General features: G+C 67.9%; 59 protein-coding genes and 1 tRNA gene (1 of these 60 only partly in view). 35 read left to right on the top strand and 25 right to left on the bottom strand.

What is annotated here, in order from left to right; genetic code table 11:
* From ABD727_RS00860 to ABD727_RS00850, 3 genes are all read right to left on the bottom strand, one after another.
* On the bottom strand, positions 1-301 hold the 5' portion of the coding sequence (locus tag ABD727_RS00860) for a malate synthase G (protein ID WP_344705501.1). It extends 1772 nt beyond the left edge of the window; only the first 301 of its 2073 coding nucleotides appear in the window; its start codon is at positions 299-301; its stop codon lies beyond the left edge, outside the window.
* An 84-nt stretch (positions 302-385) separates the two neighbouring features.
* Positions 386-1981 carry an isocitrate lyase gene (locus tag ABD727_RS00855; RefSeq protein WP_344705500.1) on the bottom strand — a complete coding sequence of 532 codons (1596 nt, stop codon included), beginning with the start codon at positions 1979-1981 and terminating at the stop codon, positions 386-388.
* Positions 1982-2019: 38 nt separating this feature from the next.
* Positions 2020-2223, bottom strand: a complete 204-nt coding sequence (locus ABD727_RS00850) for a DUF4170 domain-containing protein (RefSeq protein WP_344705499.1) — start codon at positions 2221-2223, stop codon at positions 2020-2022.
* Positions 2224-2372: 149 nt separating this feature from the next.
* Here ABD727_RS00850 and ABD727_RS00845 point away from each other — a divergent pair, with 149 nt between their 5' ends.
* From ABD727_RS00845 to pheT, 3 genes are read left to right on the top strand one after another with little or no spacing between them, the layout of a single operon-like run.
* On the top strand, positions 2373-3779 hold the full coding sequence (locus ABD727_RS00845) for a helix-turn-helix domain-containing protein (RefSeq protein WP_344705498.1): 1407 nt from the start codon (positions 2373-2375) through the stop codon (positions 3777-3779).
* Between the two features lie 46 nt (positions 3780-3825).
* On the top strand, positions 3826-4890 hold the full coding sequence (gene pheS, locus ABD727_RS00840; protein WP_344705497.1) for a phenylalanine--tRNA ligase subunit alpha: 1065 nt from the start codon (positions 3826-3828) through the stop codon (positions 4888-4890).
* Positions 4887-7253, top strand: coding sequence for a phenylalanine--tRNA ligase subunit beta (pheT, locus tag ABD727_RS00835; RefSeq protein ID WP_344705496.1), 2367 nt, complete (start codon positions 4887-4889; stop codon positions 7251-7253). The genes pheS and pheT overlap by 4 nt, the downstream gene beginning before the upstream one ends.
* Here pheT and ABD727_RS00830 read toward each other — a convergent pair.
* From ABD727_RS00830 to ftsE, 4 genes are read right to left on the bottom strand one after another with little or no spacing between them, the layout of a single operon-like run.
* Positions 7250-7936 carry a lysophospholipid acyltransferase family protein gene (locus tag ABD727_RS00830; RefSeq protein ID WP_344705495.1) on the bottom strand — a complete coding sequence of 229 codons (687 nt, stop codon included), beginning with the start codon at positions 7934-7936 and terminating at the stop codon, positions 7250-7252. The genes pheT and ABD727_RS00830 overlap by 4 nt on opposite strands.
* A 10-nt stretch (positions 7937-7946) precedes the next feature.
* Positions 7947-8477 (bottom strand): YdcF family protein, encoded by a 531-nt coding sequence (locus ABD727_RS00825; RefSeq protein WP_344705494.1) that lies wholly within the window; start codon positions 8475-8477, stop codon positions 7947-7949.
* Complete coding sequence (locus ABD727_RS00820) at positions 8474-9343, bottom strand: cell division FtsX domain-containing protein (protein WP_344705493.1); 870 nt, start codon at positions 9341-9343, stop codon at positions 8474-8476. Before ABD727_RS00820 ends, ABD727_RS00825 begins: the two co-directional genes overlap by 4 nt.
* Positions 9340-10050: a cell division ATP-binding protein FtsE gene (gene ftsE, locus ABD727_RS00815; protein ID WP_344707995.1), complete on the bottom strand. Its 711-nt coding sequence runs from the start codon at positions 10048-10050 to the stop codon at positions 9340-9342. The genes ABD727_RS00820 and ftsE overlap by 4 nt, the downstream gene beginning before the upstream one ends.
* A 110-nt stretch (positions 10051-10160) precedes the next feature.
* On the opposite strand from ftsE, the gene ABD727_RS00810 reads away from it, so the two are divergent.
* A complete protein-coding gene (locus ABD727_RS00810; RefSeq protein ID WP_344705492.1) occupies positions 10161-11189 on the top strand; it encodes a zinc-ribbon domain-containing protein in 1029 nt (342 codons plus the stop codon).
* Position 11190: 1 nt separating this feature from the next.
* Here ABD727_RS00810 and ABD727_RS00805 read toward each other — a convergent pair whose 3' ends face one another.
* Entirely contained in the window at positions 11191-11388 is a 198-nt protein-coding gene (locus tag ABD727_RS00805; RefSeq protein WP_344705491.1) for a hypothetical protein, read from the bottom strand.
* 156 nt (positions 11389-11544) lie between these two features.
* Here ABD727_RS00805 and ABD727_RS00800 point away from each other — a divergent pair.
* Positions 11545-11631: transfer RNA gene (locus ABD727_RS00800), tRNA-Leu, on the top strand.
* A gap of 3 nt (positions 11632-11634) precedes the next feature.
* On the opposite strand, the gene ABD727_RS00795 is transcribed toward ABD727_RS00800, so the two are convergent.
* The 3 genes from ABD727_RS00795 to ABD727_RS00785 all read right to left on the bottom strand — a co-directional run bounded on the left by ABD727_RS00795 (position 11635) and on the right by ABD727_RS00785 (position 15928).
* Positions 11635-14364 (bottom strand): MSCRAMM family protein, encoded by a 2730-nt coding sequence (locus ABD727_RS00795; protein ID WP_344705489.1) that lies wholly within the window; start codon positions 14362-14364, stop codon positions 11635-11637.
* A 30-nt stretch (positions 14365-14394) separates the two neighbouring features.
* Positions 14395-15216 (bottom strand): fimbrial biogenesis chaperone, encoded by an 822-nt coding sequence (locus tag ABD727_RS00790; protein ID WP_344705488.1) that lies wholly within the window; start codon positions 15214-15216, stop codon positions 14395-14397.
* Between the two features lie 196 nt (positions 15217-15412).
* Complete coding sequence (locus ABD727_RS00785; protein ID WP_344705487.1) at positions 15413-15928, bottom strand: DUF4402 domain-containing protein; 516 nt, start codon at positions 15926-15928, stop codon at positions 15413-15415.
* Positions 15929-16351: 423 nt separating this feature from the next.
* Here ABD727_RS00785 and ABD727_RS00780 point away from each other — a divergent pair, with 423 nt between their 5' ends.
* Positions 16352-16537, top strand: a complete 186-nt coding sequence (locus tag ABD727_RS00780; RefSeq protein WP_344705486.1) for a PspC domain-containing protein — start codon at positions 16352-16354, stop codon at positions 16535-16537.
* 218 nt (positions 16538-16755) lie between these two features.
* Complete coding sequence (locus tag ABD727_RS00775) at positions 16756-17463, top strand: hypothetical protein (protein WP_344705485.1); 708 nt, start codon at positions 16756-16758, stop codon at positions 17461-17463.
* Between the two features lie 2 nt (positions 17464-17465).
* Here the strand turns inward: ABD727_RS00775 and ABD727_RS00770 are convergent, their stop codons facing one another.
* On the bottom strand, positions 17466-18401 hold the full coding sequence (locus ABD727_RS00770; RefSeq protein ID WP_344705484.1) for a ribose-phosphate pyrophosphokinase: 936 nt from the start codon (positions 18399-18401) through the stop codon (positions 17466-17468).
* 89 nt (positions 18402-18490) lie between these two features.
* Between ABD727_RS00770 and ABD727_RS00765 the strand changes: the two genes are divergently transcribed.
* The 11 genes from ABD727_RS00765 to ribA all read left to right on the top strand — a co-directional run bounded on the left by ABD727_RS00765 (position 18491) and on the right by ribA (position 28946).
* Positions 18491-20152 carry an NAD+ synthase gene (locus ABD727_RS00765; RefSeq protein ID WP_344705483.1) on the top strand — a complete coding sequence of 554 codons (1662 nt, stop codon included), beginning with the start codon at positions 18491-18493 and terminating at the stop codon, positions 20150-20152.
* A 3-nt stretch (positions 20153-20155) separates the two neighbouring features.
* Positions 20156-21472: a glutamate--tRNA ligase gene (locus tag ABD727_RS00760; RefSeq protein WP_344705482.1), complete on the top strand. Its 1317-nt coding sequence runs from the start codon at positions 20156-20158 to the stop codon at positions 21470-21472.
* A gap of 94 nt (positions 21473-21566) precedes the next feature.
* Positions 21567-22253, top strand: a complete 687-nt coding sequence (locus ABD727_RS00755) for an energy transducer TonB (protein WP_344705480.1) — start codon at positions 21567-21569, stop codon at positions 22251-22253.
* 70 nt (positions 22254-22323) lie between these two features.
* On the top strand, positions 22324-22647 hold the full coding sequence (locus tag ABD727_RS00750; protein WP_344705479.1) for a hypothetical protein: 324 nt from the start codon (positions 22324-22326) through the stop codon (positions 22645-22647).
* 10 nt (positions 22648-22657) lie between these two features.
* On the top strand, positions 22658-23644 hold the full coding sequence (gene ribD, locus ABD727_RS00745) for a bifunctional diaminohydroxyphosphoribosylaminopyrimidine deaminase/5-amino-6-(5-phosphoribosylamino)uracil reductase RibD (protein ID WP_344705478.1): 987 nt from the start codon (positions 22658-22660) through the stop codon (positions 23642-23644).
* 68 nt (positions 23645-23712) lie between these two features.
* Entirely contained in the window at positions 23713-24330 is a 618-nt protein-coding gene (locus tag ABD727_RS00740) for a riboflavin synthase (protein ID WP_344705477.1), read from the top strand.
* Positions 24331-24503: 173 nt separating this feature from the next.
* Entirely contained in the window at positions 24504-25787 is a 1284-nt protein-coding gene (gene ribB, locus ABD727_RS00735; RefSeq protein ID WP_344705476.1) for a 3,4-dihydroxy-2-butanone-4-phosphate synthase, read from the top strand.
* 4 nt (positions 25788-25791) lie between these two features.
* On the top strand, positions 25792-26214 hold the full coding sequence (ribH, locus tag ABD727_RS00730) for a 6,7-dimethyl-8-ribityllumazine synthase (RefSeq protein WP_344705475.1): 423 nt from the start codon (positions 25792-25794) through the stop codon (positions 26212-26214).
* 81 nt (positions 26215-26295) lie between these two features.
* Complete coding sequence (locus ABD727_RS00725) at positions 26296-26916, top strand: LolA family protein (RefSeq protein WP_344705474.1); 621 nt, start codon at positions 26296-26298, stop codon at positions 26914-26916.
* Between the two features lie 204 nt (positions 26917-27120).
* Positions 27121-27912 carry an exodeoxyribonuclease III gene (locus ABD727_RS00720; protein ID WP_344705473.1) on the top strand — a complete coding sequence of 264 codons (792 nt, stop codon included), beginning with the start codon at positions 27121-27123 and terminating at the stop codon, positions 27910-27912.
* Entirely contained in the window at positions 27909-28946 is a 1038-nt protein-coding gene (gene ribA / locus ABD727_RS00715) for a GTP cyclohydrolase II (RefSeq protein ID WP_344705472.1), read from the top strand. Before ABD727_RS00720 ends, ribA begins: the two co-directional genes overlap by 4 nt.
* Here the strand turns inward: ribA and ABD727_RS00710 are convergent.
* Positions 28943-29593 carry a YggS family pyridoxal phosphate-dependent enzyme gene (locus ABD727_RS00710; protein ID WP_344705471.1) on the bottom strand — a complete coding sequence of 217 codons (651 nt, stop codon included), beginning with the start codon at positions 29591-29593 and terminating at the stop codon, positions 28943-28945. The two genes, ribA and ABD727_RS00710, sit on opposite strands and share 4 nt — an antisense overlap.
* Positions 29594-29616: 23 nt before the next feature.
* Between ABD727_RS00710 and ABD727_RS00705 the strand changes: the two genes are divergently transcribed.
* Positions 29617-30144, top strand: coding sequence for a thiamine phosphate synthase (locus tag ABD727_RS00705; protein ID WP_344705470.1), 528 nt, complete (start codon positions 29617-29619; stop codon positions 30142-30144).
* Here the strand turns inward: ABD727_RS00705 and ABD727_RS00700 are convergent.
* Positions 30134-30871: a porin gene (locus ABD727_RS00700; RefSeq protein ID WP_344705469.1), complete on the bottom strand. Its 738-nt coding sequence runs from the start codon at positions 30869-30871 to the stop codon at positions 30134-30136. The genes ABD727_RS00705 and ABD727_RS00700 overlap by 11 nt on opposite strands.
* A gap of 194 nt (positions 30872-31065) precedes the next feature.
* Here ABD727_RS00700 and ABD727_RS00695 point away from each other — a divergent pair, with 194 nt between their 5' ends.
* The 4 genes from ABD727_RS00695 to holA are packed head-to-tail and all read left to right on the top strand — an operon-like array spanning position 31066 to position 35506.
* On the top strand, positions 31066-31497 hold the full coding sequence (locus tag ABD727_RS00695) for a DUF3576 domain-containing protein (RefSeq protein WP_344705468.1): 432 nt from the start codon (positions 31066-31068) through the stop codon (positions 31495-31497).
* 24 nt (positions 31498-31521) lie between these two features.
* The gene (gene leuS / locus ABD727_RS00690; RefSeq protein ID WP_344705467.1) at positions 31522-34008 is read left to right on the top strand and encodes a leucine--tRNA ligase; all 2487 of its coding nucleotides are present in this window, start codon (positions 31522-31524) and stop codon (positions 34006-34008) included.
* Positions 34005-34499 carry an LPS assembly lipoprotein LptE gene (gene lptE / locus ABD727_RS00685; protein WP_344705466.1) on the top strand — a complete coding sequence of 165 codons (495 nt, stop codon included), beginning with the start codon at positions 34005-34007 and terminating at the stop codon, positions 34497-34499. The genes leuS and lptE overlap by 4 nt, the downstream gene beginning before the upstream one ends.
* Complete coding sequence (holA, locus tag ABD727_RS00680) at positions 34496-35506, top strand: DNA polymerase III subunit delta (protein ID WP_344705465.1); 1011 nt, start codon at positions 34496-34498, stop codon at positions 35504-35506. The genes lptE and holA overlap by 4 nt, the downstream gene beginning before the upstream one ends.
* On the opposite strand, the gene ABD727_RS00675 is transcribed toward holA, so the two are convergent.
* The 9 genes from ABD727_RS00675 to hemE all read right to left on the bottom strand — a co-directional run bounded on the left by ABD727_RS00675 (position 35503) and on the right by hemE (position 44611).
* Entirely contained in the window at positions 35503-36387 is an 885-nt protein-coding gene (locus ABD727_RS00675) for a ParB/RepB/Spo0J family partition protein (protein WP_344705464.1), read from the bottom strand. The genes holA and ABD727_RS00675 overlap by 4 nt on opposite strands.
* Positions 36384-37163, bottom strand: a complete 780-nt coding sequence (locus tag ABD727_RS00670) for a ParA family protein (protein ID WP_344705463.1) — start codon at positions 37161-37163, stop codon at positions 36384-36386. Before ABD727_RS00670 ends, ABD727_RS00675 begins: the two co-directional genes overlap by 4 nt.
* A complete protein-coding gene (gene rsmG, locus ABD727_RS00665; protein ID WP_344705462.1) occupies positions 37160-37777 on the bottom strand; it encodes a 16S rRNA (guanine(527)-N(7))-methyltransferase RsmG in 618 nt (205 codons plus the stop codon). The genes ABD727_RS00670 and rsmG overlap by 4 nt, the downstream gene beginning before the upstream one ends.
* Entirely contained in the window at positions 37774-39456 is a 1683-nt protein-coding gene (gene mnmG, locus ABD727_RS00660) for a tRNA uridine-5-carboxymethylaminomethyl(34) synthesis enzyme MnmG (protein WP_344705461.1), read from the bottom strand. The genes rsmG and mnmG overlap by 4 nt, the downstream gene beginning before the upstream one ends.
* Before the next feature lie 53 nt (positions 39457-39509).
* The gene (mnmE, locus tag ABD727_RS00655) at positions 39510-40784 is read right to left on the bottom strand and encodes a tRNA uridine-5-carboxymethylaminomethyl(34) synthesis GTPase MnmE (protein ID WP_344705459.1); all 1275 of its coding nucleotides are present in this window, start codon (positions 40782-40784) and stop codon (positions 39510-39512) included.
* Between the two features lie 37 nt (positions 40785-40821).
* Entirely contained in the window at positions 40822-41547 is a 726-nt protein-coding gene (locus tag ABD727_RS00650) for a TerC family protein (protein ID WP_344705458.1), read from the bottom strand.
* 138 nt (positions 41548-41685) lie between these two features.
* Positions 41686-42942: a transcription termination factor Rho gene (gene rho, locus ABD727_RS00645; protein WP_344705457.1), complete on the bottom strand. Its 1257-nt coding sequence runs from the start codon at positions 42940-42942 to the stop codon at positions 41686-41688.
* A gap of 164 nt (positions 42943-43106) precedes the next feature.
* The gene (locus ABD727_RS00640; RefSeq protein WP_344705456.1) at positions 43107-43565 is read right to left on the bottom strand and encodes a CopD family protein; all 459 of its coding nucleotides are present in this window, start codon (positions 43563-43565) and stop codon (positions 43107-43109) included.
* Positions 43562-44611, bottom strand: a complete 1050-nt coding sequence (hemE, locus tag ABD727_RS00635) for a uroporphyrinogen decarboxylase (protein WP_344705455.1) — start codon at positions 44609-44611, stop codon at positions 43562-43564. Before hemE ends, ABD727_RS00640 begins: the two co-directional genes overlap by 4 nt.
* A 293-nt stretch (positions 44612-44904) precedes the next feature.
* On the opposite strand from hemE, the gene ABD727_RS00630 reads away from it, so the two are divergent.
* From ABD727_RS00630 to ABD727_RS00585, 10 genes are all read left to right on the top strand, one after another.
* Positions 44905-45489, top strand: coding sequence for a Maf family protein (locus ABD727_RS00630; RefSeq protein ID WP_344705454.1), 585 nt, complete (start codon positions 44905-44907; stop codon positions 45487-45489).
* Positions 45490-45497: 8 nt separating this feature from the next.
* Positions 45498-46358 (top strand): shikimate dehydrogenase family protein, encoded by an 861-nt coding sequence (locus ABD727_RS00625; protein ID WP_344705453.1) that lies wholly within the window; start codon positions 45498-45500, stop codon positions 46356-46358.
* Positions 46355-46948, top strand: a complete 594-nt coding sequence (gene coaE, locus ABD727_RS00620; RefSeq protein ID WP_344705452.1) for a dephospho-CoA kinase — start codon at positions 46355-46357, stop codon at positions 46946-46948. Before ABD727_RS00625 ends, coaE begins: the two co-directional genes overlap by 4 nt.
* Before the next feature lie 8 nt (positions 46949-46956).
* Complete coding sequence (gene dnaQ / locus ABD727_RS00615) at positions 46957-47664, top strand: DNA polymerase III subunit epsilon (RefSeq protein ID WP_344705451.1); 708 nt, start codon at positions 46957-46959, stop codon at positions 47662-47664.
* Positions 47665-47682: 18 nt separating this feature from the next.
* The gene (gene hpf / locus ABD727_RS00610; protein WP_344705450.1) at positions 47683-48258 is read left to right on the top strand and encodes a ribosome hibernation-promoting factor, HPF/YfiA family; all 576 of its coding nucleotides are present in this window, start codon (positions 47683-47685) and stop codon (positions 48256-48258) included.
* Between the two features lie 61 nt (positions 48259-48319).
* On the top strand, positions 48320-48790 hold the full coding sequence (locus ABD727_RS00605) for a PTS sugar transporter subunit IIA (protein WP_425566741.1): 471 nt from the start codon (positions 48320-48322) through the stop codon (positions 48788-48790).
* Positions 48771-49235 (top strand): PaaI family thioesterase, encoded by a 465-nt coding sequence (locus tag ABD727_RS00600; protein WP_344705449.1) that lies wholly within the window; start codon positions 48771-48773, stop codon positions 49233-49235. Before ABD727_RS00605 ends, ABD727_RS00600 begins: the two co-directional genes overlap by 20 nt.
* Positions 49232-49558, top strand: coding sequence for a DUF1491 family protein (locus ABD727_RS00595; protein ID WP_344705448.1), 327 nt, complete (start codon positions 49232-49234; stop codon positions 49556-49558). The genes ABD727_RS00600 and ABD727_RS00595 overlap by 4 nt, the downstream gene beginning before the upstream one ends.
* Before the next feature lie 187 nt (positions 49559-49745).
* Entirely contained in the window at positions 49746-50414 is a 669-nt protein-coding gene (locus tag ABD727_RS00590; RefSeq protein WP_344705446.1) for a cell wall hydrolase, read from the top strand.
* Positions 50415-50446: 32 nt separating this feature from the next.
* Positions 50447-50944, top strand: coding sequence for an MmcB family DNA repair protein (locus ABD727_RS00585; protein ID WP_425566740.1), 498 nt, complete (start codon positions 50447-50449; stop codon positions 50942-50944).
* A 1-nt stretch (position 50945) separates the two neighbouring features.
* Here the strand turns inward: ABD727_RS00585 and ABD727_RS00580 are convergent, their stop codons facing one another.
* Entirely contained in the window at positions 50946-51521 is a 576-nt protein-coding gene (locus ABD727_RS00580; RefSeq protein WP_344705445.1) for an ankyrin repeat domain-containing protein, read from the bottom strand.
* A gap of 85 nt (positions 51522-51606) precedes the next feature.
* Here ABD727_RS00580 and ABD727_RS00575 point away from each other — a divergent pair, with 85 nt between their 5' ends.
* A complete protein-coding gene (locus tag ABD727_RS00575; protein WP_344705444.1) occupies positions 51607-52056 on the top strand; it encodes a YcgN family cysteine cluster protein in 450 nt (149 codons plus the stop codon).
* Positions 52046-52738 (top strand): M48 family metallopeptidase, encoded by a 693-nt coding sequence (locus tag ABD727_RS00570; RefSeq protein ID WP_344705443.1) that lies wholly within the window; start codon positions 52046-52048, stop codon positions 52736-52738. Before ABD727_RS00575 ends, ABD727_RS00570 begins: the two co-directional genes overlap by 11 nt.
* Here the strand turns inward: ABD727_RS00570 and ABD727_RS00565 are convergent.
* On the bottom strand, positions 52688-54817 hold the full coding sequence (locus ABD727_RS00565; RefSeq protein ID WP_425566739.1) for a transglycosylase domain-containing protein: 2130 nt from the start codon (positions 54815-54817) through the stop codon (positions 52688-52690). The two genes, ABD727_RS00570 and ABD727_RS00565, sit on opposite strands and share 51 nt — an antisense overlap.
* Positions 54818-55021: the final 204 nt, after the last annotated feature.

Genomic DNA, 55021 nt, shown 5'->3' with positions numbered 1-55021 from the left:
CGATGGAGAAGGGCGCCGGCTCGGGCACGAGGTAGCCGATTTCGCGCAGAAAGGTCCGATATCCATCCGCATCGACCGGCTTGCCGCGGCGTTGCTGGTGCCAGTCGTCGATCTGCTCCTGGAGCGCGTCGCGTGTGGCGAGCAGCGCCCGGTTGCGCGGCGCGAACTCGGCGAAGATCCGGTCGGTGCCACGCCAGAAGTCGGCGCGGTCAAGGCCGAGACCCGGAAGCACTTCCTCCTCGACGAAGGCAGCGAGGACGGGGTCGACGGAAACGCCGACGGGGGCGGTGGGGGCATCCATGGTGGCGCGGTCTTCCCTGTTGAGCGGCGAAGGTGGCGGCCCGAAATCGTCTTCCGGACCGCCATCGTGCCGAGTGTCGGAGGCTCAGGCCGCGAACTGGTTCATCGTGTTGTGCGCGCCGCCCGCCTTCAAGGCCGCCTCGCCGGCGAAATATTCCTTGTGGTCGTCGCCGATGTCGCTGCCCGACATGTTCTGGTGCTTCACGCAGGCGATGCCCTGGCGAATCTCCTCGCGCTGCACGTTCCTGACGTAGCCGAGCATCCCCGCCTCGCCGAAATACTCACGCGCGAGATTGTCGGTCGACAGCGCCGCCGTGTGATAGGTCGGAAGCGTGATGAGGTGGTGGAAGATGCCCGCCCGCTTCGCCGCGTCGCGCTGGAAGGTGCGGATCCGCTCGTCCGCCTCGATCCCGAGCTCGGTCGAATCATAGTCGGCGCTCATCAGCCTTGCGCGGTCGTAGGCGCCGACGTCGCGGCCATCGGCGGCCCAGGCGTCATAGACCTGCTGGCGGAAGTTCAGCGTCCAGTTGAACGACGGGCTATTGTTGTAGGCGAGCTTGGCGGTGGGCACCTTTTCGCGGATGCGGTCGACCATGCCCGCGATCTGTTCGATGTGCGGCTTCTCGGTCTCGATCCAGATGAGGTCGGCGCCATTCTCGAGCGAGGTGATGCAGTCGAGGACGCAGCGGTCCTCGCCGGTGCCGGGGCGGAACTGGTAGAGGTTGGACGGCAGCCGCCTTGGCCGGAGCAGCTTGCCCCCGCGATTGATGATGACATCGCCATTGGCTTGGCCGACATCCTCGATCTCCTCGCAGTCGAGAAAGCCGTTATACTGGTCCCCGAGGTCGCCGGGCTCGCGGCTGAAGGCGATCTGCTTGGTCAGGCCCGCGCCGAGGCTGTCGGTCCGCGCGACGATGATCCCGTCGTCGACCCCGAGCTCGAGGAAGGCGTAGCGGCAGGCGCGGATCTTGGCGAGGAAGTCCTCGTGCGGGACGGTGACCTTGCCGTCCTGGTGCCCGCACTGCTTCTCGTCGGAGACCTGGTTCTCGATCTGCAGCGCGCAGGCACCCGCCTCGATCATCTTCTTGGCGAGAAGGTAGGTCGCCTCGGCGTTGCCGAAGCCCGCGTCGATGTCGGCGATGATCGGCACGACATGGGTTTCGTGGTTCTCGATCGCGTTGAGCAGCCGCTTCTCCTCGACCTCGTTGCCGCCCTCGCGCGCCTTGTCGAGGTCGCGGAAGAGCAGGCTCAGCTCGCGCGAGTCGGCCTGGCGGAGGAAGGTGTAGATCTCCTCGATCAGCGCGGGAACGCTGGTCTTCTCGTGCATCGACTGGTCGGGAAGCGGGCCGAATTCACTGCGCAGCGCGGCGATCATCCACCCGGACAGATAGAGGTAACGGCCCTTGGTGGTGCCGAAATGCTTCTTCACCGCGATCATCTTCTGCTGGGCGATGAAGCCGTGCCAGCAGCCGAGCGACTGGGTGTAGGCGGCCGGGTCGGAGTCATAGGCGGCCATGTCCTGGCGCATGATGCCGGCGGTGTAGCGGGCGATGTCGAGCCCGCACTGGAAGCGATTCTGGAGCCGCATCCGGGCCACCGCTTCCGCGTCGATCCCGCGCCAGGGGTCGCCGATTCCGGCAATCAGCTGCGCGGCCGTGGAAATCTGTGACTGGTAGGACAAGGCTTGGGCTTCCTTCTTGGTGATTTTGGAAAAAGTTGTCAGACGCGAATGGCGCTCGGCTCGATCGCGATCGTGAAGCGTTCGGTCGCGCCGCAATGATCGCGGAAGGTCAGCCGCTGCCATTCCATCCGTGCCTTGAGCTCATCCCCGAAGGGACCGCTGATCCGCTCCGTGCCCGGCTCGATTTCGGCGAAGGCGCAATCGCGATACTCGCCGCCGATCACCCAATAGCGCTGTCCCATGTCCTGCTCCCATATGAGGCGGGAGACCGGGGTCGCCGGCCTTCCTTGCTGCCCCCAAAACAGCCGAGGAGCGGGATGGCACCGGCGAAAGAGGCGGAGCAGTCAAGTTGTGACTTGTGTTTCTGTCGCGACGGCGACAATTTCCAGCCATGAAGACAAAGCTGTTCCTTGGTGCCCGGCTCAAGCGACTGCGCCGCGACCGCGGGCTTCAGCAGACCGCCATGGCCGGGCTGCTCGGCATTTCTCCGAGCTATCTCAACCATCTGGAACGCAACCAGCGGCCGGTCACCGCCGGAGTCCTGCTCCGCCTCGCGCAGGCGTTCGAGCTCGACATCCGCCAGTTCGCCGCCGAGGGCGGCGAGCAGGGATCGGCCGAACAATTGTCCGAGGTCTTCTCCGACGGAATGTTCGGCGACCTGCAGATCAGCCGGCAGGAGATCGTCGAGCTGGCCGACAACAGCCCGGCCGTCGCCGAAGGCGTCACCAGGCTCTACACCGCGCTTCGAGAGTTGCGCCGCACGCCCGCCGGGATCGACGGGGCGGAAGGCGCCGAACGCGCGCTGATAACGCCCGAGACCTGGGTCCGCGATTACATCCAGTCGTGCCGCAACCACTTTCCCGACCTCGAGGAAGGCGCGGAAACGCTTGGCGGCGCGCTCGGCGACCCGCTGTCGGTGGCCGAGCCGCTGCGTCGGCGCCTCAAGGAAGCCTATGGGGTCGAGGTCCGGGTGGTCGGACCCGAAGAGCTGCAGGGCGCAAGCCAGGCCTACGACCCGCAGCGCCGGCTGCTTCAGCTGTCCTCGCTGCTCCGGCCCGAGAACAAGACCTTCGGAATCGCCTATCAGCTCTCGCTGCTCGAATTTCACCCGATCATCGCCCGGCTGCTCGAAGCCGCGCGGCCGCCCGACAGCGGCACCCGCCACCTGCTCCACATGAGCCTCGCCAACTATGCGGCGGGGGCGATCATGATGCCCTACGGCACCTTCCTCGCCGCTGCCGAGCGCTATCGCTGGTCGATCGACCGGTTGTGCGCCGAGTTCGGTGCCAACGTCGAGCAGGTGTCGCACCGCTTCACCACCCTCGGCCGTCAGGGCGCCCGGGGCATTCCCTTCTTCATGCTTCGGATCGACCCGGCCGGAAATGTCTCCAAGCGCTATGCCGGGGAGCGCTTCCCCTTTTCGCGTTTCGGCGGGACCTGCCCGCGGTGGAACCTCCATGCCGCCTTCCAGGCCGCCGGCCAGGTAGTCACCCAGTTGATCGAGACCCCGGACGGCCACCGCTACTTCACCGTCGCCCGGACGATCGAGCGGCCGATCAAGACTGAGCTGTCGGGCGGGCTGCTGGCGATCGGCATCGGCTGCGACATCGCTCACGCCCATCGCCTCCACTGCGCCGAAGGGATCGACCTCGAGCGCGCGCCGGTGACCCCGGTCGGGCCCGCCTGCTCGATCTGCCCGCGGCTCGACTGCGCCTATCGCGCGACCCCGCCGGCCGGCCACAAGCTCGCCGTCCACGAACATCGCAAGTCGATCTCGCCCTACCCCTTCGTCGCCTGAGCCGCAGGGGTGACGCAAAAGCGGCCAGCCGCTACACGCCGCCGCCATGTCCGACCTTCAAGCGACCCTCGACCGCATCGCCGCCGTGACCGACCTTGCCGCTCTCGACGCGGAGCGGGTTTCCGCGCTCGGCAAGAACGGCTGGGTGACCGCGCTTCTCAAGACCCTCGGCGGCATGACGCCAGACGAGCGGCAGCAGCGTGGGCCCGAGATCCAGAGCCAGCGCGCCGAAGTTGCCGCGGCGATCGAAGCCCGCAAGGCCGCGTTGGAGAGTGCCGAGCTCGAGCGCAAGCTCGCCACCGAGCGGCTCGACCTCTCGCTTCCCGCGGCCGACATGCCGGTCGGCTCGATCCACCCGGTCAGCCAGGTGATGGACGAGCTCGCCGAGATCTTCGCCGACCTCGGCTTCGCGGTCGCCGAGGGTCCCGAAATCGAGAGCGACTGGTACAATTTCACCGCGCTCAACATGCCCGAGACGCATCCGGCGCGGGCGATGCACGACACCTTCTATCTTGCGCCCGAGAAGGAAGGCGAGACCAACGTCCTGCGCACCCACACCTCGCCGGTCCAGATCCGCGCGATGCAGCAGCATGGCGCGCCGCTGCGGATCATCGCGCCGGGACGGGTCTACCGCTCGGACAGCGACGCGACCCACACCCCGATGTTCCACCAGATCGAGGGGCTGGTGATCGACCGCGGGATCACGATGGCCAATCTCAAGTGGACGCTCGAGACCTTCCTCAAGGCCTTCTTCGAGCGTGACGACATCGCGATCCGGCTGCGTCCCTCCTACTTCCCCTTCACCGAGCCCTCGGCCGAGGTCGATGTCGGCTGGTCGATGGAAAACGGCCGCCGCGTGGTCGGCGGATCCGAAGGCTGGATGGAAGTGCTCGGCTCGGGGATGGTCCACCCGCGGGTCATCGCCGCCGCCGGGCTCGATCCCGACGAGTGGCAGGGCTTCGCCTTCGGCACCGGGATCGACCGGCTGGCGATGCTCAAATACGGCATGAACGACCTTCGCCAATTCTTCGACGGCGACCTTCGCTGGCTCCGCCACTACGGCTTCGGCGCGCTCTCCGTACCCACCTTGAGCGCGGGAGTGGGCGCATGAAGTTCACCCTGTCCTGGCTGCGCGAGCATCTCGAAACCGACGCCTCGGTCGAGCAGATCGCCGACAAGCTGACCAGCCTCGGGCTGGAGGTCGAAAGCGTCGACGATCCGGCCGAGAAGCTGGCGCCCTTCGTGGTCGCCGAGGTGCTGACCGCCGAGCGCCACCCGCAGGCCGACAAATTGCAGGTGCTTCAGGTCAATGCCGGCAACGGCCCGCTCCAGGTGGTCTGCGGTGCGCCCAATGCCCGCGCGGGCATGAAGGGCGTGTTCGGGCCTCCGGGCGCCTACGTCCCCGGCTCGAGCTTCAGCCTCAAGGTCGCCGCCATCCGCGGCGTCGAATCGAACGGCATGATGTGCTCCGAGCGCGAGCTCGAGCTGGGCGAGGGTCATGACGGGATCATCGAGCTTCCCGCCGACGCCCCGGTCGGCGAGCGCTTCGCCGACTATGCCGGGCTTGCCGATCCCTTGTTCGACATCGCCGTCACCCCCAACCGTCCCGACTGCTTCGGGGTGCGCGGGATCGCCCGCGACCTCGCCGCCGCCGGGATCGGGACGCTGAGGCCGCTGCCGTCGACCGGCATCGCGGCGGGCTTCGACAATCCGGTGCCGATCGCGATCGAGGACGGCAGCGGCTGCGCCGCCTTCGCCGGCCGGCTCGTCCGCGGCGTGCGCAACGGCCCCTCGCCCGATTGGCTGCAGAAGCGGCTCCGCGCGGTCGGCCTGCGCCCGATCTCGGCGCTGGTCGACGTCACCAACTTCTTCTCGATCGACCGCGCGCGGCCGCTCCACGTCTATGACGCCGCGCTGCTCAAGGGTGGCATCACCGTTCGTCATGGCCGCGAGGGCGAGCGTTTCGACGCGCTCAACGACCGCTCCTACGAAGTCGTCCCGGACGACTGCGTGATCGCCGACGACAGCGGGCTTCTCGGCCTCGGCGGGGTGGTCGGCGGAAGCTCGAGCGGGGTCACCGAAGGCACCACCGACGTGCTGCTCGAATGCGCCTGGTTCGACCCGGTCGCGATCGCCCGCACCGGCCAGCGCCACCAGGTCCACACCGACGCCCGTGCCCGCTTCGAGCGCGGGGTCGACCCGCACGAACTCGATGCCTCGATCGATGCCGCGACCGCGATGATCCAGCAGCTTTGCGGCGGCGAGGCGTCGTCGGTGACCCTCGCCACCACGCCTGGCTGGAGCGAGGTCATCGAGCCGCGCCAGGTCACCCTCCGCCCCGAGCGCGTCGCCGCTCTGTCGGGAATGTATGTCGCCCCCGGCGAGCAGGCCGCCATCCTCGAGCGGCTCGGCTTCAAGGCCGCGGGCGGTCAGTCGTGGATCGTTCCCGGCTGGCGCCCCGATATTGACGGCGAGGCCGACCTCGTCGAGGAGGTCGCGCGGGTCGTCGGCCTCGACCGCCTTCCCTCTGACCCGCTTCCGCGCGAGCCCGGCGTCGCCCATGCGGTGGCGCTCCCTGCGCAGCGGCTCGAGCGCCGGCTCCGCCGACTTGCCGCCGCCCGTGGCGCGCACGAGGCGGTGACCTGGAGCTTCATCTCCGAGGCCGATGCCGACGCCTTCGGTGGCGGCGCCCGTGTTCTCGCCAACCCGATCAGCGAGGAGATGAAGGTCATGCGCCCCTCGCTCCTGCCGGGTCTTGCCCGCGCCGCGGCGCGCAACCTTGCCCGCGGGGTCGGCTCGATCCGCCTGTTCGAGCTTGGCCGGCGCTACCTCGTCGACGCCGAGCGCCCGACGCTCGCGCTGCTGCTGACCGGCGACGCGGCGCCGCGTGACTGGCAGAGCGGCAAGGCCCGCGCCTTCTCGCCCTATGACGTCAAGGCGGAAGTGCTCGCCCTGCTTGCCGAGGGTGGTGCCCCTACCGCCAATCTCCAATTGGGTGCCGGGGCGGGCGCGTCCTTCCATCCCGGGCGCTCGGCCACGCTGCGCCTCGGCAAGGCGGAGCTTGCCCGCTTCGGAGAGCTCCACCCGACCCTCGCCAAGGCTTTCGACCTGCCGCCCGCAACCCAGGTCGCCGAGCTGTTCCTCGACGCCATTCCCGCAGCGCGGAACAAGGGCCGGGCGCGCGTCGCCTTCGCGCCTCCCACGCTCCAGCCGGTCACCCGCGACTTCGCCTTCGTCGTTCCCGAGGCGCTTGCCGCGGGCGACCTCGTCCGGGCGGTGCGCGGCGCCGACAAGGCGCTGATCGCCGACGTCCGCCTGTTCGATCGCTACCAGCCGGCGGAGGGCGATCTCAGCCTCGCGCTCGAGGTCACGCTGCAGCCGAACGAGAAGACGCTGACCGAGGCCGACCTCACCGCTCTGTCAAACAGGATCGTGGCGGCCGCGGCGAAGGTCGGGGCGCGGCTCCGGACCTAGCGTTCCAGCGCGTTGATCGCGCGGTGAACCCGTTCCTCGATCTCGCCGCGCTTGAGCCCGGCGGGGATCGTCTCGCCGACCTTGAGGCGGATGACCCCCGGCCGCTTGACGAGGCCCTTGGGCCAGATGCGACCGCTGTCATGCGCCAGCGGGACCACCGGCAGGCCGAGTGCCCGGTAGAGGCCGGCGAAGCCCGGCCGGAGCTCGGGAGTCTCGCCGACGGGCACACGCGTGCCCTCGGGGAAGATCACCACCGGCCGCCCCTCGGCGATCGCCTGCTTGCCGCGCTGCATCATTGCCCTGAGAGCGCTCGCCCCGGCCTCGCGGTCGACACCGATTACCCCGAAGCTCTTCATCGTCGCGCCGAGCAGCGGAGTGTTCACATATTGCTGCTTCATCACCACCACCGGCGTGTCGACCAGCAGCAACACCTCGATCGTCTCGACCATCGCCTGGTGCTTGACCGCGATCAGTACCGGCCCGGCGGGGATCGTCCCCTCGAGCTCGAAGCGGATCCCGAGGAGCTTCGTCACCAGCAGATGGTGGAAGCTTGCCCAGCCGTGGATCACCCGCCGGATCGGTCCCTCGCCGAAGCGGGCGGCGATCAGCGCGGCGATGCAGTAGAAGACCGTGCCGGGGTAGAAGATGAGGAAATAGAGCGCGCTGCGCACAACCGAGAGCAAGGATCCGTCCTTAGATATCGAGCCACAGCGCCGCCCGGCGCAGCAGATACTTGTTATACTCTGCGAACAGCATGAACAGGCTAGGACGGGTCGCCACCGCATCCTCGATGATCGTCGCCTCGGGCAGGTCCTGGTGGAATTCGTAGGAAGCGCGGCGCATGTGCCAGTCGCTCGTCACCAGCCGGAGCGACGAATAGCCCTGCTGCTCCATCCAGCGCCGCGTCTCCTCGGCATTGCTCCGCGTGTCGACCGATTCCGACCCGAGATCGACGCAGCAGCGCAGGATCGGCCGCGACTTGGGGCCGAGGCGCCGGGCGAGGTCGCCGCGCGTGACGCTCGGGTCCGCGCCCGAGATCAGCATCCGTTTGGCCTCCTTGTCGCGCATCAGTTCGATGCCGCGCTCGATCCGCCCCTTGCCGCCGGTCAGGACCACCACCGCGTCGGTCTTGCCGGCCCCCGCGGGGGTCGCCAGCGACACTGCGAAAAGCGCGAAGCCAAGGACATAGAGCAGCAGCCCGAGGGCGGAGAGGCGGACGATCATAGGCTCTGCGCCAATGCCTGCCGAAGGGCCCGTCTGGCAACCAGCGTCGCGAACAGCGCCTGGATCACTGGGAGCAGGGCGAGGATCAGCAGGTCGCGAGCCGACAAGAGGCCGCCCGGCCCGATCTGCCCGAGGAAGCTGCGCGCCGGAACGAGGGCCAGTGCCAGCACCAGCGCCGCCGCAACCCCGCCCGCGACTCCACCGGCAAGGGCGTCGAGCGCGATCCGCCGCTGCACCAGCCCGAGCAATTGCGCCTCCGTCGCGCCGATGCCGTGAAACACGTCGAGCGTGGCCCGGTTGGATTCGAGCGTGGCGCGTGCCGACAGGGTCACGGCCGCGGCAAGCGCCACGGCGAGCACCACCAGCAGGCCGAGAACCAGCAGGCTCAGCCCGCGCAGGCTTCCGAGCAGGGGGCCAAGTTCCTGCGCGTAGGGCGTCAGTCGGGCCGAGGGCACCGCCGACTGCAGCCGCAGCGCCAGCGCCTCGCCTTTCGCACCCTCGCGCAGGCTGACGTCGGCAAGCGCGGGTAGCGGCAGGTCCATCGTGTCCGCCGCCGGGCCAAGCCAGCTGCGCAGCGTCGCCCGCACCTCGGCCTCGGGCACCGGGGCGACGGCTGACACCTCGGGTGCGGCCGCGAGGATCTGTCGAGCCCGGGCGGCGTCGGCCTTGCCCCCCGCTACCTGGAGCGACCAGCGCCCGGCCGAGGAGGTCTGAAGGTCGTCGACCGCGCCGAGCACGCTCAACCCCGCCGCGCCGACGATCAGGCTGACGAAGGTCATCAGCCCGACGATCCACGGCGCGGGACGCCGTCGCTGGTCGGGCAGGAGCCGGCGCAATGCTGGCGTCGGGAACAGCCAGGCCATCATGCCCTATACCCCCGCGTCGGAGGGTGGCGGAGCTCGCCGGTCGGATCGGACAACAGCCCGCCTTCGAGCCGCATCATCCGCGCGCCCGACACCGAGGCGATCAGCGATAGGTCGTGGGTCGCGACCACCACCGTCGTGCCGAGCCGGTTGAGCGCCTCGAACAGACTGATCAGCCGATTGGCCATGGCGGCATCGACGTTGCCGGTTGGTTCGTCGGCGACCAGCAGCTCGGGCTGGGCAATAACCGCACGCGCGATCGCCACACGCTGCTGCTCTCCGCCCGAGAGGGTCGGGGGCCGCGCGCTCGCCCGGTCGGCAAGCCCGACCCATGCCAGCATCTCGCGCACCGGCCCTTCGATCGTCCGATCGTCCTCACCCGCCAGGCGAAGCGGGAGCGCGATATTGTCGAAGGCGCTCAGGTGGCGGACCAGCCGGAAGTCCTGGAAGACCACTCCGATCCGCCGCCGGAACGCCGGAAGCGCCTCGCGCGGGGCATCGGCCAGCTCCTCGCCGAAGAGCCGGATCCGGCCTCGGGTGGGGCGCTGGGCGAGATAGAGAAGCTTGAGCAGCGACGTCTTGCCCGCGCCCGAGGGGCCGGTCAGGAAATAGAAGCCGCCACGCTCCAGCCGGAAGTCGAGGCCCTGAAGAACCTCGGCCTCCGTCCCGTAGCGAAGCCCCACCCCATCGAATTCGACCAGTGCCGACAGTGTCGTCCCGCCCCTTTGTCCGTGCCCAGGCTGCTCTATGCCTTGCCAATGGATTCACGAAAAGGTTACGCACGTCTTTGTTGACGTGACACCCAAGGAAAGCGGCCCAAATGATCCTCACCTGCCCGTCCTGCGGAACCCGTTACGTCGTCAAGGACGGAGCCATTCCCGTCGGCGGCCGAACGGTGCGCTGCGCCCAATGCAAGCATAGCTGGCACCAGGATCCCGAGGACGGCGCCGGCGAGCCCGAGCAGCAGCTTCCCGAGCAGGGGCATGACGATCTCGGCGCCGAGCCCCTTCAAAGTCCTCCGCTCGGAGAGCAGAGCGGCTCGCCGCTTGCCGGAGAACCCGGAGACGAAGCGCCTTCCGCCATGGCCGCATGGTCCGCCGTGACCGAGAGTGACGGCCAGACCCTCCCCGAGCAGGATTACCGTCCCCAGGCGAGCGAATGGGTCGAGCCGCAGCCCGAGCCCGAGCCCGAGCCCGCTCCAGCCTTCGCCGAAGCACCGAAGGACGAGGTGCAGACGATGCCGGCCGAGGCCGCCGCCGCGTCCGAGCCCTATCCCGAGGAAGTCGTCCCCGAAGAGCGCAGCAGTCATCCGCTGCGCGCCTCGCGGGCACAGGCCGACGATCTCTACAGCCCGTTCGCGGTCGGCGACGAGGATCCCGAGCCGCGTCGCCGCTGGCCGCTGGTGGTGCTGATCGTGCTGGTGGCGATTGCCGCCATCGCCGCCGCCATCTTCTTCCTGGCCCCGACCGACCTCAAGCGCAGCATCGGCCTCGCCGAGGCTGCCGGCAGTTCGCCCCTCCTCATCCAGCTCAAGCAGCAGAGCCGGCAGGAGCTGGCGAGCAACAATCAGCTGCTCGAAGTCAGCGGCCTCGTCATCAACCCGACCGAGGAGGTCCAGCAGGTACCGCCGCTCAACGCGCAGCTTCGCAACGTCGATCAGAAGGTCGTCTATCGCTGGACCATCCCGCCGCCCGCCACGCGCCTGACGCCCGGCGGCCGCGCCAGCTTCAACAGCGCGCAGCTCGACATCCCGCTCGAGGCCGAGTGCCTCGACCTCTACTTCGGTGATCCCGACCAGCCGCAGCCGCGCTGCGAGCGCCGGACCGCGAGCGGGCCCGCGGGCGCCTGAGCTACTCGAATTCGATCAGCGTGAGCGCCGAGCCGTCGGGGGCCTTGCCCCTGCGGCGCTGATGCCGCTCGCTCGCTCGGCCGTTCCGGACTTCGACGGCGGCCACGATCCGCACCAGCACGTCCACGCTCGCGCGCACCGGTACCGGAGCGGCGGGAGAGGAGGCGGCAAGCGCCATCGAGGCAGCGGCAACCAGCATCGGACAACAGGGCTACGCATGAGCCCGCAAAAGGTAAACGGGCTGTTTACCTTTGCTCCGAAACGGGACTGTTCATGCGTGGTTGCGCTGCCGAAATCCCGCTGCTAGAGGCACGCGCCTACCACGGGCCTCCCGCTTCAGGGAGGCCGAGGAAATGCGGTCGTGGCGGAATTGGTAGACGCGCAGCGTTGAGGTCGCTGTGGCCGAAAGGCCGTGGAAGTTCGAGTCTTCTCGACCGCACCACCTTCAGGATGGATCAGCCTTCCCTTCGGGGACAAGCGCGCTCATCTTCGGCAAGTCGTCTGGCACGACTTCTTGGTTAACGGCGATCGCGGCGGTCGCCTGCACCGTCAACGAGCCGAGGCGAAGCACCGCCTGCTCTTCCTTCAGCACCACCTCGGCCTTGACCTCGGCGGTCCGTGCCTTGGCCGCGACCCGGCTCATCTCGGTCAGCCGCAACGTGTAACGTCCTGCGGCGACGCGCTCGAACAGGAAGTAGCCGTCATAGTCCGAGGTCGCGCTGGCGACCACCCGGCCGCCCGCGTCGACAAGCTCCAGGTTCAGTCCCTGGAAGGCGCCGCCGCCGTCCTTGAGCAGAGTTCCCTCGACGGCGCCGCCACCGACCAGCGGGATCAGCACCTCGGCCGAGACGCCGGGCCGCGGCACGACCATCTGCGCGGGCTTTGCCGGCACCAGGTTGGGATCGCTCAGCGAGCCCGTGTCGACCCCGATCGCGACCGCCCGGTAATTGTCGAGCCCGGCGACCGACGCCCAGCCGTCCTTGCCCGTCGGCCGGTCGCCCGGCCTCAGCCCCGCGGTGATGAACGCGCCCTGCTCGACCTTCTCGTCGCCGTCGCGGAGTCCGTTGCCGTTGCGGTCGCGGAAGACCTGCGCCCGCACGCTGCCCGCCCCGGCGAGTGACTGGCGGCTGAAGCGCCAGCCCTCGCGCCCGCGATCGAGCGAGAAGGTGAGGTTGAGACCCGCCGCGACCGATCCGTCGCTCGCCGCCTCGAGGGTGCCGGCGATCGCCAGGCTGTCGAAGCGGCGGACATGGGTCAGCCGGCCGCGAACCCGCCGGTCGATGCTTTCGTAGGCGAGCGCGCCTTCCCAATCGGCGTTGCCGCCGCGGCTCCAGTAGCCGGACAGTTCGGCGCGCTTGAGCCGGCTTTCGGGCGAAATCTGCCATTCTGTCGTCCCGCGCACGCGGACCCGGCCGATCCGCCCGCTCCCGATCAGCCCCGCCTCGAGTTCGTCGGTCGGAGCGAAGCCCTCGCCGGCTCGCGTCTGGCGCCAGCGCCCGAGCGCGGCGAGATTGAAGCGGCTGATGGTGACGCTGGTCCGGGCGTTGGCCTCGATCGTGCGCCCGCCGCCACGCCGCTCGCTCATCCGCACGTCGCCGTGCAGCGGAATCACTCTGTCGCCGGAGAGTTTCAGCGGAACGTCGACGCTCAGCCGATGCTCGGCGGTGGCGGCCGACCCTTCGGGGCGCGCGGCAAAGCCCCGGCTGAGGAAGCTCGACCAGGACAGGCTCGCCGCGCCGACCCGGGCGAGGACCTGCCCGCGCAGTGCCAACCCGCCCGTGTCGTCGCGGGCGAGCGCCACTTCGGCTACCGCCGGTCCGATTGAGCGCCGTACCGCTCCCTCGACATAGGTCACGCGTTGGTCGTCGACGACCAGCGTCTGGACCAGCGCCGCCACGGAGGTGCGCTGGTCGATGCCATGCTCGAACGAAGCCGCGGCGCGAAGTCCGCGCTCGTTCGAGGGCGGTCCGCGCTCGCGGCGGAAATCGAGGAGGTCGCGTCCGGGATCGACCACGCCGGCCCAGTACCAGCTCTCGCCCGGCGGAACCGCCTGCGGTCCGACGGTGACGGTCTCGATCCGGCTTCGCACCTGGCCCTGCGGACCATAGCTGAGGATCTCGAATCGATTCTCACCATATTGAAGCGCGACCTCGTCGAAGCGGTAGCGCTGGTCCGAACCGGCCGGGGCGAAGGCGACCAGCTCGCCGTTGCGATAGAGCTCGGCGTCCCACCCCGCGGAAAGTTCGCCGCTGAACTGCGTCCGGTCGAAGGCGACGGCCTGGAGCAAAGGGCGGTTGGTGACCACCGCGCCGCGCCCGCTGCCCGAGGCGCCGACCGAGGGCGAACTCAGCCCCTCGACGTCGCCGAACGCGACATGGGTCGCCTTGAGCGGTCCCAGCAGGCCGGCCTCGGGATCCGAACGATAGGCGCGCAGCCGGACGTTGGTGGGAAGGCCGCGCCGGTCGGTCCCGACCCGGGCCTCGTAGCTCATCTGGAGCGCCTCGCCCGCGGCGATGATGCTAGCTCGGTGATCGATCCGGGTCCCGGTCGCCGCCGAATAGGTGACTCCGGCGTCCATCATGACGTCAACGCTGGGGCTGCGCCACATGCGGTAGGGCAGCCGAACCTTCGGGAGGCCGCTGAGGTCGAGGCTGGCGCGATGCAGCTGCGCTGCACGTTCGCGGCGCTCGATCGCCCGTTCGACAGGAAGTTTCTCTTCATGCTCGAGCAGCAGCACCGAGGCTTCGGTCCGAGCGCTCATCGTCAGGCCGAGCCAGCGCGACAGCGCCGCAGTCTCGACGCACCAGCCGTCGGGTGCGTCGCGAACGACGCTCTCGGTCAGCCGTTCGCTGCGCTTGCCATAGGTGACGGTCGCCGTCGCCCGGTCAATGCGAAGTCGGTTTTCCTCCTTGAACGCCCAGCCCTCGGCGACCCGTGCCTTGAGGTCGATCTTGATCGGCAGGTCTAGGGCGATGGCGAGGTCGCCAAGGATGACGCAGCTTCCACCCGGAACCGGGTAGGCGCGGACCCCCTCACCGAGGATCTTCTGGCGAATCTGGACGTCGAGCAGATACTGGCTGTCGGGGTCGGCGTTCCACGGCACGCGCACTTCGGGCGCCGAAGCGGTGGCGCCGAAACTCGACACCGCCGCCGCGAGCACCAGCAGGCGCCGCATCTTGAAGCCGCTCCCCCGAGCCCCCCTGGCCTAGCGCAACACCGTGCTGGTCTCGGCGAGCTTGGTCGTGACGCCATCGACCGTTTCGAGATATTGCACCGTCACCGGCCCGGTCGCCTGAGCGACGAACTTGGCATCGATCGGCACCGCCACGCTGCGCTTGTCGAGCTCGGTGTAGACCGCGATCCCCTTCTGCGCCGCGAGCGGTTCGGTCATCCCGGCCTTGACGATCCGCACCTCGCCGAAGGTCGAGCGCGAGCCGCTGCGGCTGAGTTCGAGCCCGATCGCGGGCTTTCCATCGACCTGGGTCTTGCCGACGTTGGCGATCCCGGCCTTGGCCGAGAGATTGCCGAGCCGGACGATGACCGGGATGGTCACGCCATAGACGGGGGTCAGCGCGAAGCCGATTCCCTTGAAGTCGGCCGGGGTCGCGACCGGTGCCTGCGGCGGCGGAACCGCGCGGAACAGCAGGTGCACGCGATATTCGCCATCGGCGAGACCGGCAGGCGCGCGGGCGGCGATCCGGATGGTCTGCGGCTGGCGCGGCGGAAGGGTGACGCGGCGGGGCGCGTAGACGATCATGTCGCGCGCCGCGATCTCGTTTGCACTCGGCGCGGTCACATCCTCGAAGCTGCCGTCGGCCCGCATCCGCCGCAGTTCGACGGAGATCCGGTAGGTGGCGGTCTCCTCGCCGATGTTGTTGAGGATGATCTCGGTTCCGCGACCCCCGTCGAGGATGATCCTTGTCGGGGCGACCAGCAGATCGCCGACCCCGGCCTGAGCGCCCGGCGCCAGTGCGATCAGCGGAGCGACGAGCGCGGCACGGAGGGCAAGGCGGGTGAAGGTCGTCATGATCGTTCGGGCTCCCAAGACGGTGCGGTTAATTGCACCAATCCGGGAGTTTCTGACCCAAGATGGTTGACGAAGAACTAACCACGGCAGGCCAGGCAGCTTTTCACCGTCTCCGGCATCGCCGTCCACGCACACGAAAAAGGGCGGCCCCGAAAGGGACCGCCCTCCTCTGGTCACCAGCCGGAGCCGGCGATTCTTATTGATAGGCGACCTGAATATCGATCTGGCCGCTGTAGAGGCCGTCCTGCTGGTTGGCCGCAAGCGCGATTGAGCCGCCGACGCTGAAGTCGTTACCCGGCGCACCCGAGTTGCCAAGCGTGATGTTGGCCGGGAGGACCGGCGTGAACGCCAGGGTGCCGCCGTTGCTGCCGGTCAGCGTGTAGGACGGCGAGGCCGAGGAGACGACCACGACCTGGCCCTGCGTGCCGGTGATCCGGTAGCCGGCCGAAGTCGGGCTGCCCGAGCAGCTGAGGTTGCCCGACGAGCCGCAGCTCACCACGCCGGCGGCGTTGATGCTGACGACGTCGGCAACGCTCGCCGAGCCGATGACGATGGTCCCGAAGTCGAGATTGCGCAGCGCGGTCAGCGTCAGCGGCTTGATCAGGCGCGCATTGGCGGTCGCCCGAGGAGTCGAGCTGGTGGCCTGGGCCGCAGCCGGGGTCGCGGCAGTGACTGCGGCCAGCGCGGCCGCTGCAATGATCAGCTTCTTCATATTTTCAAAGTCCCCACACCAAGCTTCGGCGGCGAGAAGGCCGACGAATGCGGTAAGGACACAGTTAACCCTGACTCATTGCCGCTTTGCTTTCCGGCTTGGTTAACGGCCCGTTGAGGAAGTTCGCCGGCCGGCCCAACAGCTGGCGCAGAATCCCAATCCGCTCGCCGTTCGATCCCGCCGGTCGGTCGCTCGTTGACGTCAAGTGGCTGACGGATCAGCGAAAACGCAAATTGGCACGGGCTCTGCATTGACCTTGGCATAACCGGTCCACCGACCGGCAGACAGGGAGAAGACCAATGACCAGTAGTTACGACATCCGCCAGATCGCCGCCTCGATGGCCGGTGCCTTCGTCGCCGCCATGCTGTTCGTCAGCGCCGCCGTCGGCCCGCTGCAGATCGCCTGAACAGGATAGGACAGCCATGAACCGCTTCACGCTCAACAAGACCGACGGCAAGCTGATGGGCGTCGCCGCCGGGGTCGCCGACATGACCGATGCCGACCCGCTGCTGATCCGCCTCGGCTTCATCCTCGCCGCGCTGATCACCGGACCGGTCGCGATCATCCTCTACCTCGCCGCTGGCGTGCTCGCGCCGCAGCAGGCCTGATGCAGATCGGAGTGGCACTTCAGGGCGGCTAAGGAGGAGCTTGCCGCCCTGAAGACCCTTAACCGACGATTCCATTTGACCTCACGCCATCGTTTCGGCGCTGAAAAGAACCGTTTCGACGTCAATCCGCTACAGTCCATTAACCATATACTTCGCAAAAGCCTTTCTGTTCATGATGCTCCCGGAACGATTGCCGGGGGCTTGCAACAGGAGGGAAGATGGGGACGACGGATCGACCTCGCGCCGCTGCGGCGGCCCGACTGGCGGCATGTGCCGCCCTCCTCCTCGTCACCTTTTCAACGACCGCGCCGGCCCAGCAGGCCGACAGCATCACTGTCACCGCCCAGGTCCGTCCGCACTTGTTCGGAACGGTCGCCCTCCCCGGACCTTCGGGCCGCTGGGGCGACAAGTGGCAGAAGGTGGCAAGCGACGCGCGTCCCTGCGCCGCGCTCCAGTCCCTCGTCGCCCCCGCGAGAGCGCTCGGGCGCTTGGCGCAGCTTCAATTCGTCCAGGCCCAGGTCGATCGCCGCATCGGCTGGCGCTCGGACGGGACGCAGTACAATGCGCGTATCTATTGGGCGAGTGCGGCGGAGACGCTCGCCAGCGGCTTCGGCGACGACGATGATCGCGCCATCCTCAAATATCAGGCGCTGCGGGCGCTCGGTTATCCCCGCAGCGACTATTACCTCATGATGGGCCGCGACCAGGTGCGCGGCGACTATGTCATGCTCGCCGCTCGCGCCGACGGTCGCTGGTGGCTTCTGGAGGAACAGGGCGATCTGCCCGTGGCGGCCGATCGCCGGGCCGGGTTCGAGCCCGTGGCCAGCTTCGGCGCGGGCCGGTCGTGGATCCATGGTCGCCCGCGGCTTGCCTCCGCGGGCGCGCTGACGGCAAGCGGCGCGGCGCCGGTCGCCGCGCGCCCCTAGGACTAGTCGAACAGGCTCGAGACCGAGGATTCGTCGGCGATCCGCCGGATCGCCTCGGCGAGCAGCGGCGCGATGGTCAACCGGCGGATCTTTCCGCCGGGCTGGTCGGCCTCGCCGGCATAGATGCTGTCGGTCACCACCAGCTCGGTCAGCTCGCTCTGCTGCACCCGCGCCGAGGCGCCGCCCGACAGCACGCCGTGGGTGACATAGGCGACCACGCCCACCGCGCCCTGCGCCTTCAGCGCGGCGGCCGCGTTGCACAGCGTCCCCGCCGAATCGACGATATCGTCGATCAGGATGCAGAAGCGCCCCTCGACCTCGCCGATGATGTTCATCACTTCCGATTCGCCGGCTTTCTCGCGGCGCTTGTCGACGATCGCCAGCGGCGCGTTGTTCAGCCGCTTGGCGAGGCTCCGCGCGCGCACCACCCCGCCGACGTCGGGCGAGACGACGGTGATTGGCTGGTCGCCGAAGCGCGCCTGGATGTCGGCGCTCATCACCGGCGCTCCGAACAGATTGTCGGTCGGGATGTCGAAGAAGCCCTGGATCTGCCCGGCGTGGAGATCGACCGACAGCACCCGATTGGCGCCAGCGGTCGTGATGAGGTTCGCCACCAGCTTGGCCGAGATCGGGGTCCGGGGCCCCGGCTTCCGGTCCTGCCGGGCATAGCCGAAATAGGGCACCACCGCGGTGATCCGCTTGGCCGAAGCGCGCCGCAGCGCGTCGACGCAGATCAGCAGCTCCATCAGATTGTCGTTGGCGGGGAAGCTGGTCGACTGGATGAGGAAGACGTCCTCGCCGCGGACGTTCTCGTGGATCTCGACGAAGATCTCCTCGTCGGCGAAGCGCCGCACGCTCGCCTTGGTGATCGGGATCTCCAGATAGTCGCTGATCGCCTTGGCCAGCGGCGCGTTGGAGTTGCCGGCGAGCAGTTTCATAAGGCGTCCAGTCCCCCGTGAGCTGCCGCCCTCCTAGCGGGGCGATGCGTTGGACGAAAGCCCGGCAGCCGCTAGAGCCTTCGACCAAGATGACCGACCAACTCACCATCGCGCTCGCCCAGATGAACCAGCGGGTCGGCGACCTCGCCGCCAACGCCGAGGCGATCCTCGCCGCGCGCCGTGTCGCCGCCGGCGCCGACCTCCTGCTGGTGCCCGAACTCCAGCTGACCGGCTATCCGCCCGAGGACCTGGTGCTCAAGCCCGCCTTCCTCCGCGAGACCGAGGCCGCCGCCGCCCGCCTCGTCGCGGCGACGGCCGAGCCCGGCCCCGCGGTCGTCTTCGGCTCGATCGTGCTGCGCGAAGGCAAGGCCTACAACGCCGTCATCCTTGCCGACGGCGGGAAGGAGCTGTTCGTCAGCTTCAAGCGCGAGCTGCCCAACTACGGCACCTTCGACGAGAAACGCGTCTTCTCCTCCGGCCCGCTGCCCGAGCCCTTCACCTTCAAGGGTGTCCGCCTCGGCTTCCCGATCTGCGAGGACCTGTGGCTCGAGGAGGTGTCCCGCCACCTCGCCGAGCGCGGCGCCGAGATCCTGCTCAGCCCCAACGGCAGCCCCTACGAGATCGACAAGGACGATCTTCGCCAGCGGCTGTTTTCCGGCCGGTCGCGCGACGTCGGCTTGCCGCTCGTCTACCTCAACCGGGTCGGCGGCCAGGACGAGCTCGCCTTCGACGGCAGCTCGATGGTCTTCAACGGCGACGGCAATCGCGTCGTCCAGATGCGCGACTGGGAGGAGCAGATGCTGCTTACCCACTGGAGCCGGGGCGGCGACGGCCGCTGGTCCTGCGAAACGAGCGAGGTCCACGCCCTCTCGCCCTATCCCGAGGACGTCTACCTCGCGATGGTCGTTGCCCTGCGCGACTATGTTGGGCGCAACGGCTTCCCCGGCGTCCTCCTCGGTCTCTCGGGCGGGATCGATTCGGCGCTGTCGGCGGCGGTCGCGGTCGACGCGCTTGGCGCCGACAAGGTCTGGGGCGTGATGATGCCCTCGGTCTACACCGGCTCAACCAGCGTCGAGGATGCGCAAGGAAGCGCGACCCTGCTTGGCATCCGCCATGACGTCATCCCGATCGTTCCCGCGGTCGACGCGCTCGGCGCGATGCTGAAGGAGAGCTTCGCCGGCCGCGCGCCCGATCTCGCCGAGGAGAATATCCAGGCGCGGCTCCGCATGGTCACGCTGATGGGCCTGTCGAACAAGTTCGGCCACATGCTCCTGACCACCGGCAACAAGAGCGAAATGAGCGTCGGCTACGCCACCCTCTACGGAGACATGGCGGGCGGCTATTCGGTGCTGAAGGACGCCTACAAGACCACCGTCTTCGCCCTTTCGCGCTGGCGCAACGCGAACCGGCCCGACGGCCTCCTCGGCCCGGCCGGTCCGGTGATGCCCGAGCGGGTGATCGACAAGCCACCCTCGGCCGAGCTTCGCCCCGACCAGAAAGACGAGGATTCGCTGCCGCCCTACGCGAAGCTCGATCCGATCCTCCACGGGCTGATCGACCAGGAACTGAGCGTCCACGAAGTGGCGGCCAAGACCGGCAGCGAGGTCGCGCTCGTCGCAAGCCTCGAGAAGATGGTGCTCCGTGCCGAATACAAGCGCCGCCAGGCCCCGCCCGGGGTCAAGCTCGGCGGCCGCAACTTCGGCCGCGACCGCCGCTACCCGATCACCAATGCCTTTCGCACCGGGGACTGAGCCATGACCATCGTCACGCGCTTCGCGCCCTCGCCGACCGGTCGGCTCCACGTCGGCAACATCCGCACCGCGCTGCACAACTTCCTGTTCGCTCGCGCGCATGGCGGCCGCTTTATCCTTCGCATCGACGACACCGACCGCGAGCGTTCGACCGCCGAGGCCGAGCAGTCGATTCGCGCGGACCTCGCCTGGCTCGGGCTGCATCCGCACGACAGCGTTCGCCAGTCCGACCGCTTCGCCCTCTACGAGCGCGAATTCGAACGGCTTCGCGCCGCCGGCCGGGTCTATGCCTGCTTCGAGACTCCCGAAGAGCTCGACCTGCGCCGCAAGGTGCTGCTCGGCCGCGGGCTTCCGCCGATCTACGAGCGGCCGGAGAGGGAGAACACGCCGGTCGAAGGCCGCGCGCCCCACTGGCGCTTTCGCCTCGACCACCAGGCGCCGATCGCCTGGACCGACCTCATCCGCGGCGAACAGAAGTTCGACCCCGCCCTGCTGTCCGATCCCGTCATCCGCCGCGCCGACGGCAGCTGGCTCTACCTGCTCCCGAGCGTCATCGACGACATCGATCTTGGCATCACCCACATCGTGCGCGGCGAGGATCACGTCTCGAACAGCGCGGTCCAGCTGCAGATGTTCGATGCCCTCGGCGCAACCCCGCCCGCGCTTGCCCACGAGGCGCTGCTGGTCGCGGCCGACGGCAAATTGTCCAAGCGCCTCGGTGCGGTCGGCGTGCCCGCGCTGCAGGAAGCGGGGCTCGAGCCGATGGCGCTGCTCAGCCTCCTTGCCCGGCTCGGGACCAGCCAGCCGGTCGAGCCGATCGCCGACCTCGGCCCACTCGCCGACGGCTTCGACTTCGCCCATTTCGGCCGCGCTCCGGCATATTTCGACATGGCCGAGGTCGAGCAGCTCAACGGCCGGCTGCTCCACGCCCTGCCCTTCGAGGCCGTCGCGGATCGGTTGCCCGGCTGGGTCGACAGCGACACCTGGGACTGCCTTCGCTCCGCCCTCCACAGGCTCGGCGACATCGAGGAATGGCAGGGCGTACTTCACGGCGACGTCGCCGCCACGGAGCTCGCTCCCGACGACCGCACCTATCTCGCCTCGGCTTCGGAGATTGCGGCCGACCTCGACTGGTCCGGCGACCCTTGGCACGCGCTGACCGGCGCGCTCAAGGAGGCGAGCGGTCGCAAGGGGAAGGCGCTGTTCCTGCCCCTGAGGCTCGCGCTCACGGGCCGGCCGAGCGGTCCCGAAATGTCCCCGCTCACCCGCCTGATCGGCAAGGACCGCGCACTCGCCCGGCTTCGCGCCGCGAGCGCCTGACACGACCGGCAGGCGCAGCAGCATCAACTCACTTGTGCTTGGCATGTTATGATGTAACATTCTCCACATCGACTCGGATGTGAAGGAGGTTGCCATGCTTGCCTACGCCGCCCACCGCCGGACCCATCGCCGGCTGAGTCCGACCATGCTGACCCTGATCGTCGGTGGTCACGCGCTCGCCATCGGCCTCCTGATCACCGCCAGGATGAACCCCGGCACCATCTTCACCCCCACCCCGACCACGATCTACAACGTGCCGCTGCCCAAACCGGTCGACCCGCCACCCTTGCCCGAGCCGCAGCCTCGCACCGAGCAGCAGCGCCCGACCGAGAGCTTCGTCGAACGCACCAATCCGGTCGTCCCCCTGCCCGGCCCGCCTCACAGCCTCGAGAGCGGTCCGCCGATCCTCAACGGCACGCCCGAGATCGGCACCATCATCGAGACCCCGCTCCCGCAAGTGCTGCCGCAGCCACTGCCGGCGCCCAGGGCCGACCCGGTGCTCGTCCAGGCGCGCGCCATCACCCCCGCCGACCTGCTTCGTCCGCCTTATCCCGACTCGAAGGTGCGCTCGGAGGAAGAAGCCGTGCTCCGCCTCCGCCTCGGCATCGACCAGCGCGGGCGGGTGGTCTCGGTCGACCCCGTCGGGGCGGCAGACCCTGCCTTCCTCGCTTCGGCACGGAGCCACCTCATCCGCTACTGGCGTTACAGGCCCGCTACAGAGGATGGCCGCGCCGTCGCTTCCACTCTCGTCATCACCCTTCGCTTCGAGCTGGAGGAGTAGGAGGCCGGGGCCGCGGGCCGGGTGCAATGTCCGGTTTGCGGTCCCGCCCCCCACCTCCTACATCGCATCCATGTCCGTCCTTCCACCGATGCACTCGCCGCGGACCGCGTGGCGCGACTTCAAGGCCGTCTGGGCGCGCCGCAGCCCCGACAAGACCCTCGCCATCGGCCTCAGCCTCGGCATCACCCTCGTCATCGTGGTCATTTTCTTCCTCGACGCGAGCATAAACACCGCGCCGCCAACCACGGTCACCTACGTCGAGAGCTACGGGCCCGACCGGACCGACGCCCAGATCAAGGCCGACCAGGTCAAGGATCAGAAGGCCCGCGAGGCGCGCGCCCGCGAGCGGCAGGAGCAGTTCCAGGAGATTGCGAATACCTTCGGCATCGAATGAGGCCGGATGGATGGCCGCCGCGGTCGCGCTCGGCGCCGCCGCCCGCGGCACCACCGCGCCCAATCCGAACGTTGGCTGCCTCGTCATCGCGCCCGACGGCGCGATCCTGGGGCGCGGCGCCACCCGACCGGGCGGACGCCCGCACGCCGAGGCGGTCGCGCTTGCCGAGGCAGGCGAGCGGGCTCAGGGCGCGAGCCTCGTCACCACGCTCGAGCCCTGCAATCATCGGAGCCACCGTGGCCCGACCTGCACCGACCTGATCCTTCAATCGGGCGTCGCCCATGTCGTCGCCGCCATCGAGGACCCCGATCGCCGGACATCCGGAGAGGGTCTTCATCGCCTGCGCGGGGCCGGCATCTCGGTGGAAAGCGGGATTGGCGCCGCCGAGGCGCGCGAGAGCATGGCCGGCTGGCTGACCCGGATGGCACTCGGCCGCCCCCGGGTGACGCTCAAGCTCGCCCTGTCGATCGACGGCAAGATCGCGCTCCCCTCGGGCGAATCGAAGTGGATCACCGGCGAGGATGCCCGCGCCCATGTGCACCTCGAGCGGGCCCATACCGACATGATCCTGGTTGGCCGCGGCACCCTGCTCGCCGACCGGCCCCGCCTCGATGTGCGCCTTCCCGGCCTCGAGGAGCGCTCGCCGCGCCGGGCATTGCTCAGCCGCGGCGAGCCGGTCGAGGGATGGGAGATGCTCGCCTCGCCCGAGGACGTCTTCCGCCTCCATGACGTCAACGACCTTCTGGTCGAGGGCGGCTCGGCCACCGCCACCGCCTTCCTCGCCGCCGACCTCGTGGACCGCATCCTCCTCTACCGCGCGCCGATCATCATCGGCGAGGGGCGGCAGAGCGTCGGCTACATCGGGCTCGACGCGATCGGGGACGCCCATGGCCGCTGGGAGCCGCGCGACGGCCGGCGCCTCGGAATCGACCGGCTCGAGGTCTACGAGCGGGTCAGGCAGCCCGGTCCGGCGTCCCTCGACTTCGCTCGGGACTAGCGGATAGAGGTCGGCTTCCATCACCGTTCGTGCCTTGCCAGGTCGAGGCACCTTCCCGCGAGGCAGTCATGTTCACCGGCATCGTCACTGACATCGGCACCGTCCGCTCCACCGAGGCTCGCGGCGACCTGCGCCTCGTTATCGGCTGCGCCTACGAGATGGCCGACGTCGCGCTCGGTGCCTCGATCGCCTGCTCGGGCGCCTGCCTCACCGTGGTCGACAAGGGTCCCGACTGGTTCGCGGTCGACATCAGCCAGGAGAGCCTGTCCAAGACCGCGCCCGGGCTGTGGCAGGAGGGAGCCCGCCTCAACCTCGAACGTGCGCTGCGTCTCGGCGACGAGCTCGGGGGACATCTCGTCACTGGCCACGTTGACGGGCTCGCCGAGGTGATCGGCCTCTGCCCCGAAGGCGATTCGACCTGTGTCGGTCTGTCGGTGCCAGCCGCGCTCGGCCCGATGCTGGCCCCCAAGGGCTCGGTGACGGTCGATGGCGTGTCGCTGACGGTCAACGAAGTTTCCGATCACGGCGACGCCACCCACTTCAGCGTCAATGTCATCCCGCATACCTGGCAGCACACCACCTTCGGCGACCTCGCGGTCGGCCGCCGCCTCAACGTCGAGATCGACGTGCTCGCCCGATACCTCCAGCGCATGACCGCGGCTCGAACCGCGCCGCTGGACAAGTAGGATTTGGGTTGCGAGGGTGGGCTGTCGCCTCACCCTCGTGCAGCAGGATGGCGGCGATGTGCGGGAAAAAGCTGCACACCTGGGTAACTTGGGTAACTTCAGCAACGCCGTTCACATTGCGAGTGCGGCCACCCCCGCTGGATTGTCACATTGTAATGTGATATTGCGCCCAAATGGCTACCACTCTCATCGAGCGCCTGACCGAGATCATCGAGACTGGCGAGATCAGCCGCTCCGGCCTCGCACGGGCCGCCGGGCTCCACCCCAACTCCCTCCGCAAGCTGGGCCAGCCCGACTGGAACCCCACTGCCGACACCCTCGGCCGCCTCGAACGGCTGCTCGCCCGCGGCACCAGCGAAGTGCTGGTCGGGGCCGAGGCGATCATCGACGAGGCCCGCAATGGCCGGATGTTCATCCTGGTCGACGATGACGACCGCGAGAATGAGGGTGACCTCATCATCCCGGCGCAGATGGCGACTCCCGACGCGATCAACTTCATGGCCCGCCACGGCAGGGGCCTCATCTGCCTTGCGCTCGGCAAGGACCGGGTCGACCAGCTCGGCCTGCCCCTGATGGCACGCCACAATGGAACCCGGCACGGCACCGCCTTCACCGTTTCGATCGAGGCCCGGACCGGTGTTTCGACCGGGATCAGCGCCGCCGACCGGGCTCGGACGGTGGCGGTGGCGATCGATTCGGCCAACGGCCCCGACGCTCTGGTTTCCCCCGGCCATGTCTTCCCGCTGGTGGCCCAGGCTGGCGGCGTGCTCGTCCGTGCGGGCCATACCGAGGCGGCGGTCGATGTCAGCCGCCTCGCCGGGCTCAACCCGTCGGGCGTGATCTGCGAGATCATGCGCGAGGACGGGACGATGGCCCGGCTCGACGATCTGATGGACTTCGCCCGAACCCACGGACTCAAGATCGGGACGATCCGCGACCTCATCGCCTACCGCCTCCGTCGCGATCATCTGGTCGAGCGGGTCGCCGCCTCGCCCTTTCACTCGCCTTCCGGGCGCGAATGGCAGGCACAGGTCTTCCGCGACAAGGCAACCGGCGCCGAGCAGCTCGCGCTGGTGCTCGGCCCGCTCGACCCGACCGGGCCGGTGATGGTCCGCATGCACAGCCTCGACCTCTTCGCCGATGTGCTTGGCGAGCCGGGCACCCGCAACGGGCTGCTCCCGAGCGCGCTGCGGATGATCGAGGAGGAGGGCTCGGGCGTGGTCGTCGCGCTCCACGCTGCAAGCCCGGGCTCGCTGTCGCGGTCGGCCGATCGCCGCGCCGGCAAGGACGTCGAGGAAGGCGAGACGCTGCGCAGCTACGGTGTCGGCGCCCAGATCCTTGCCGCGCTGGGGGTCCATGACATGATCTTGCTGACCAACAGCCACCATTCGCCGGTCGGACTCAGCGGCTATGGCCTCGCCATCGTCGAGGAACGCTCGTTCGGAAAGGAGGGCTGACCCGATGGCCAGGATCCTGATCGTGGAAGCGCGCTTCTACGCGCATCTCAACGACCTGCTGCTCGCCGGTGCCCGCGCCGCGATCGAGGCGGCGGGCCACGAGCATGACACGCTGACCGTCCCGGGCGCGCTCGAGGTGCCGGGCGCGATCGCGCTTGCCGACGAAAGCGGCGACTATGATGCCTTCGTCGCGCTCGGCGTCATCATCCGCGGCGAGACCTACCATTTCGAGGTCGTCTCCAACGAGAGCGCCCGAGGGATCATGGACCTGACCCTTTCCGGGCTAACGATCGGCAACGGCATCCTGACGGTCGAGAACGAGGATCAGGCCCTGGCCCGGTCCGACCCCGCGCGCCTCGACAAGGGCGGCGGCGCAGCCGAGGCGGCACTCGCCCTTCTCGCCCTGCGCGAGCGCTTCGTCGGCTGAATGGCGGGGAACAGACGAATTCAGAGGGCATTCAAGGGGGCTGACCTAGCGTCCCGCTCGAACATGACATCAGGAGCTTCCATGTCCTTCCTCCGCCTTTCGGCACGCCTGCTCGCGCCCGCCGCTGCGCTGACCCTCGCCGCCCCGGCCGCAATTGCCCAGTCGGCCGATCCGATCCGCCAGGTCGAACAGAGCCTTGCCGCCACCCGTTCGATGACCGCGACCTTCGTCCAGACCGATGGTCGCGGGCGCGCGATGAACGGCAACCTCAGCCTCAAGCGGCCGGGCAAGATCCGCTTCGAATATGGCCGCGGCGCCAACATGCTGCTGGTCGGCGACGGCCGGAACCTCACCTTCGTCGACTATGATGTCGGGCAGAAGTCGGCCTGGCCGATCGCCAAGTCGCCGCTGTCGGTGCTGCTGTCGCCGCAGCCCAACCTCGGCCGCATCGCGCGGATCGAAAAGCAGGCCAACCCGAACATCGTCATCGTTCGTGCCCGCGACGCCCGCCGTCCCGAGTTCGGCACGCTGCTGCTTGCCTTCGCCCGCAACGCCGGTGCGCCCGGCGGGCTGATGCTCGAGGGCTGGACTGCGATCGACGCGCAGAACAAGCGCACCACGGTCAAGCTCGATGGGCAGCGCTACAATGGCGCCATTGCCGAGAGCGCCTTCACCTTCGCCGAGCCCAAGAAGCGGAAGTGATTGGTATCGTTTGTGCAACTGTTCATGCGGGCTTCAGGCTCGATGAGATAGTAGCACCTTTGACCGGCGGACGGACTTGGGTTTCCCCCTGTTACCGGGTCCCCGTCTGGTCCCTCGCGTGACGAACGCTTGGTCGGCCCTCGCTCCATGCCCCCGGAGCGGGGGCCTTTGCGTTTCGGGGCGCCTCTTCGCTAGAGAGCCCGCGTGACTCGTCTTCGTATCGCCAGCTGGAACATCAACTCGGTCCGCGCCCGGACCGCCATCGTCGAACGCTTCCTCAACGAGGAACAGCCCGACGTGCTCTGCCTCCAGGAGACGAAGGCGGAGGACAAGGTCTTTCCCGCCAGCTTCTTCGCCGAGCGCGGCTATGTCCACCAGGCGCTGAATGGTCAGCGGATGCACCATGGCGTCGCCATCCTCAGCAAGGTGCCGCTCGAGGCGCATGGCCGTCACGACTGGCAGGACAATGGCGAGGCGCGGCACGTCGGGGTGCGGCTTCCGCACGGCCTTCGGCTCGAGAACGTCTATGTCCCGGCGGGCGGCGACATCCCCGACCGGACGCTCAATCCCAAGTTCGGGCAGAAGCTCGACTTCCTCGGGCGGATGACCCGCTGGTCGGAAGAGCTGAAGGAGCCCACGCTGATCGTCGGCGACTTCAACGTCGCGCCGCTCGAATGCGACGTGTGGAGCCACAAGGCGCTGCTCGACGTCGTCAGCCACACGCCGATCGAGGTCGAGACGCTGAACGCGCTCCAGGCGGCGCACGAGTGGGTCGACCTCGGCCGCAAGTTCGTCCCCGCGCCAGAGCGCAACTACACGTGGTGGAGCTATCGCTCGGCCGACTGGACCAAGAACGACCGCGGGCGCCGGCTCGACCACATGTGGGCGAGTCCAAGCGTCGCCGCGCAGGCCGTGATGCACAAGGTCCACGAGCCCTGCCGTGCGTGGGAGAAGCCTTCGGACCATGTGCCACTGGTGGTGGATCTCGAGCTTTGAGCAAGGCGGCCCGCGCCATCGCCGCCCTGCGCGCCGGTCGGCCGGTCACCGTGGGCGGCCTGACCATTGCCGCTGTCGAGACCGTCACCGACGAATTGCTATCCCTGCTTGATCCCGACGCGCGCGCTCCGATCCTGCTGAGCGGTGCACGCGCCGCAGCGCTGGGGCTCGCCAACCAGCGGGACGCCGCCACTCCCGACGCTCCCGTCCTGATCGAGCGGGCCGACTGGCTGACGCCGTCGAGCGTGCGCTCGCTGGTCGATGCGGGTCAGGACTTCGCCCGCTTCTCCGCCGGGCCGCTGACGACAAGGTCGCCGGAGCATTCCGACGATACGTCGGCGGCGCTCGGGCTCGTTCGCCGAGCGGGCCTTCTCCCGGCTCTGTGGGTGCTCTCCGATCGCTCGGCGCTGTCGCTCGAGTCGTGCGAGGCGACTGCGGCGATCGCCCCACGCACCGCCACCATCGCGGCTCGGGCCGCTCTTCCGGTGGAGGGTCTCGATGCCGAGGTGCAAATCATCGCGGTTCGTGCCGAGGAAGACGGGAGCGAGCACGTCGCGCTGCAGGTCGGGGCACCAGGCGGCAGGGCTCCGCTCGTCCGCTTGCACAGCGAATGCCTGACCGGGGACGTGTTCGGCAGCCTCAAATGCGACTGCGGCCCGCAACTTCGTGCCGCGCTTCGGCTGATGGCGGAGGATGGCGGCGGAATTCTCCTCTACCTCCGGCAGGAGGGCCGCGGGATCGGCCTTGCCAACAAGATCCGCGCCTACGGGCTTCAGGACCGCGGGCTCGACACGGTCGAGGCCAATCGCCGCCTGGGTTTCGCCGACGACGAGCGGGACTTCGCGCTCGCCGCAGCGATCCTCCGCTCGCTCGGCCACCGCGAGATCAGGCTCCTGACCAACAATCCGGCCAAGCTTGCCGGCCTCGAAGCCGAGGGGATCGCGGTAACCCGCGTCCCGCATCACCTTCCCGCCAATCCGCACAATGCCCACTATCTGGCGGTCAAGCGCGCCAAGAGCGGGCACCTCGACTAGCCGGTCTCCTCGAACAGCGCCGATCCCACCCGCACAGTCGTGGCGCCGAGCATCACCGCCGACGTGAAATCGCTGCTCATCCCCATCGACAGACCCGTGACGTCATGCCGCCGCGCCAGCTTTGCGAGCAGGGCAAAATAGGGTGAGGCTTCCACTTCGCTGGGAGGGATGGCCATCAACCCTGCAAGGTTGATTCCGGCGTCGCGCACCTTGTCCAGGAAGGTGGGCAGTTCCGCGATTGCGATCCCGCCCTTCTGCGCTTCGTCGCCGATATTGACCTGCACATAGGTCGGTCCGTGCCATTCCGCCTTGACCATCGCCTGAAGGAGGCTCGCCCGGTCGAGCGAATGGATGACGTCGAACAATCCGGCCGCTTCCTCGGCCTTGTTCGACTGCAGGCTCCCGATCATGTGGAGACGTACATCGGGATGCCGGCGGCGGAGCTCCGGCCACTTGGCCGCGACCTCCTGCACCCGGTTCTCGCCGAAGTCGCGCTGCCCGGCCTCGATCAGCGCTTCGATCGCCTCGGCGCTGCGGCCCTTGCTCACGGCGATCAGTTGAACGCCCTCAGGGTCGCGAGAGGCCGCCTTGGCGGCTCTGGCGATGGCGTTGCGGAGATCGGCAAGGCGGGCGGCTGCGTCGGACATGCCCGCCTGCTAGAAGGCCCGCCATGACGACGCAACGCTGGCCCACCGCCTGGCTGATGACCGACGAGCGGCTCGGAGATGCGCTGGACGAAGCGATGGTGCGTGCCGCGGCTGCTGGCGCTGGGATCCTCGTCAGGCACCATCGGGCAACGCGGGCCGAGCGGCGATCGCTCGCCGAACGAGTAGTCGCGCTCGGCGCTCCGCTCGGGATGGCTCGGGATGTCGCTCTTGCCGAAGAGATGGGAGCGCTCCTCGTGCACAATCCCGGTGCGGACACCGGCGCGCTCGCTTTCTCGCTATCCGTCCACGACGACGTGCAGGCCGCGGCAGCGGCTTCGCGGCGGCCGGCGCTGGTCTTCGTCTCGCCGATCTATCCCACGCGGTCGCACCTCGGCGCACCCGCGCTCGGGGAGGTGGAAGCGCTCAGGCTCGCGGCAAGGAGTGAAGCGCCCGCCATCGCGCTTGGCGGGGTGGATCAGGTGCGGGGAGAAAGGCTCATGAATTTGGGCTTCCATGGCTGGGCCGGAATCGACGCCTGGCTCAGAACTTGAAGGCGGTTCCGACGTAGACGGCCTGGCTGTCGCGGCGCTGGTCACGGAAGGTGGCGACGCGCTCGCGCTCGATCTTGTACTTGACGCCGCCGGTCACCGCGATGCTGCGGCTGATGTTGTAGGCGCCGCCGACATCGAGCGCATAGCTGGTCGGATCGGCGATCGGGCTGGTGCGCGCGGCCGCCGGACGGTCGGTGCTTGCGGCGACGCGGCCGGTGAAGCGCTTGCCGTTGTAGCTCACGCCGACCGACGCACCGTCGCGATCGGTCAGCGCCGGCGCGGCTGCGCCACGGGCACGGGCGACATCGGCCGAGATGGCGAACTGCTTCCAGCCCACCGCCGCACCGAGGTTGTAGGTCGCCGGAGTCAACGCGAGGCTGCTCGCCGTCGGAGCCGCCGCGACCTCGCGAGCACGCAGCGCAACGACCTGCCCCGGGGTGGTCGCACGGGCCCGGATCGCGATCCGGATCTGCGAAGGCCGGCGCTTGCTTGCGGCCGGAGTGAAGCGGAAGTCGGACGCAAGCGCCGGACGACCGGCGAGCGCCGCGGCAAGCCGGGGATCGGCCTGCGCCGGCGTGAAGCCGCCGTCGAAGCTGAGAGCGACCGCGGGCGGGCGCTTGGCCTGCTGCTGCTGCGGCGCGGCAATGACGACCGTCGCGGGCAGCAGGAGGCTAGCCGTGGCCAACGCCACCGCCCACATCCCCTTGCTGTCGCCAGCGCGACTCACCCGCATCTCCCTCGTATTGCTACACCCGACATATAGGTCGGGGCCGATGAATGTTCCAAGCCCGCCGGGACTTCCTCCGGCCATTGTGACATCGAATCCACAAGTTGGTCTCCCCAGTGAACGGGTTGCCCGCCAACGCGCACTTCGTATAAGCCGAACTTCAATCCATATCTGCTTATCCGGGAACCCGACCCATGCGCCGACCCATTGCCGCCGCCCTTCTCTTGGTCACTGCGCTGGCGGCTTCGGGTTGCGCCCGCAACCGCGACATTCCGAACCAGCTCGCGCCGTCGCGGACAACTGCGATCGGGGTGAACACCTATCTGTGGCGCGCCGCGATCGACACGCTGAGCTTCGCGCCGCTGGTCACCGCCGACAGCAATGGCGGAGTGATCGTCACTGACTGGTACGCCAACCCCAACTCGCCGGGCGAGCGGGTCAAGCTGACCGTCTCGATCCTCGACCAGGACCTCCGCGCCGACGCGCTCCGGGTCGCGGCCTCGCGCCAGGTCAGCCAGGGCGGCCAGTGGGTCGACGCGCCGGTGACCGCCGCGACGGTCCAGAAGCTCGAGGACATCATCCTCACCCGTGCCCGCGACATCCGCCGCGCCGCCGTCGGCGGCTAAGGGCCTTTCACATCAGGAGTTAGCATGAGCACCGACCGTTTCGACCCGGCGGCGAGCGACTGCCGCTGGCAGGAGCGGTGGAGCCAGGCCGACTGCTTCCGCGCCGACAGCGCCAGCAACAAGCCCAAGAGCTACGTGCTCGAGATGTTTCCCTATCCATCGGGACGCATCCACATGGGGCACGTCCGCAATTACACGATGGGTGATGTCCTCGCCCGCTTCCGCCGTGCGCAGGGGTTCGAGGTCCTCCACCCGATGGGCTGGGACGCCTTCGGCATGCCGGCCGAGAATGCGGCGATGGAGAAGAAGGTCCATCCGGGCGACTGGACCCGCCAGAATATCGCCACCATGCGGACCCAGCTTAAGCGGCTCGGCTTCGCACTCGACTGGAGCCGCGAGCTCGCCACCTGCGAGTCCGACTATTACGGGCACGAGCAGGCGCTGTTTCTCGACCTGCTGGAGGCCGGGCTGGTCTTCCGCCGCGAGTCCGAGGTGAACTGGGATCCGGTCGACATGACCGTGCTCGCCAACGAGCAGGTGATCGACGGCCGCGGCTGGCGCTCCGGCGCGCTGGTCGAACGGCGCAAGCTGAACCAGTGGTTCCTCAAGATCACCGACTTCGCCGACGAATTGCTCGAGGGTCTCGAGACGCTCGACCAGTGGCCCGACAAGGTCCGGCTGATGCAGGAGAACTGGATCGGCAAGAGCCGGGGCATGCAGTTCCGCTTCAAGCGGCCCGAGGGCGGTGAGATCGAGGTCTTCACCACCCGCCCGGACACGATCTTCGGCGCGAGCTTCGTCGCAATCTCGCCGGACCATCCGATCGCGGCGGCACTCGCTGCCGAACGGCAGGACGTCGCTGACTTCATCACTCGGGCCAAGCAGGGCGGCACCACTGCGGCCGAGATCGAGACCGCCGAGAAGCTCGGCTTCGACACCGGCCTCAAGGTCACGCATCCGCTCGATCCCGACTGGAGCCTGCCCGTCTGGATCGCGAACTTCGTGCTGATGGATTATGGCACCGGCGCCCTGTTCGGCGTGCCCGGCCATGACGCCCGCGATTTCGAGTTCGCAACCAAGTACGACCTCCCCATCACCCGCGTCGTTGCCGCCACGGCCGAAGATGCGGGCGCGCCGCTCGAGGCAGCCGAGACCATCGCCGGGGTCGCGGTCAACAGCCGCTTCCTCGACGGGATGACCACCGACGACGCGAAGGCGGAAGTGATCCGTCGCGCCGAAGCCGGAGGCTGGGGCAAGGGCACCACTCAGTACCGCCTGCGCGACTGGGGCGTGAGCCGTCAGCGCTACTGGGGCACGCCCATCCCGATCATCCATTGCGAAGGATGCGGCGCGGTCCCGGTGCCGAAGGACCAGCTGCCGGTCGTTCTCCCGGAAGACGTCAGCTTCGATATTCCCGGCAACCCGCTCGACCGGCATCCCACGTGGAACAGGGTCGACTGCCCGCGCTGCGGCCGGCCGGCCCGGCGCGAGACCGACACGCTCGATACCTTCGTCGACAGCAGCTGGTACTTCATCCGCTTCGCTTCGCAGCCCGAGGCCAAGCCGTTCGACCGCGCCGAGGCCGAAGCCTGGCTTCCGGTCGGGCAATATATCGGCGGGGTCGAGCATGCGATCCTGCATCTCCTCTACGCCCGCTTCTGGACCCGCGCGCTCGAGCGGATCGGCAAGCTCGGCGTGAAGGAGCCATTCAAGGGCCTCTTCACGCAGGGAATGGTCACGCACGAGACCTATCGCGGCCCTGACGGCTGGTTGAGCCCCGAAGAGGCGGCCTCGGCGCGCGAGGCCGGGCTGCCGGTCGAGAATGGCCGCGTCGAGAAGATGTCCAAGTCGAAGAAGAATGTCGTCGACCCGGACTCGATCATCGCCCGCTACGGGGCAGACGCGGTGCGCTGGTTCATGCTGTCGGACTCGCCGCCCGAGCGCGACCTCGAATGGTCGATCGGCGGGATCGAGGGTGCGGCGCGCTTCGTCCAGCGTGTCTGGCGCCTGGCAACTGCGCCGGTAGTCTCGGAAGGGTCCGACGGTGCGCTGGTCCGGAAGCTGCACCGCGCTGTGGCGGGTGTCGGCTCAGCGATCGAGGGCCTGCAATTCAACAAGGCCGTTGCCGCGCTTTACGAGCTGACCAGCGCCATCGAGAAGGCTTCGCCCTCGGCCGATCGCAGCAACGCCATCCGCATCCTCGTGCTGCTGGTCGCGCCGATGGCGCCACACCTCGCCGAGGAAGCGTGGGCAGCGCTCGGTGAACAGGGGATGGTCGTCGACCAGCCCTGGCCGGCGCACGATCCGGCATTGCTGGTCGACGACGAGGTGACCATCGCAGTGCAGGTCAACGGCAAGCTCAAGGCGACGCTGATGGCACCGCGCGGAGCAGCTCGCGAGGACCTGCAGGCCATGGCGCTCGCCGCCGACAAGGTCGCGGCGCTGGTCGGCAGCGGCGCCCCGCGCAAGGTCATCGTAGTGCCCGACCGACTGGTGAACATCGTCCTGTGAAGAAGATCGCACTCCTGCTGGCGCTTGCCGCCACCACCGCGGGCTGCGGCCTTCGCCCTGTCTACGGAGGCGGCGCGAGCGGCACGACCGCGACCTTCCTTTCTTCCATCGCGGTCAAGCCGATCCCGGGCCGCACCGGCTGGCTGGTCCGCGCTGCCCTCGCCGATCGCCTTGGCGAACCGGCAGGAGACGAGCGCTACCGGCTTGAGGTCGAGGTCGACGACGACCTCACCGGTTTCGGCATCCGTGGCGACACGGCGGTGACTCGCGAGCGGCGCACGGTCCGCGCGCGCTACCGTCTGGTCGACAATGCCACCGGCCAGGTGGTGCTGGACGCCACTGCCGGGTCCGATGCGGGGATCGACGTTGTCAGCTCGGACGTCGCCACGGTCGCGGCCGAACAGACCGCTGCCGAGCGCCTGGCGCAGGTGGTGGCCGACCAGATCGTGGGTCGGCTCGGTCTCTACGCCAACCGGCGCTCACCTCGGTGAAGCTCGCCTCCGCACGGGCCGGCGCCGCCTTCGAGCGGCCCGATCCTGCGATTCGCCTTTTCCTGCTCTCGGGGCCAGACCAGTCCTCGAACCGCCTGCTGGCGCAGAAGCTGACCACCGCGCTCGGCGCCGCCAAGCTCAACGTCACGACCGCGCAGCTGAAGAGCGAGCCCAACTGGCTGGCCGACGAGGCAGCGGCCATTTCGATGTTCGGCGATCGCAAGCTGCTCTGGGTGGAGCCGGCCGGCGAGGACATTCTTCCCGCGGTGCAGGCCATGCTGGCGCTTCCGCAGGTCGAAGCGGCGACCGTCGCGATCATGTCGCCGACCGCGAAGCGCAATGGCGAGCTCGCCAAATTCTCCGACAAGCACCCGGCAGTGCTCCACGTGGAAAGCAGCTTCCTTTCGCTCCGCGAACAGGTCGGGGTGGTGATGGAGATGGCGACCGCGGAAGGTCTGCGCGTCGCCGCTCCGCTTGCCGAGCGGATCGCATCCGAAGCCGACGGTGACATGCTGATGGCCAGGCTCGAGCTGCAGAAGTTCGCGCTCTACCTCGACGCAAGCTCGGCGGCACCCAAGGACCTCGACGAGGAAACGGTCGCCGCTCTCGGGATCGACCAGGCGGAGGCCGAACTCGGCCGTGCGGGCGATCTCGCTCTGTCGGGTGAGGTGGCGCGGCTCGCCGACGAGCTCATCCTGCTCGACAGTGGCGGGATCGAGCCCATCCCGGTGATGCGCGCCCTCCAGCGCCGCCTGATCTCGCTTTCAGCCTTGCGGCGGCGGATCGATCAGGGCGAGCGAAGCGACGCCGTCATGCGAGGGGTCTGGACGAAGGAGCGTCCGGCCGTGGAGCGCATGCTGTCGCGCTGGACCGGCCCTCGCCTCGCCGACGCCTTCATGCACGTCCAGAAGCTCGAGCGCGAGCTCCTGCTCCAGCCGGTACCGGGTCGTGCCGCACTCGGAGAAACGCTGCTCCAGCTCGCCCGGGCAGCAGCCGCCCGGCGCTAGATCGGTTCGCCGCTCAGTCGCTGGCAGATGAGGTCGAGCTGGTCGAGGCTCGAGAAATGCACCGCGACCTGCCCTGCCCCGCCCGAGTGCGCGATGCTGACCTTGAGGCCGAGAAGGTCGCCGAGCTGCCGCTCGAGCGCGACGAGGTCGGCGTCGCGGCTTCCTGCCGCCGCGAAGCGGGCACTGCCGCGCGCGAGGTCCTGACCGGCACCAGGCTTGACCTTGCGTGCGAGTGCCTCAGCCTGCCGCACCGACAATCCCTTGCGGACGATCTCCTCGGCAAGCGCCTCGACATCGGGAGCAGTGGCGATCGCTCGGGCGTGCCCCATGGTCAGCGCGCCAGCCTCGAGGTGGGCTCGAACGCTTTCCGGAAGATCACGCAATCTCAGCAGGTTAGCGACATGGCTGCGGCTCTTGCCGACGAGTTTGCCGACCGCGTCCTGGCCATGGCCGAAGCGGCTGATCAGCGCCGCATAGGCGTCGGCTTCCTCAAGCGGGCTGAGATCGGCGCGCTGGACATTCTCGATCAACGCGACTTCGGCGGTGCCGGCCTCGTCGAAGGTCCGCACGATCGCCGGCATCTTGTGAAGCTGGGCTCGCTGCGCGGCCCGCCAGCGTCGCTCGCCGGCGATGATCTCGAAGCGACCGGGCTCTTCGGCCGGACGAACGAGGATCGGCTGGAGCACGCCGCGCGCGGCGATCGACTCGGCCAGTTCGGCCAGCGCTTCCTCGTTGAAGTGCCGGCGCGGCTGCTTCGGGTTGGCGCGGATCGAGGCGATGTCGATTTCCCGCACGCCTTCCGCGCTGCCACTCGCTGCTGCGGGCGCATCGCCGAGAAGCGCCGACAGCCCGCGCCCCAATCCACGTGCCTGCTGGTTCATGCGGCTTCCTTGAGTGCCGGGAGACGCGCCATCATCTCGCGCGCGAGACCGACATAGGCCGCCGAGCCCGAGCAGCGCAGGTCGTAGATGAGCGCCGGAAGACCATGGCTCGGCGCTTCGGAAAGGCGGACGTTGCGGGGCACGACCGTCTCAAACACGGCTGCGCCGAGACAGGCGCGGACATCTTCGGCGACCTGACCCGACAGACGATTGCGGCGATCGAACATGGTGAGTGCAACCCCGAGGATCGAAAGCTCGGGATTGAAGCGGGTGCGGATCCGCTCGACGGTCTGCAGCAGCTGGCTAAGTCCTTCCAGCGCAAAGAATTCGCATTGAAGCGGAACCACCAGATGGCGGGCCGCGACAAGCGCGTTGACGGTCAGGAGGCCGAGCGACGGCGGACAATCGATCAGGCAAATGTCCCAGCGGGAATCCACGGGATCAAGCGCATGTGCCAGGCGATGCGTGCGGCTCTCCAGCTCGACCAGCTCGACCTCGGCGCCCGAGAGATCTTGGGTCGCGGGGAGCAGATCGAGACGCGGCACCCGCGTGCTGACCACACTGTCGGCCACGGTCTCGGTCCCGATCAGCACCTCGTAGGAGGAGCGGGCGCGGGCATTGGCGCCGACACCAAGCCCGGTCGAGGCATTCCCCTGCGGGTCCAGGTCGATGAGCAGGACCCGCCAGCCCATGGCGGCAAGTCCGGTGGCAAGGTTGATGGCGGTCGTGGTCTTGCCCACACCGCCCTTCTGATTGGCAATCGCGACCCTGATCATCCCCGCCTCGCTCTTCGCCGCACGCCCGAAGCAACCAGGATCCTTGCATCGGGATCGGTTCTGCTCGGCATCAGCTCGAACGTACCTTGCCACGTGCGCTGCGCCTGTTCCAGTTCCTTGACGGCGCTTCGGCCCTTGGGAAGCACCCAGCGGCCCGCCCGCGTCATCAACGGTGCACCAATCTCGAACAATCGCTCCAGCGATGCCACGGCGCGTGCGGTGATCACGTCGAAGCTGCCGCTCAATTGCTCGACCTTGCCGGTCACGATTTCGACATTGTCGAGCGACAATTTCTCGACACAGCGACTGAGGAAGTCGGTGCGGAGCCGTCGCGGCTCGACCAGCGTAATGCGCGACACCCCAAGGATTGCGAGAACCATGCCGGGAAGACCGGGTCCGCTGCCGATATCCAGCCAGCGGGCCTCTCTCCTCCCCAGAGCGAGCAATTGCGCCGAGTCCAGCAGGTGGCGCGGCCAGAGGGCATCGACGCTGGCGCGACTGATCAGGTTCTGCCGCTCATTCTCTTCCAAGAGAAGAGCCGCATATTGCTTCAGCTTGCTCTCCGTTTCACGTGAAACAGGACCGGCAATGACGTCTTGCAATTCTCCGATCATGCCGCGGCACGCGAAATGCTCACGAACAGAGCAGTAAGGGCGGCAGGCGTGATACCTGGGATGCGTGAGGCCTGATCGAGATTGTCGGGACGCGCCATCGTCAATCGCTCCGCCATCTCTGCCGACAAGCCCGGAACCCGCGAATAGTCGGTATTAGCCGGCATCAGCACCGACCGGTTTCGGTCAATGGCGTCCCACTCACGGCTCTGGCGTTCTACATAGGGCGCGTAAAGGGCGTCGGCCTGCCCCTCTTCGGTTTGCGCGAAAGCAGGATCATTGCGCGCCTCTAGATGGGCGGCAACCGCGCCGCGCCGCAGTGGCGACACGCATCCGAGGTCCAGCGCCTTCTGCCCGAGCCGAGACACTGCATTGTCCGCTCGGAGCGAGAGGCGATATTCGGCCCGCGCCGTCATCATTCGGTAGGGCTCGGTAACACCCTGCAAGGTGAGATCGTCGATCATGACCCCGATGTAACTCTGTCGCCGATCGAAGGTGACAGGCTCAAGGTCGCGCGCATGGGCCGCCGCGTTGAGGCCGGCGACCAGCCCCTGCGCCGCGGCTTCCTCATAGCCAGTGGTGCCGTTGATCTGCCCGGCAAGGAAGAGTCCGGCGATTCCGTGAGTAGAAAGCGTGGTGTCGAGCCGGCGCGGATCGACGTGCTCATATTCCACTGCATATCCTGGGCGGGCAATCTCGGCGCGCTTGAGCCCGGGGATCGATCGGACAAATGTCTCTTGCACGTCGCGAGGCATCGAGGTCGAGATGCCATTGGGATAAACGAGATGGTTCCCGAGGGCTTCGGGCTCGAGGAATATCTGGTGCCCTTCACGGTCACCGAAGCGGCGTACCTTGTCCTCGATCGACGGACAGTAGCGGGGCCCCCTGCCCTCGATGACTCCCGAATAAAGCGGTGAGCGATCCTCCGCCGCGCGAATGATGTCGTGGGTCTCGGCGGTCGTCCGGGTGATCGCGCAGCGAAGCTGAGGCAACGGTGCCTTGCTCGCCGGATCGGCCGAGAAGAACCAAGGCCCGGCGTCGCTGGGCTGCTCCTGAAGCCTTGCCCAATCGATCGTCCGTCCATCGAGCCGCGGCGGCGTGCCGGTTTTCAGACGACGCTGCGCGAGGCCTACGTCGCGAAGCTGCTCGGCAAGTGGGACCGCGGCCGCTTCTCCCAGGCGCCCCGCAGTCCGGCTCTCCTGCCCGATGAAGATACGTGCGGCGAGGAAGGTGCCCGTGGCGATTACGACCGAACGCCCGGCGATGTCCGAACCGTCAGCGAGCCGGATGCCAGCGATCCTTCCACCCTCGATGCGAAGTTCAGTAGCTTCGCCGATGATGCGATCAATGCAGTGGCTGCCGATCTGTGCTTCGATGGACGCACGATAGTGATCGCGATCGGCCTGCACACGCGGACCCCATACGGCCGGGCCCTTGCTGCGGTTGAGCATGCGACGATGGATCGCGGCGGCGTCGGCGGCCTTCGCCATCAGTCCGTCGAAGACGTCGAGTTCGCGGACGAGATGACCCTTGCCCACACCGCCGATGCTTGGATTGCAGCTCATCTGGCCAGCATCTTCGGGACGGAAGCTGATTAGCGCGACAGACACTCCGCGCCGCGCGGCAGCCGCTGCAGCCTCGCATCCGGCATGACCCGCTCCGATGACGATGACGTCGTACATGCGCGGCGCTTAGCGTCTCGCAGGCTACAAGGCGACACGTTCCACGTGGAACGTTACTTTCCGAGGCAAAAGCGCCCGAATAGGGCATCAAGCACATCCTCGACACTTTGGCGCCCTGTCAGCCGATCCAAAGAGTGGAGTGCAGACCGGAGTGCTTCGGCGATCAGGATGCTGTCGGCATTTCGGATGTCTTCCAAAGCACATGCGGCATCAAGGAGATGTTCTGACTGCCTCCTATTGAGTGCCGCCTGATTCGGCGGAGGTAGTAGTTCATTCGCTAAGGTGCATATTTGTGCCTTGAGCTCGTCCAATCCATCTCCTGTCTTGGCCGAGACGCGGAGCCCGTTTGACAAGTCAGTACCTTCCCGCAGATCGGACTTGGAGCTCACAAGGATAGTCCGAGGGTGCGCTGGTGCGTCCTGAACCGCACCGAGCCACAGGAGGATGTCGGCCCCCATGCTCGCCGCTTCGGCTCGCGCGATACCGATTCGCTCGACCTCGTCTGTGCCTTCGCGGAGGCCGGCGGTGTCGATCAACAACGTTGGAATTCCGGAGAGATCCCAGCGCGCTTCGATGAGGTCGCGGGTGGTGCCAGGAATGGCGGTGACGATCGCCTTTTCCGCGCCTATCAAAGCATTGAAGAGACTTGATTTTCCACTGTTCGGTGGACCTGCGAGGACGATCCTCAGCCCTTCGCTGAGCAGCTCCGAGCGTGGCGCGTCGATCCGCCGCCGCCATTCGCCCCTTAGCTCCTCGGCCTGCTGGACGAGGTCGGTGAGGTCGAGCGCGGTCTCCTCCTCGTCGACATAGTCGATCGCGGCCTCGGCTTGCGCAGCGAGGAGCAGCAGCCGTTCGCGCCAGCCTTCGATCTCGCGGCTGAGAGCACCACCGGCGCTCTCGAGCGCGGCACGGCGTTGCCACTCGGTTTCCGCCGCAAGCAGTTCGCCGAGCCCCTCGGCTTGCGTCAGGTCGAGCTTGCCGTTGAGGAGTGCCCGGCGGGTGAACTCCCCCGGCTCGGCATCGCGCAGTCCGGGTTGCTGCGAGAGGAGCGACAGCAAGCGACTGACGACCGCGCGGCCGCCATGGCAGTGGAACTCGACCAGCGGCTCGCCCGTCACCGTCGCGGGGGCGGCGAAGGCGAGAACGAGGGCACGGTCGACCGCCTGCTCCTCCTCGTCATGGAGAGTCCGAAGCGTCGCCTGGCGCGACTTCGGAACCATGCCCGCGATCCGCTCGCATGCGAGAAAGGCATTGGGTCCGCTCACACGGACGACCGCGATCGCGGCCGGTAGCGCCCCGCTGGACAGCGCGAAGATTGTGTCGGTCACCCCCGCTCGATGCGCGGGTGCCCGGCTTTGCGCAAGCCTAGGCGAAGAGCCTTCCGAGGCCGACCTGCGGATCGATCCAGCCGTCATAGATCATCTTCACGGCGACATAGACGATGACGGCGAGGCCGACGTAGCCGATCCAGCGATAGCGCTCGATGTAGCGGGCGATGATGTTGGCCGCGAGGCCCATCAGCGCGACCGCAAAGATGAGGCCAACGATCAGGATTCCAGGATGCTCACGCGCCGCGCCGGCCACCGCCAGGACGTTGTCGAGGCTCATGCTGACGTCGGCGATGGCGACCGCCCAGGCAGCCGCGGCAAAGCTCTTTGCGGGCCTGAGGCCGCTATGCTCGTCACCTTCGATCTCGGGACTTCCGGCGCTCTCTGCACCTTCGCGAAGCTCGCGCCACATCTTCCATGCCACCCACAGCAGGAGGAGCCCGCCGACGAGGATCAGGCCGACGATCTGGAGCAGCTGCGTGACGATGAGCGCGAACAGGATCCGCAGCACGAGAGCGGCGGCGACGCCGATCAGGATAACCTTCTTGCGCTGCTCGGCCGGGAGGCCCGCGGCCAGCGCGCCGACCACGATCGCGTTGTCGCCCGCAAGGACGAGGTCGATCATCAGCACCTGAAGGAAAGCCGAGAATGCCGCCGGCTCGGTGATGTTGCTGAAATCCTTGACGATCGAGGCCCAGATATCGGCGGGGCCGCCGAAGCCGGCCGCGGCCGAGGCAAGGGTGGTCGTGATCAGCTCAAGCATTCAATCAACCTTCGACATTCCCGCAAGAGCGGGAATCCCGCTGGGTTGGGGTGTAAGTGGGACGCGCTACTCCGGGCGCACGTCCCGGTGCGGAAAGGAAAGCGGAAGACCGGCTGTCGGTTCCGCCCACCCTTGCCGCTACTGGTTCATCGAGGCGAAGAAGTCCTCGTTCGACTTGGCGTCGCGCATCTTGTCGAGAAGGAACTGCATCGCATCGACCGTCCCCATCTGCATGAGGATCCGGCGCAGCACCCACATCTTGGTGAGGGTGTTCTGCGGGACCAGCAGCTCCTCCTTGCGGGTGCCGCTCTTGCCGACGTCGAGCGACGGGAAGATGCGCTTGTCCGACACCTTGCGGTCGAGCACGATCTCGCTGTTGCCGGTGCCCTTGAATTCCTCGAAGATGACCTCGTCCATCTTGGAGCCGGTATCGATCAGCGCGGTGGCGATGATCGACAGCGAACCGCCTTCCTCAATGTTGCGGGCGGCGCCGAAGAAGCGCTTCGGCCGCTGCAGTGCGTTGGCATCGACACCACCGGTCAGCACCTTGCCCGAGCTCGGAACGACGGTGTTGTAGGCGCGGCCGAGGCGCGTGATCGAGTCGAGCAGGATGACGACATCCTTCTTGTGCTCGACGAGGCGCTTGGCCTTCTCGATCACCATCTCGGCGACCTGGACGTGGCGGCTGGCGGGCTCGTCGAAGGTCGAGGAGACGACCTCGCCCTTCACCGAGCGCTGCATGTCGGTGACTTCCTCCGGCCGCTCGTCGATCAGCAGGACGATAAGGAAGACCTCGGGATTGTTGTCGGTGATCGCCCGCGCGATGTTCTGCAGGAGCACGGTCTTGCCGGTCCGCGGCGGCGCCACGATCAGCGCGCGCTGGCCCTTGCCGAGCGGCGCGACGATGTCGATCACCCGCGCCGACTTGTCCTTGATCGTCGGATCGAGGGTATCGAGCTTGAGCTTGCTGTCCGGATAGAGCGGTGTGAGATTGTCGAAGTTGACGCGGTGACGGACCGCATCGGGCTCGTCGAAGTTGATCGAGGTGATGCGGTTCAGCGCAAAATAGCGCTCGCCGTCCTTGGGCGCGCGGATCTCGCCCTCGACCGTATCGCCGGTGCGCAGCTGAAAGCGGCGGACGAGCTGCGGCGTGACGTAGATGTCGTCGGGGCCGGCAAGGTAATTGGCCTCGGGCGAGCGGAGGAAGCCGAAGCCGTCGTTGAGCACTTCGATCGTGCCCGAGCCCATGATCTCCGCGCCCGACTCGGCACGCACCTTGAGGATCGAGAAGAGGAGATCCTGCTTGCGCAGGGTGGAAGCACCTTCGACACCCATTTCCTCGGCTTGCGCGACGAGTTCGGCGGGGGTCTTCTGCTTGAGGTCCTTGAGATGCATGGGTCGCTCTATTTGGAGAGATCTGGACAGTCGGACGACTGAAGAATCGCTGGGGAAGCGATCGCACCGGCATGGGGATACGGGCCGGCGCGGCCGTATGCCGGCGGGCCTATGCCTCGGCGGCGTTCAAGTCAACATGGGGTCCGGAGTGGCCGGCCGCAAGCTCAGAAAGGCTTGACGATCACCAGAACGACAATGATCGCGGTCATGATCCCGGGGACTTCGTTCATGATCCGCAGGGTGCGGTTCTCGAGCGGACGGTCGCCTCGCGCCAGCTTGCGGCCATAAGCGCCGAGCCAGCCCTGGTAGCCGGTCAGAAGCAGCACGAAGAACAGCTTGGCCGAGAACCAGCCCATGCCCCAGGCGCCGAGATGGAAAGCAAGCGCCAAGCCCAGCACCCAGACGATCAGCATGGCCGGCGTCAGGATGATCGAGCGGGTGCGCCTCTCGCGCTCGATCCATGCACGGTCCTCCGCCGAGCCCGGCGCGGTGGCATGGTGGTAGACGTAGAAGCGCGGAAGCAGGAACAGGCCCGCAATCCAGAAGATGACGAAGGTCAGGTGCGCCGCCTTGACCCAGGGGTAGGCGTCGCCGAGCCATCCGAGATTGGCGTCGAGGATCATGCCGCCTTGCCTAGCAGGCCGAACAGCTGTTCGACATGGGCGATCGGCGTGGTCTGCTGAATTCCGTGGCCAAGGTTGAAGACGTGCGGCCGCCCCTCGAAGGCACGAAGGATGCGCTGCACCGCCTCGGCCAGCACATCGCCGCCCGCGATCAGCGCCAAGGGATCGAGATTGCCCTGGACCGGCAATCGTTCGGGCAGGGTCGCATGTGCCCAGGCGGGATCGACCGTTTCGTCGAGGCCGAGCGCGTCGACTCGGGTCTCGCGGGCATAAGCGGCGAGCTTGCCGCCCGCGCCCTTGGGAAAGCCGATGATCGGAAGGTCGGGCCGGGCCGAACGCACCCGGTCGACGATCCGCGCGGTCGGCGCGATCACCCAGCGCTCGAACTCGGCGGGTGCGAGGCTGCCCGACCAGCTGTCGAACAGCTGCACCGCATCGACCCCGGCATCGGCTTGGCCGATCAGGTAGGTGACAGTCGCTTCCTCGATCGCACCGATGATCGCCGCGAAGCGCTGCGGGTCGAGATAGGCAAGCTGGCGAGCCTCGGCCTGCTCACGGCTGCCCTCGCCCGCGACCATGTAGGTGGCGACGGTCCAGGGGCTTCCTGCAAAGCCGAGGAAGGTCGTCTGCGGGGCCAGAGCAGCACGGACCCGGCGGACGGTCTCGTAGATCGCTTCGAGGCGCTCAGGCGCGGGCTGGAAGGCCTCCAGCGCGGCATCCTTGAGCGGAGGAGCAAGCCTTGGCCCCTCGCCAGCGACGAAGCTGAGATTCTGGCCGAGCGCGTGCGGCACGATCAGGATGTCGGAGAAGAGGATCGCGCCGTCGAGCGGGAAGCGGCGAAGCGGCTGGAGCGTGATCTCGGCCGCGGCGTCCGCGTCATAGACGAGATCGAGGAAACCGCCCTTCTCGGCCCGGAGCGCGCGATACTCGGGCAGGTAACGCCCGGCCTGGCGCATCATCCACGCCGGCGGCGGGTCGAGCCGCTCACCGCGGAGGACCCGGAGCAACGGCTTGTCGGTCGGGGAAAGCCCGGTCTGGTCGGCCACCTTCTCTTCTTTCTCTCTTAGATTCTTAAAAGGATGATGGAGTCAGTTGGCCGCGAGAAGCTGGGGAATAAGGCCGTCTCCACAGTTTGCCAACAGCCCCACGGCGGGCCGCAGCAGGAGGAATCCGCCGAGTCGCTCTCGATCATTCCCGTCATTCACAGGGCTGTGGATGATCTGGCGGCCTGTGGAGAGGAAGCTTGGCGAATGGCCAACCGACAGCCCGAAACCCGCGCGGTTGGTCCATCCCCGCCACTGCGCTAGGTCTGGCACCGGCTTTTTCCACAGGAACGAACATGGAACTGGTGCTCGCCTCCACTTCGCCCATCCGCGGCACCATGCTGGCCAACGCCGGCGTCGCCTACGCGGCCGAAGCGCCGGGCATCGACGAGGCCGATCTCAAGGTTGGGTTCAACGGAGACGACGGCGCGCTGGCCACGCTCCTCGCCGAGGCCAAGGCCGCGGCGGTGTCCGCGCGCAGGCCGGGCGCGCTGGTGGTCGGAAGCGACAGCCTCATCAGTGTCGAAGGACGCCGTTTCGACAAGCCGGCGGGGCGCGAAAGCGCCGCCGAGCATCTGCGCTTCTTCTCGGGCAAGGTGATGGAGCTGACCAGCGCCGTCGTACTGGTGCAGGGGGGCGCAACGCTGTGGAATCACGCCGGCCGCGCCCTGCTGCACGTGCGGCCGCTGAGCGAGACCTTCATCGAGCGCTACCTCGAGGAGGACTGGCCCGAGGTGAGCTATTGCGTAGGCGTGTTCCGGCTCGAGGGGCCCGGTGTGCAACTGTTCGAGCGCATCGAGGGCGACCACTTCACTATCCTCGGAATGCCGCTCCTGCCTTTGCTCGGCGCCTTGCGGGAGCACGGAGCGTTGGCGGCGTGACGTCACCGTTGCCTTTTGCCGAAGTGATCGGCGATCCTATCGGCCAGAGCAAGTCGCCGCTTATCCATCGTTTCTGGCTGGAAAAGCTCGGGCTTCGAGGCGACTATCGCGCCACCAGGGTCGGCGCGCGCGACCTCCCTGCCTTGCTGGCCGAGCGGCGGCGCGACCCGGACTGGCGGGGGTGCAACATCACCATGCCGCTCAAGGAGGCAGCGCTGCCGCTGGCCGACCGGGTCAGCGAGGAAGCGCGACTGGTCAAGGCGACCAATTGCCTCGTTCCGGACCGCGACGGCGCGCTTGTCGCCACCAACACCGATGTTGATGGCGTACGCGAGGCTGTGCGCCTTGGCGGATCGCGGCAGATAGCCTGCGCCAACCACGTCGCGACGTTATTTTCCCTGATCGGAACCGGCGGCGCGGCCCGGGCAGCCCTTGCCGAGCTCAAAGGCGCCGAGATCACCGTGTTTGGCCGCGACGAAGCCAAGGCCGCGGCCCTTTCCGACGAGTTCGGCCCGGGTGCCGATTATGGTTTTTCGAATCACATCGATGCGCTCGCGTCCGAGCCCTCCGGCGGAAGAGAACCCCAGCGGTACGACCACATCGTCATCAACGCGACTAGCCTTGGCATGCGGGGCCACCCGCCGCTCGCAATCAGGCTCGATGCCTTTCCCGCCAACACCGTGGTCATCGACATGGTCTATGATCCGCTCGAAACCGCGCTGCTCGCGGAGGCAAGGCGGCTGGGCATGGTGGCGGTGGATGGGCTTGCGATGCTGGTCGGCCAGGCGGCACGCGCCTTCGAGCTGTTCTTTGGGCATCCCGCCCCACGCCAGCATGATGCCGAGTTGAGGAGTTTGCTGACGGCATGAAGACTATCGCGCTGACCGGCTCGATCGGAATGGGCAAATCCACCGTCGCGGCCATGTTCGCGGCGCGAGGCATTCCGGTGTTCGACGCCGACGCGGCGGTGCGGACGCTTCAGGGACCGGGCGGACGGCTGGTCCCGGCGATCGAGCAACGCTTTCCCGGCACGACTCGAAACGGAGCGGTGGACCGGGACGCGCTTGCCCTGGGAGTGCTCGGCAAGCCTGACGAACTCGCCGCGTTGGAAGCGATCGTCCATCCGGCGGTGCATCACGAGCGTACCCGCTTCATCGTCGAGCATGGAGACGCCGCGGCGCTGTTGTTCGATATCCCATTGCTGTTTGAAACCGGCGGCGACCGGGTGTTCGATACCATCATCGTCGTGAGTGCGCCTGCCGAGGTCCAGCGGCAGCGCGTGCTGGCGCGGCCCGGGATGACCCAGGAGAAGCTCGACCACATCCTTGCCCGCCAGACTCCCGACGCGGAGAAGAGGGCCCGGGCGACCCATGTCATCGATACTTCGGTCAGCCTCGCGGAAACCGAGCGACAAGTGGATGCAATCCTGTCTGGACTGGGACTTGGCTCGGGCGCATAGCCTTTCGCATGCGTGAAATCGTGTTCGATACGGAGACCACCGGGATCAACCCGGCGACGGGCGATCGGATGGTCGAGATCGGCTGCGTCGAGCTCATCAACCGCTGCCCGACCGGGCGCGAGTATCACGCCTACTTCAATCCCCAGCGCAGCATGCCGAGCGAGGCGGAAGCGGTGCACGGGCTGTCGACCATCTTCCTCAGCGACAAGCCGCTGTTCGGCGACAAGTGCGACGAGCTCATCGACTTCATCGGCGACGCGCCGCTGATCGCGCATAATGCCGGCTTCGATTTCGGCTTCCTCAATGCCGAGCTCCAGCATTGCGGCCGCGATCCCGTCTGCCTCAGCCGGATGATCTGCACGCTGGTCATGGCCCGGGCCCGGCATCCGGGCGCCAAGCACAGCCTCGATGCGCTCTGCACCCGCTTTGGGGTCGACCGCACCGCGCGGGTCAAGCACGGCGCGCTGCTCGATGCCCAGCTTCTGGCCCAAGTCTATGTGGAGCTGAGCGGAGGCCGGCAGATCGGGCTCTCGCTGGTTGCCGACAGCAGCGGCGAGGCGGCGCGCTCGCCGCAGCCGGGCGCAAGCATCGCGGCTGGCAACCGCCTGTTTCGTGCACCGCGGCCGCATGCTCCGTCGGCTGCCGAGGTCGATGCGCATGCACGCTTCATGGCCGGCATCAAGGAGCCAATCTGGGCCACCATCTCGGCAGCCTGATCAACGAGGAGAGACAGAGTGGAAGTTCGGGTCGCAGGCCATCAGGTCGAAACCGGAGCGGCGCTTCAGAACCATGTCTCCGACCGTCTCGAGGCTCTTACCGAGCGATATTTCGCTCGCGCGACGACGGCCAACGTAACCTTCGGCAAGGGGCCGCACGACAACGGCTTCATCTGCGACATCGTCGCGCCGGTCGTGAATGGCGTCGTGCTCAAGGCGAGCAACCGTGCCCATGATGCGCACCAGGCGTTCGAGGGTGCCGCCGACAAGATCGAACGGCAGCTCAAGCGCTACAAGTCCCGTCTGCGCGAACGGAAGGGCGACGCTGCCGCTCGCGACGGCTTCGATGCCAATGCCGCCTACACGGTGTTTGCTCCTCCGCCTTCGCCCGAGGAGCCCGTGCCCGAGCATCCGCCGGTCATCGCCGAGACCCGCGTCGACATCCCGGAAACGAGCGTCTCGGACGCGGTGATGATGCTCGACCTGCGCAACACCAATGCACTGATGTTCAGGAACAGTGCGTCGGGTGCCTTCAACATGGTCTATCGGCGGGACGATGGAAGCATCGGCTGGGTCGAACCCAGGGATCGCTAGACCCCATCGCTTCGTTGCGGCATTGGCCCCGGCGAAGTCACGCCCGGTGGGCGCCAGAGTGATGCGCATGCAGTTGATCAGCTTTCTCGATTTTGACGCGAGCCGTCCCGCCCTCGCGGCGGCCAACAAGCGCGCCCTGTTCCATGCCTTGGGACAGATCGCCGGCGCGCGCCTGCAGATGGACGCGGCCGAACTGAGCGCTGCGCTTGCCGATCGCGAGCGGCTGGGATCGACCGGCTTTGGCGGCGGCGTTGCCATCCCGCACGGCAAGGTCGCGAGCCTGCGCCGGATCTACGGCCTGGTCGCGCACCTGGCCGAGCCGATCGACTATAAGGCGATCGACGGGGGACCGGTCGACCTCGTCTTCCTGTTGCTGTCGCCGCCCGATGCCGGGGCCGATCATCTCAAGGCGCTCGCCGCGATCAGCCGAGTCGTTCGGCACGGGCCGACGCTTGAGAAATTGCGCGGAGCACGATCGCGCGACGCGCTGACCGCGGTGCTGATGGGTGTCGATGAGCCGCACGCCGCCTGACCGCGGAGCCGATGCGCATTTCCGTGCGCTCGAGAGCCTTTACGCGTCCGCGCCCATCAATCGCCTGTTCGAATCGAGTCTGACCCTGGCCACGGCAGGGGAGGCGCGGATCGACTTCCTCGTCTCGCCGAGCAGCTTCCACGCCGCGGGTGCCGCGCACGGAACGCTCTACTTCAAGATGCTCGACGATGCCGCCTTCTACGCCGCCAACAGCCTGGTGAGTGACCGCTTCCTGCTGACCACCGCCTTCAACCTCCACTTCACCAAGCCGATGCGCGAAGGCCCGGCGGTGGCTGAGGGGCGCTGGGTCTCGGGCAAGCGACGCGTGTTCGTGGCCGAAGCGCGGATCGTCGACTCGAGCGGCGAGGAATGCGCTCGCGGCACCGGGACCTTCCTCCGCTCGCACATCGCGCTTGCTGGGCTCGAGGGCTACCGAGCGCCATGAGCGATGCCCGGCTGGCGGCGCAGCTGGAGGCGTCGGCGCTGCTTGCAAGGGCACAGGCGGCAGGCGGATTCGGGGCGGTCTTGCACCGCGGGGACCCTGAGCGAGGGGCGATCCTCCTCGTCCTGCTCGAACGTGGACAGCCCATGGCGCTGGTCGAGCGCTCTCTCGACGCGAAGGGGATCTACGCTTGGTCCTCGCGCCCCGCAGGTGATTCGGCCAACCTCGATCAACATGTAGCGCGTGCCCGTCGAAACGACCCCGATCTGTGGACATTGGAGCTGGACGTCCCGTCGGCAGAACGATTCATCGCTGAAATGATCTGACGCCCTTGCGCTTGAACTCGGATGCGACGAACCGAGGAACAGTTCTTGAGCGGGGTGCTCCCCGGGTCGTCAAACGCCCGGGGAGACGCGCGAGACGGGGGATCAGCCCAGGCGTGACATCGAGGCCTCTTTGCGGAGGTCAGCGACGCACCTGTCTGCCGGTCCACCGCACGAAGATGGGTACTAAGTGGTTCGTCGTTTCGCCTTGATGGTTGCCGCCACTGCGCTCAGCGCAGGTTCCGTTGCTCCGGCCCAGGTCCGCCCGGGTACCGCCACCGAACAGGCCGTCGCCGCCGTCGCTGCCAACGAAGCCGCCGAACCCCTCGTCACTGCCCCGATCGCCGCCGATCCGCTCGCTCCTGCCACCGTCGCGGGAACCGAGGAAGCGGCTCCCGCACAGACTCCCGTCGATAGTGAAGCCGAGGAAGTCGCCATCCGCGGCGCGAGCCTGTCGGACAGCGTCGCCAAGCTGCGCCGCACCGACGCCGGCAGCCGCGAGCTCGAGTGCCTTGCCGCCGGCGTCTACTTCGAGAGCAAGAGCGAGCCGCTTGCCGGGCAGCTCGCGGTCGGGCAGGTCATTGCCAACCGTGCGAACAGCAAGGGTCGCTTCCCCTCCACTTATTGCGGCGTGCTGACCCAGCGCGGCCAGTTCAGCTTCGTTCGCGGCGGCCGCTGGCCCGCAGTGAACAAGGGCGGCGTCCAGTGGAAGAATGCGGTCGCCATCGCTCGCATCGTCGACGGCGCGCTTCATGCCAGCAACATCGGCAAGGCCATGTTCTTCCATGCCCGCCGGGTCAGCCCGGGCTGGCGCCTGACCCGCGTCGCGTCGGTCGGCAACCACGTCTTCTACCGCTAGGCTTCGTTCCCGTCCTGTTCTAGAAACAGGGCGTGTCCACCTCTCCTGATTCCATCGTTCCGGGCGACTGCTTCGCCGATCTTCCCCCGGTTGCCGCCGAAGTCGCGCGCGGAGTCACGCGGCTGTTCTGCCGTCGCGACCTGTTCGCCATCTGCGAAGTCCCGCTCCCCAATGGGAGGCGGGCGGACCTGATGGGGATCGATCCCAAGGGGCAGCTGGTCATCGTCGAGATCAAGGTCAGCCGCGCCGACCTGTCGGGCGACTGCAAGTGGACCGACTATCTCGATTATTGCGACCGCTTCTACTGGGCGGTGCCGGGCCATCTTGCCGGGCTGCTCGAGGAGAACCGATTCCTTCCCGACACTGCCGGGGTGATCGTCGCCGATCGCTACGACGCGGCGGTATTGCGCGAAGCACCGCATCGCCCGCTCGCGCCCGCTCGCCGCAAGGCAGAACTGCTCCGCTTCGCCCGCCGTGCCGCCCGCCGCCTCAGCGCGCAGATCGACCCGACGCTCGGCTTCGGTCAGTAGCTCAGAGCTTCGGGCCGGACACGATCGACGGGGTCTTGGGCCGCGCCGAGTCCATCATGCGCAGCAGCTCGGCCCCGCGCGAATCGACCTTGGCATAGTCGCGCGCGCTGCGGCCCGTGGCATTGTCGGTTCGGTCAGGATTGGCCCCGCTTTCGAGCAGGCGACGGACCACGGGCAGCTGCCGCTGCTGCACGGCGATGATCAGCGCGGTCTCGCCGAGCCGGTTGGCCTTGTCGACCTGGGCGCCATTGCGGAGAAGCAGGTCGACGCCGTCGAGGAAACCGATCCGCGATGCGATCACCAGCGGGGTGTCGCCTGACCGGTTGCCAAGGTTGGGATCGGCACGCCGACCGAGGATGAAGCGCATGAACTGAAGGTCACGCGCGCCCGCCACGACATGCAGCGCGCTCTCGCCCTTGTCGTCGCGGAAGTTGATGACGTTGGATCCCGGAGCGTCGAGCAGCTGGGTCGCCTTGGTGCCGTCGCGTTCGCGCACGGCCTGAACGAAAGAGTAGCCCGAATTGGCGAACTGCGCCGATGCGGGAAGCGCGATCGCCCCCAGGCAAAGCGCGGTCAACAGCTTGAACCCCTTCGACATTCTCGTGCCCACCCGATCAGAAAGCTTGATTGCCGCGCCGTAGCAGACCAAGTCTGCGCGGCCAATGAACAAGCCGACCACTCCCAACGACCGCTGGTGGAACCAGCCCTTGTCCGCGCTCGATGCCGGGCAGTGGGAGGCGCTGTGCGACGGCTGCGGCCGCTGCTGCCTGCACAAGCTCGAGGATGCGGACACCGGCGAGCTCTACCCGACCAATGTCGCCTGCAAGCTGCTCGACCGTAAGCACGGGCGCTGCACCGACTATGCGAACCGGCGCAAGTGGGTGACCGATTGCGTCCAGTTGTCGAAGGACAAGCTCGAGGAGCTCGAATGGCTTCCGGTGACCTGCGCCTACAAGCTGCGCGCCTTCGGCGAACCGCTTCCCGCCTGGCACTATCTCGAGAGCGGAAGTCGCGAGAGCGTGCATGAGGCGGGCATGTCGACCCGCGGCTGGACGATCAGCGAGGTCGACGCGGGCGAGCTCGAGTTCCACCTGACCGACCGTGATCTCTGAACATCCCGGGCTGCCGCTGCCGATCGCGGTGACGCGGATGCGGCGCGCCCGGCGCATGCGGCTGCGGGTCGACCATGACCGCAAGCTGCTCAAGCTGACGGTGCCGTGGCGGACCTCGCCGCGAAAGGCGATCGACTGGGCGGTCGAGCAGCGGTCATGGATCGACCGCCAGCTCGAGAAGGCTCCGGCGGGCCAACCCTTTGCCGATGGCGCGCAAATCCCTGTCGAGGGCGAGTGGCTGACCATCCGGCATGAGCCCGCGATGCGGCGAGGTGTTGGTCGAAGCGGCGACATGCTGCTCGTCGGCGGACCTTCGGCGAGCGTCTCGGGAGCGGTCGATCGCTGGCTGAAGGCGCTGGCGCGGGAACGGCTGAGCGCACTGACTGCGACGGTGGCCGCAAATGCCGGGGTGACCGTGCGCGCGGTCAGCATCGGCGATCCGGTCAGCCGCTGGGGGAGCTGCTCGTCGAGCGGCAACATCCGCTACTGCTGGCGGCTGATCCTCGCCCCACCGGAGCTTCTCCGCTTCGTGGTCGCGCATGAGGTCGCCCACCGCCTCCACATGGATCATTCGCCCGCGTTCAAGCAGGCGGAAGAGCATCTCTATGGCGGGCCGGTGGCCTGCGCCCGCTCAGAATTGCGTCGGCTCGGGCCGTCGCTGCGCGCCGTCGGCCGGAGCTGAGGGGGCCGGGGCGGGGGCGGGCTGCCGCTCGGGTGGAGGCAGATCGCCTCCGAAGATCCGGTCGAGTTCGCCTTGCTCCGGAACCGTTCCCTGCGGAGCCTGGTCGGTGGGCGGCGACTGCGGTCCGAGCGGATCGGACGACGGCGTGCCGATCGGATTGCCATTCTCGTCGACCAGCGGCTCGATCCCGACCACGCCATTGTCCGAATAGGTATCCTCGCCCGGCTCGAGCTGCCAGTTGGGCATTGGAACCTCGGTCTCGAACTGCTCGAGCGGGCGGCCGGCGACCGCGGCGACCATGAAATCGTGGAAGGCGCGCGCGGGGGCGGTGCCGCCCTGGAGCCCGCCGATGGTGCGCGCGTCGTCGCGTCCCATCCAGACGCCGGTCGTGATCCCGCTCGAGAAGCCGATGAACCAGCCGTCCTTGTTGGAACTGGTGGTCCCGGTCTTGCCCGCCACCGGGCGGCCGATCTGCGCGGCCCGGCCGGTTCCGCTCATCACCGCGGTCTGGAGAAGGTCGGTCATCTCCGCCGCGACCCACGGCGCGACCAGCGTCCGCTGCTCGTCGGCGGCATGACGATAGAGCAGGCGACCGTCGGCGGCGGTCACCCGGGTGATCGCATAGGGCAGGACCGAAACGCCGCGATTGGCGACCGCCGCATAGGCGCGGGTCATGTCGAGCAGCCGCACGTCGCTCGTCCCCAGCACCATGGAGGGATAGGTCGAAATGGACGAGGTGATGCCGAAGCGCTGGGCCATGTCGGCAATGGTGGAAAAGCCGAGCTCAGCCCCGATCTTGGCGCTGATCGTGTTGATCGAGCGGGCAAAGGCCTCACGAAGCGACACCGCGCCGAGGTGCGTGCGGGTCGAATTGCGAGGCTGCCAGCCCTCGATCGTGATCGGCTCGTCGACCAGCGTGGTGGTCGGCTTCATCCCCGATTCGAGCGCGGCGAGGTAGACGAACAGCTTGAAGGCCGAGCCGGGCTGGCGCTGCGCCTGGGTCGCGCGATTGTAGATGCTCGACACATAGTCGCGTCCGCCGATCATCGCCCGGACCGCGCCGTCGCGGTCGAGGGCGACGAGGGCACCCTGCGCACCCTTGGGCGAGTTGGCGTTGATCGCGCGGTCGGCCGCGCCCTGCATACGCGTGTCGAGCGTGGTCCACACCTCGATCGGCTCGTTGCTCTCGTCGATGAGCGTGTCGAGCTGCGGGAGTGCCCAGTCGGTGAAGTAGCGGATGCTGTTCTGCTTGGCGCCCTGCTGGACCACGATCTTGGCCGGATCGACGGAAGCGGCCGCGCTGGCGGAAACGAAGCCGTTGTCGACCATCGACTTCAGGACCACGCCGGCGCGGCCCTGGGCGGCCTCGACGTCGGCAGTGGGCGAATAGTTGCTCGGCGCCTTGACCAGCCCGGCGATGATGGTCGCCTCGCCGAGGCTGAGAGCGGTCGCGGGATGGCCGAAGAAGGTCCGGCTGGCGGCGTCGATGCCGTAGGCGCCACCACCAAAGTAGACGCGATTGAGGTACAGCTCGAGGATCTGGTCCTTGCTGAACTTCCGCTCGAGCGCGAGCGCCAGCACTGCCTCGCGCAGCTTGCGCCCGAATGTCTTGCTGTTGGTCAGGAAGATGTTGCGGGCGAGCTGCTGGGTGATGGTCGAGCCACCCTGGCTGAACCGCCCGGTCTGCACGCGGACCTTGAACGAGCGCGCGACGCCGATCGGGTCGACTCCGGGATGGTGGCGGAAGCGCTTGTCCTCGACCGCGATCATCGCCGCGCGCATCGTCGGAGGAATGTCGCCGTAGCTGATCCATTCGCCGAGATTGGGGCCGAGCTGGACAAGCAGCTTGCCGTCGGCCGAGCGGACCCGGATGTTCTGGCCTAGGTCCGAGCGGTTCGACAGGCTCTGGTAGGATGGCAACTGGGTGTAGGCGACCGCGACCGCGACGCCGAGCGCGACCAGCCCGAAGAGGGCCAGCACCACTCCCCATTTGATGAGGGAGAGGAACCATCCGCCTCGCGCCGGGGCAGGCATGGCCGAGGCTTGGGCGGGGCGGGGTCGAGCGGGCTGCTTGGCCATGAGGGCAACGGGTTAGGGGCTCTCATCGGGAGCGGCAAGTGCGGCGCTCTTCGTGGCCGATTACGCGACCGGAGGATGGACTTTGCGCCGGGTCGTGCAGCCCCGCTTCAACTGGTGCGTTCCCCCTTCAGCCATGCCAAATCCGCAGGAAAAATCACGGGCCTGGACCCGGGCCGAAGACTATTGGCCGCCCCGTCGCCCGCG

Source organism: Sphingomonas swuensis (assembly GCF_039538045.1).
In the GTDB taxonomy this organism is placed as follows: domain Bacteria; phylum Pseudomonadota; class Alphaproteobacteria; order Sphingomonadales; family Sphingomonadaceae; genus Sphingomicrobium; species Sphingomicrobium swuense.
The sequence above is the reverse complement of the archived record's forward strand: the minus strand, read 5'-3'. Positions and strand labels throughout refer to the sequence as shown.

Excerpts from the sequence above, each read along its gene's own strand:
- ABD727_RS00850 (WP_344705499.1), bottom strand. The coding sequence starts at position 2,223 with ATGGGACAGCGCTATTGGGTGATCGGCGGCGAGTATCGCGATTGCGCC.
- ABD727_RS00845 (WP_344705498.1), top strand. The coding sequence starts at position 2,373 with ATGAAGACAAAGCTGTTCCTTGGTGCCCGGCTCAAGCGACTGCGCCGC.
- pheS (WP_344705497.1), top strand. The coding sequence starts at position 3,826 with ATGTCCGACCTTCAAGCGACCCTCGACCGCATCGCCGCCGTGACCGAC.
- pheT (WP_344705496.1), top strand. The coding sequence starts at position 4,887 with ATGAAGTTCACCCTGTCCTGGCTGCGCGAGCATCTCGAAACCGACGCC.
- ABD727_RS00825 (WP_344705494.1), bottom strand. The coding sequence starts at position 8,477 with ATGATCGTCCGCCTCTCCGCCCTCGGGCTGCTGCTCTATGTCCTTGGC.
- ABD727_RS00820 (WP_344705493.1), bottom strand. The coding sequence starts at position 9,343 with ATGATGGCCTGGCTGTTCCCGACGCCAGCATTGCGCCGGCTCCTGCCC.
- ABD727_RS00810 (WP_344705492.1), top strand. The coding sequence starts at position 10,161 with ATGATCCTCACCTGCCCGTCCTGCGGAACCCGTTACGTCGTCAAGGAC.
- ABD727_RS00805 (WP_344705491.1), bottom strand. The coding sequence starts at position 11,388 with ATGCTGGTTGCCGCTGCCTCGATGGCGCTTGCCGCCTCCTCTCCCGCC.
- ABD727_RS00795 (WP_344705489.1), bottom strand. The coding sequence starts at position 14,364 with ATGCGGCGCCTGCTGGTGCTCGCGGCGGCGGTGTCGAGTTTCGGCGCC.
- ABD727_RS00790 (WP_344705488.1), bottom strand. The coding sequence starts at position 15,216 with ATGACGACCTTCACCCGCCTTGCCCTCCGTGCCGCGCTCGTCGCTCCG.
- ABD727_RS00785 (WP_344705487.1), bottom strand. The coding sequence starts at position 15,928 with ATGAAGAAGCTGATCATTGCAGCGGCCGCGCTGGCCGCAGTCACTGCC.
- ABD727_RS00780 (WP_344705486.1), top strand. The coding sequence starts at position 16,352 with ATGAACCGCTTCACGCTCAACAAGACCGACGGCAAGCTGATGGGCGTC.
- ABD727_RS00775 (WP_344705485.1), top strand. The coding sequence starts at position 16,756 with ATGGGGACGACGGATCGACCTCGCGCCGCTGCGGCGGCCCGACTGGCG.
- ABD727_RS00770 (WP_344705484.1), bottom strand. The coding sequence starts at position 18,401 with ATGAAACTGCTCGCCGGCAACTCCAACGCGCCGCTGGCCAAGGCGATC.
- ABD727_RS00765 (WP_344705483.1), top strand. The coding sequence starts at position 18,491 with ATGACCGACCAACTCACCATCGCGCTCGCCCAGATGAACCAGCGGGTC.
- ABD727_RS00760 (WP_344705482.1), top strand. The coding sequence starts at position 20,156 with ATGACCATCGTCACGCGCTTCGCGCCCTCGCCGACCGGTCGGCTCCAC.
- ABD727_RS00755 (WP_344705480.1), top strand. The coding sequence starts at position 21,567 with ATGCTTGCCTACGCCGCCCACCGCCGGACCCATCGCCGGCTGAGTCCG.
- ABD727_RS00750 (WP_344705479.1), top strand. The coding sequence starts at position 22,324 with ATGTCCGTCCTTCCACCGATGCACTCGCCGCGGACCGCGTGGCGCGAC.
- ribD (WP_344705478.1), top strand. The coding sequence starts at position 22,658 with ATGGCCGCCGCGGTCGCGCTCGGCGCCGCCGCCCGCGGCACCACCGCG.
- ABD727_RS00740 (WP_344705477.1), top strand. The coding sequence starts at position 23,713 with ATGTTCACCGGCATCGTCACTGACATCGGCACCGTCCGCTCCACCGAG.
- ribB (WP_344705476.1), top strand. The coding sequence starts at position 24,504 with ATGGCTACCACTCTCATCGAGCGCCTGACCGAGATCATCGAGACTGGC.
- ribH (WP_344705475.1), top strand. The coding sequence starts at position 25,792 with ATGGCCAGGATCCTGATCGTGGAAGCGCGCTTCTACGCGCATCTCAAC.
- ABD727_RS00725 (WP_344705474.1), top strand. The coding sequence starts at position 26,296 with ATGTCCTTCCTCCGCCTTTCGGCACGCCTGCTCGCGCCCGCCGCTGCG.
- ABD727_RS00710 (WP_344705471.1), bottom strand. The coding sequence starts at position 29,593 with ATGTCCGACGCAGCCGCCCGCCTTGCCGATCTCCGCAACGCCATCGCC.
- ABD727_RS00705 (WP_344705470.1), top strand. The coding sequence starts at position 29,617 with ATGACGACGCAACGCTGGCCCACCGCCTGGCTGATGACCGACGAGCGG.
- ABD727_RS00695 (WP_344705468.1), top strand. The coding sequence starts at position 31,066 with ATGCGCCGACCCATTGCCGCCGCCCTTCTCTTGGTCACTGCGCTGGCG.
- leuS (WP_344705467.1), top strand. The coding sequence starts at position 31,522 with ATGAGCACCGACCGTTTCGACCCGGCGGCGAGCGACTGCCGCTGGCAG.
- ABD727_RS00675 (WP_344705464.1), bottom strand. The coding sequence starts at position 36,387 with ATGAACCAGCAGGCACGTGGATTGGGGCGCGGGCTGTCGGCGCTTCTC.
- ABD727_RS00670 (WP_344705463.1), bottom strand. The coding sequence starts at position 37,163 with ATGATCAGGGTCGCGATTGCCAATCAGAAGGGCGGTGTGGGCAAGACC.
- rsmG (WP_344705462.1), bottom strand. The coding sequence starts at position 37,777 with ATGATCGGAGAATTGCAAGACGTCATTGCCGGTCCTGTTTCACGTGAA.
- mnmG (WP_344705461.1), bottom strand. The coding sequence starts at position 39,456 with ATGTACGACGTCATCGTCATCGGAGCGGGTCATGCCGGATGCGAGGCT.
- ABD727_RS00650 (WP_344705458.1), bottom strand. The coding sequence starts at position 41,547 with ATGCTTGAGCTGATCACGACCACCCTTGCCTCGGCCGCGGCCGGCTTC.
- rho (WP_344705457.1), bottom strand. The coding sequence starts at position 42,942 with ATGCATCTCAAGGACCTCAAGCAGAAGACCCCCGCCGAACTCGTCGCG.
- ABD727_RS00640 (WP_344705456.1), bottom strand. The coding sequence starts at position 43,565 with ATGATCCTCGACGCCAATCTCGGATGGCTCGGCGACGCCTACCCCTGG.
- ABD727_RS00630 (WP_344705454.1), top strand. The coding sequence starts at position 44,905 with ATGGAACTGGTGCTCGCCTCCACTTCGCCCATCCGCGGCACCATGCTG.
- coaE (WP_344705452.1), top strand. The coding sequence starts at position 46,355 with ATGAAGACTATCGCGCTGACCGGCTCGATCGGAATGGGCAAATCCACC.
- dnaQ (WP_344705451.1), top strand. The coding sequence starts at position 46,957 with ATGCGTGAAATCGTGTTCGATACGGAGACCACCGGGATCAACCCGGCG.
- ABD727_RS00605 (WP_425566741.1), top strand. The coding sequence starts at position 48,320 with ATGCGCATGCAGTTGATCAGCTTTCTCGATTTTGACGCGAGCCGTCCC.
- ABD727_RS00600 (WP_344705449.1), top strand. The coding sequence starts at position 48,771 with ATGAGCCGCACGCCGCCTGACCGCGGAGCCGATGCGCATTTCCGTGCG.
- ABD727_RS00595 (WP_344705448.1), top strand. The coding sequence starts at position 49,232 with ATGAGCGATGCCCGGCTGGCGGCGCAGCTGGAGGCGTCGGCGCTGCTT.
- ABD727_RS00575 (WP_344705444.1), top strand. The coding sequence starts at position 51,607 with ATGAACAAGCCGACCACTCCCAACGACCGCTGGTGGAACCAGCCCTTG.
- ABD727_RS00565 (WP_425566739.1), bottom strand. The coding sequence starts at position 54,817 with ATGGCCAAGCAGCCCGCTCGACCCCGCCCCGCCCAAGCCTCGGCCATG.